At 69.9% G+C, this 54185-nt stretch carries 58 protein-coding genes (2 of these 58 cut by a window edge); 36 read left to right on the top strand and 22 right to left on the bottom strand.

The features are described 5' to 3' along the window. On the bottom strand, positions 1-19 hold the 5' end (the start) of the coding sequence (locus tag M0L44_RS16135) for an Acg family FMN-binding oxidoreductase (protein WP_252770836.1). It extends 1082 nt beyond the left edge of the window; 19 of the gene's 1101 nt are visible here — the first part of the coding sequence; its start codon is at positions 17-19; its stop codon lies off the left edge, out of view. Between the two features lie 110 nt (positions 20-129). Between M0L44_RS16135 and M0L44_RS16130 the strand changes: the two genes are divergently transcribed. Further along, complete coding sequence (locus tag M0L44_RS16130) at positions 130-900, top strand: YdcF family protein (RefSeq protein ID WP_252770835.1); 771 nt, start codon at positions 130-132, stop codon at positions 898-900. Between the two features lie 22 nt (positions 901-922). Here the strand turns inward: M0L44_RS16130 and M0L44_RS16125 are convergent, their stop codons facing one another. Then, entirely contained in the window at positions 923-1819 is an 897-nt protein-coding gene (locus M0L44_RS16125; protein WP_252770834.1) for a LysR family transcriptional regulator, read from the bottom strand. Positions 1820-1969: 150 nt separating this feature from the next. Between M0L44_RS16125 and M0L44_RS16120 the strand changes: the two genes are divergently transcribed. The 7 genes from M0L44_RS16120 to M0L44_RS16090 are packed head-to-tail and all read left to right on the top strand — an operon-like array spanning position 1970 to position 6950. Next, complete coding sequence (locus M0L44_RS16120; protein WP_252770833.1) at positions 1970-2602, top strand: NADPH-dependent F420 reductase; 633 nt, start codon at positions 1970-1972, stop codon at positions 2600-2602. A gap of 28 nt (positions 2603-2630) precedes the next feature. Further along, positions 2631-3041 carry a DoxX family protein gene (locus M0L44_RS16115; RefSeq protein ID WP_252770832.1) on the top strand — a complete coding sequence of 137 codons (411 nt, stop codon included), beginning with the start codon at positions 2631-2633 and terminating at the stop codon, positions 3039-3041. Between the two features lie 31 nt (positions 3042-3072). Further along, positions 3073-3759: an alpha/beta hydrolase gene (locus M0L44_RS16110; RefSeq protein ID WP_252770831.1), complete on the top strand. Its 687-nt coding sequence runs from the start codon at positions 3073-3075 to the stop codon at positions 3757-3759. Between the two features lie 35 nt (positions 3760-3794). Beyond that, on the top strand, positions 3795-4382 hold the full coding sequence (locus tag M0L44_RS16105; protein WP_252770830.1) for a hypothetical protein: 588 nt from the start codon (positions 3795-3797) through the stop codon (positions 4380-4382). Position 4383: 1 nt separating this feature from the next. After that, positions 4384-5463, top strand: coding sequence for an LLM class flavin-dependent oxidoreductase (locus M0L44_RS16100; RefSeq protein WP_252770829.1), 1080 nt, complete (start codon positions 4384-4386; stop codon positions 5461-5463). Then, complete coding sequence (locus M0L44_RS16095) at positions 5460-6290, top strand: DODA-type extradiol aromatic ring-opening family dioxygenase (protein ID WP_252770828.1); 831 nt, start codon at positions 5460-5462, stop codon at positions 6288-6290. Before M0L44_RS16100 ends, M0L44_RS16095 begins: the two co-directional genes overlap by 4 nt. A 45-nt stretch (positions 6291-6335) precedes the next feature. Next, entirely contained in the window at positions 6336-6950 is a 615-nt protein-coding gene (locus M0L44_RS16090; RefSeq protein ID WP_252770827.1) for a cytochrome b, read from the top strand. Here M0L44_RS16090 and M0L44_RS16085 read toward each other — a convergent pair. The 11 genes from M0L44_RS16085 to M0L44_RS16035 all read right to left on the bottom strand — a co-directional run bounded on the left by M0L44_RS16085 (position 6944) and on the right by M0L44_RS16035 (position 17626). After that, positions 6944-7432: a (2Fe-2S)-binding protein gene (locus tag M0L44_RS16085; RefSeq protein ID WP_252770826.1), complete on the bottom strand. Its 489-nt coding sequence runs from the start codon at positions 7430-7432 to the stop codon at positions 6944-6946. The genes M0L44_RS16090 and M0L44_RS16085 overlap by 7 nt on opposite strands. Then, positions 7429-9714 carry a xanthine dehydrogenase family protein molybdopterin-binding subunit gene (locus M0L44_RS16080; RefSeq protein ID WP_252770825.1) on the bottom strand — a complete coding sequence of 762 codons (2286 nt, stop codon included), beginning with the start codon at positions 9712-9714 and terminating at the stop codon, positions 7429-7431. Before M0L44_RS16080 ends, M0L44_RS16085 begins: the two co-directional genes overlap by 4 nt. Positions 9715-9725: 11 nt before the next feature. Continuing rightward, positions 9726-10511 carry an FAD binding domain-containing protein gene (locus M0L44_RS16075; RefSeq protein WP_252770824.1) on the bottom strand — a complete coding sequence of 262 codons (786 nt, stop codon included), beginning with the start codon at positions 10509-10511 and terminating at the stop codon, positions 9726-9728. Between the two features lie 15 nt (positions 10512-10526). After that, the gene (locus M0L44_RS16070) at positions 10527-11042 is read right to left on the bottom strand and encodes a nucleoside deaminase (RefSeq protein WP_252770823.1); all 516 of its coding nucleotides are present in this window, start codon (positions 11040-11042) and stop codon (positions 10527-10529) included. A gap of 35 nt (positions 11043-11077) precedes the next feature. Next, positions 11078-11839: an ABC transporter permease gene (locus M0L44_RS16065; protein WP_252770822.1), complete on the bottom strand. Its 762-nt coding sequence runs from the start codon at positions 11837-11839 to the stop codon at positions 11078-11080. A 7-nt stretch (positions 11840-11846) separates the two neighbouring features. Beyond that, complete coding sequence (locus tag M0L44_RS16060) at positions 11847-12632, bottom strand: ABC transporter ATP-binding protein (protein ID WP_252770821.1); 786 nt, start codon at positions 12630-12632, stop codon at positions 11847-11849. 13 nt (positions 12633-12645) lie between these two features. Next, the gene (locus tag M0L44_RS16055) at positions 12646-13626 is read right to left on the bottom strand and encodes an ABC transporter substrate-binding protein (RefSeq protein ID WP_252770820.1); all 981 of its coding nucleotides are present in this window, start codon (positions 13624-13626) and stop codon (positions 12646-12648) included. Between the two features lie 49 nt (positions 13627-13675). Continuing rightward, complete coding sequence (locus tag M0L44_RS16050) at positions 13676-14455, bottom strand: alpha/beta fold hydrolase (RefSeq protein ID WP_252770819.1); 780 nt, start codon at positions 14453-14455, stop codon at positions 13676-13678. A 4-nt stretch (positions 14456-14459) separates the two neighbouring features. Then, complete coding sequence (locus tag M0L44_RS16045) at positions 14460-15431, bottom strand: isopenicillin N synthase family dioxygenase (RefSeq protein WP_252770818.1); 972 nt, start codon at positions 15429-15431, stop codon at positions 14460-14462. A gap of 126 nt (positions 15432-15557) precedes the next feature. Beyond that, positions 15558-16565 (bottom strand): LysR family transcriptional regulator, encoded by a 1008-nt coding sequence (locus tag M0L44_RS16040; RefSeq protein ID WP_252770975.1) that lies wholly within the window; start codon positions 16563-16565, stop codon positions 15558-15560. Positions 16566-16633: 68 nt separating this feature from the next. Then, the gene (locus M0L44_RS16035) at positions 16634-17626 is read right to left on the bottom strand and encodes an XdhC family protein (RefSeq protein ID WP_252770817.1); all 993 of its coding nucleotides are present in this window, start codon (positions 17624-17626) and stop codon (positions 16634-16636) included. A gap of 144 nt (positions 17627-17770) precedes the next feature. Between M0L44_RS16035 and M0L44_RS16030 the strand changes: the two genes are divergently transcribed. The 6 genes from M0L44_RS16030 (at position 17771) to M0L44_RS16005 (ending at position 21542) form a co-directional block, all read left to right on the top strand. Next, positions 17771-18166: a YkgJ family cysteine cluster protein gene (locus M0L44_RS16030; protein ID WP_435526432.1), complete on the top strand. Its 396-nt coding sequence runs from the start codon at positions 17771-17773 to the stop codon at positions 18164-18166. A gap of 91 nt (positions 18167-18257) precedes the next feature. Continuing rightward, positions 18258-18695 carry a hypothetical protein gene (locus M0L44_RS16025; RefSeq protein WP_252770815.1) on the top strand — a complete coding sequence of 146 codons (438 nt, stop codon included), beginning with the start codon at positions 18258-18260 and terminating at the stop codon, positions 18693-18695. 3 nt (positions 18696-18698) lie between these two features. After that, on the top strand, positions 18699-19619 hold the full coding sequence (locus tag M0L44_RS16020; protein ID WP_252770814.1) for an NUDIX hydrolase: 921 nt from the start codon (positions 18699-18701) through the stop codon (positions 19617-19619). Between the two features lie 115 nt (positions 19620-19734). Next, a complete protein-coding gene (locus tag M0L44_RS16015) occupies positions 19735-20280 on the top strand; it encodes a cytochrome b (protein ID WP_252770813.1) in 546 nt (181 codons plus the stop codon). Positions 20281-20330: 50 nt separating this feature from the next. Next, entirely contained in the window at positions 20331-20900 is a 570-nt protein-coding gene (locus M0L44_RS16010) for a YceI family protein (protein WP_252770812.1), read from the top strand. Between the two features lie 69 nt (positions 20901-20969). Next, the gene (locus tag M0L44_RS16005; protein WP_252770811.1) at positions 20970-21542 is read left to right on the top strand and encodes a YceI family protein; all 573 of its coding nucleotides are present in this window, start codon (positions 20970-20972) and stop codon (positions 21540-21542) included. Between the two features lie 96 nt (positions 21543-21638). Here the strand turns inward: M0L44_RS16005 and M0L44_RS16000 are convergent, their stop codons facing one another. Next, the gene (locus M0L44_RS16000) at positions 21639-21938 is read right to left on the bottom strand and encodes an antibiotic biosynthesis monooxygenase family protein (protein WP_252770810.1); all 300 of its coding nucleotides are present in this window, start codon (positions 21936-21938) and stop codon (positions 21639-21641) included. A 164-nt stretch (positions 21939-22102) separates the two neighbouring features. Between M0L44_RS16000 and M0L44_RS15995 the strand changes: the two genes are divergently transcribed. Then, complete coding sequence (locus M0L44_RS15995; protein ID WP_252770974.1) at positions 22103-23176, top strand: 3-deoxy-7-phosphoheptulonate synthase; 1074 nt, start codon at positions 22103-22105, stop codon at positions 23174-23176. A gap of 18 nt (positions 23177-23194) precedes the next feature. Here the strand turns inward: M0L44_RS15995 and M0L44_RS15990 are convergent, their stop codons facing one another. The 3 genes from M0L44_RS15990 to M0L44_RS15980 all read right to left on the bottom strand — a co-directional run bounded on the left by M0L44_RS15990 (position 23195) and on the right by M0L44_RS15980 (position 26804). Then, entirely contained in the window at positions 23195-25315 is a 2121-nt protein-coding gene (locus M0L44_RS15990; protein ID WP_252770809.1) for a putative bifunctional diguanylate cyclase/phosphodiesterase, read from the bottom strand. A gap of 83 nt (positions 25316-25398) precedes the next feature. Continuing rightward, complete coding sequence (locus tag M0L44_RS15985) at positions 25399-25674, bottom strand: BTH_I0359 family protein (protein ID WP_252770808.1); 276 nt, start codon at positions 25672-25674, stop codon at positions 25399-25401. Between the two features lie 62 nt (positions 25675-25736). Next, positions 25737-26804 carry a DUF3108 domain-containing protein gene (locus tag M0L44_RS15980; RefSeq protein ID WP_252770807.1) on the bottom strand — a complete coding sequence of 356 codons (1068 nt, stop codon included), beginning with the start codon at positions 26802-26804 and terminating at the stop codon, positions 25737-25739. Positions 26805-26848: 44 nt separating this feature from the next. Here M0L44_RS15980 and M0L44_RS15975 point away from each other — a divergent pair, with 44 nt between their 5' ends. The 12 genes from M0L44_RS15975 (at position 26849) to M0L44_RS15920 (ending at position 40251) form a co-directional block, all read left to right on the top strand. Then, positions 26849-27826, top strand: coding sequence for a fumarylacetoacetate hydrolase family protein (locus M0L44_RS15975; protein WP_252770806.1), 978 nt, complete (start codon positions 26849-26851; stop codon positions 27824-27826). Then, positions 27826-28878: a TraB/GumN family protein gene (locus M0L44_RS15970; RefSeq protein ID WP_252770805.1), complete on the top strand. Its 1053-nt coding sequence runs from the start codon at positions 27826-27828 to the stop codon at positions 28876-28878. Before M0L44_RS15975 ends, M0L44_RS15970 begins: the two co-directional genes overlap by 1 nt. Next, positions 28875-29570 carry a PhaM family polyhydroxyalkanoate granule multifunctional regulatory protein gene (locus M0L44_RS15965; RefSeq protein ID WP_252770804.1) on the top strand — a complete coding sequence of 232 codons (696 nt, stop codon included), beginning with the start codon at positions 28875-28877 and terminating at the stop codon, positions 29568-29570. Before M0L44_RS15970 ends, M0L44_RS15965 begins: the two co-directional genes overlap by 4 nt. Before the next feature lie 31 nt (positions 29571-29601). After that, positions 29602-30795, top strand: coding sequence for an FIST signal transduction protein (locus M0L44_RS15960; protein WP_252770803.1), 1194 nt, complete (start codon positions 29602-29604; stop codon positions 30793-30795). Continuing rightward, positions 30792-31673 (top strand): LysR substrate-binding domain-containing protein, encoded by an 882-nt coding sequence (locus tag M0L44_RS15955; protein WP_252770802.1) that lies wholly within the window; start codon positions 30792-30794, stop codon positions 31671-31673. Before M0L44_RS15960 ends, M0L44_RS15955 begins: the two co-directional genes overlap by 4 nt. A 134-nt stretch (positions 31674-31807) precedes the next feature. After that, positions 31808-32899: an acyltransferase family protein gene (locus M0L44_RS15950; protein ID WP_252770801.1), complete on the top strand. Its 1092-nt coding sequence runs from the start codon at positions 31808-31810 to the stop codon at positions 32897-32899. Between the two features lie 214 nt (positions 32900-33113). Then, the gene (locus M0L44_RS15945) at positions 33114-34772 is read left to right on the top strand and encodes an L-lactate permease (RefSeq protein ID WP_252770800.1); all 1659 of its coding nucleotides are present in this window, start codon (positions 33114-33116) and stop codon (positions 34770-34772) included. Positions 34773-34933: 161 nt separating this feature from the next. Beyond that, entirely contained in the window at positions 34934-36442 is a 1509-nt protein-coding gene (locus M0L44_RS15940; protein ID WP_252770799.1) for an FAD-linked oxidase C-terminal domain-containing protein, read from the top strand. A gap of 2 nt (positions 36443-36444) precedes the next feature. Beyond that, the gene (gene glcE, locus M0L44_RS15935; RefSeq protein ID WP_252770798.1) at positions 36445-37569 is read left to right on the top strand and encodes a glycolate oxidase subunit GlcE; all 1125 of its coding nucleotides are present in this window, start codon (positions 36445-36447) and stop codon (positions 37567-37569) included. Between the two features lie 12 nt (positions 37570-37581). Continuing rightward, positions 37582-38256: a class I SAM-dependent methyltransferase gene (locus M0L44_RS15930; RefSeq protein ID WP_252770797.1), complete on the top strand. Its 675-nt coding sequence runs from the start codon at positions 37582-37584 to the stop codon at positions 38254-38256. Positions 38257-38262: 6 nt separating this feature from the next. Beyond that, on the top strand, positions 38263-39552 hold the full coding sequence (gene glcF, locus M0L44_RS15925) for a glycolate oxidase subunit GlcF (RefSeq protein ID WP_252770796.1): 1290 nt from the start codon (positions 38263-38265) through the stop codon (positions 39550-39552). A gap of 78 nt (positions 39553-39630) precedes the next feature. Further along, on the top strand, positions 39631-40251 hold the full coding sequence (locus M0L44_RS15920) for a glutathione S-transferase family protein (RefSeq protein ID WP_252770795.1): 621 nt from the start codon (positions 39631-39633) through the stop codon (positions 40249-40251). Between the two features lie 27 nt (positions 40252-40278). On the opposite strand, the gene M0L44_RS15915 is transcribed toward M0L44_RS15920, so the two are convergent. Next, positions 40279-41181, bottom strand: a complete 903-nt coding sequence (locus M0L44_RS15915) for a hypothetical protein (protein WP_252770794.1) — start codon at positions 41179-41181, stop codon at positions 40279-40281. Positions 41182-41402: 221 nt separating this feature from the next. Here M0L44_RS15915 and queE point away from each other — a divergent pair, with 221 nt between their 5' ends. The 8 genes from queE to M0L44_RS15870 all read left to right on the top strand — a co-directional run bounded on the left by queE (position 41403) and on the right by M0L44_RS15870 (position 50091). Then, positions 41403-42044, top strand: coding sequence for a 7-carboxy-7-deazaguanine synthase (gene queE / locus M0L44_RS15910; RefSeq protein ID WP_252770793.1), 642 nt, complete (start codon positions 41403-41405; stop codon positions 42042-42044). A 34-nt stretch (positions 42045-42078) separates the two neighbouring features. Further along, positions 42079-42441: a 6-pyruvoyl trahydropterin synthase family protein gene (locus tag M0L44_RS15905; RefSeq protein ID WP_022982332.1), complete on the top strand. Its 363-nt coding sequence runs from the start codon at positions 42079-42081 to the stop codon at positions 42439-42441. Between the two features lie 130 nt (positions 42442-42571). Further along, a complete protein-coding gene (locus M0L44_RS15900) occupies positions 42572-43207 on the top strand; it encodes a GspH/FimT family pseudopilin (protein ID WP_256490306.1) in 636 nt (211 codons plus the stop codon). Between the two features lie 25 nt (positions 43208-43232). Further along, the gene (pilV, locus tag M0L44_RS15895; RefSeq protein ID WP_252770791.1) at positions 43233-43718 is read left to right on the top strand and encodes a type IV pilus modification protein PilV; all 486 of its coding nucleotides are present in this window, start codon (positions 43233-43235) and stop codon (positions 43716-43718) included. Further along, positions 43715-44773, top strand: coding sequence for a PilW family protein (locus M0L44_RS15890; protein ID WP_252770790.1), 1059 nt, complete (start codon positions 43715-43717; stop codon positions 44771-44773). The genes pilV and M0L44_RS15890 overlap by 4 nt, the downstream gene beginning before the upstream one ends. Then, the gene (locus M0L44_RS15885; protein ID WP_252770789.1) at positions 44773-45303 is read left to right on the top strand and encodes a pilus assembly PilX family protein; all 531 of its coding nucleotides are present in this window, start codon (positions 44773-44775) and stop codon (positions 45301-45303) included. The genes M0L44_RS15890 and M0L44_RS15885 overlap by 1 nt, the downstream gene beginning before the upstream one ends. 22 nt (positions 45304-45325) lie before the next feature. After that, positions 45326-49663, top strand: coding sequence for a pilus assembly protein (locus M0L44_RS15880; RefSeq protein WP_252770788.1), 4338 nt, complete (start codon positions 45326-45328; stop codon positions 49661-49663). A gap of 5 nt (positions 49664-49668) precedes the next feature. Further along, positions 49669-50091, top strand: a complete 423-nt coding sequence (locus M0L44_RS15870; protein ID WP_290429063.1) for a type IV pilin protein — start codon at positions 49669-49671, stop codon at positions 50089-50091. A 5-nt stretch (positions 50092-50096) separates the two neighbouring features. On the opposite strand, the gene M0L44_RS15865 is transcribed toward M0L44_RS15870, so the two are convergent. The 3 genes from M0L44_RS15865 to M0L44_RS15855 form a co-directional block, all read right to left on the bottom strand. Beyond that, positions 50097-51134 (bottom strand): GGDEF domain-containing response regulator, encoded by a 1038-nt coding sequence (locus tag M0L44_RS15865; RefSeq protein ID WP_252770787.1) that lies wholly within the window; start codon positions 51132-51134, stop codon positions 50097-50099. 122 nt (positions 51135-51256) lie between these two features. After that, the gene (locus M0L44_RS15860) at positions 51257-52213 is read right to left on the bottom strand and encodes a DMT family transporter (RefSeq protein WP_252770786.1); all 957 of its coding nucleotides are present in this window, start codon (positions 52211-52213) and stop codon (positions 51257-51259) included. A 52-nt stretch (positions 52214-52265) separates the two neighbouring features. Then, positions 52266-52943 carry a LysE/ArgO family amino acid transporter gene (locus M0L44_RS15855; protein ID WP_252770785.1) on the bottom strand — a complete coding sequence of 226 codons (678 nt, stop codon included), beginning with the start codon at positions 52941-52943 and terminating at the stop codon, positions 52266-52268. Between the two features lie 109 nt (positions 52944-53052). Here M0L44_RS15855 and M0L44_RS15850 point away from each other — a divergent pair, with 109 nt between their 5' ends. Continuing rightward, on the top strand, positions 53053-53970 hold the full coding sequence (locus M0L44_RS15850; protein ID WP_252770784.1) for a LysR family transcriptional regulator ArgP: 918 nt from the start codon (positions 53053-53055) through the stop codon (positions 53968-53970). Positions 53971-54012: 42 nt separating this feature from the next. On the opposite strand, the gene M0L44_RS15845 is transcribed toward M0L44_RS15850, so the two are convergent. After that, positions 54013-54185: the 3' end of an AraC family transcriptional regulator gene (locus M0L44_RS15845; RefSeq protein WP_252770783.1), read on the bottom strand. Its footprint extends 682 nt past the window's final position; only the last 173 of its 855 coding nucleotides appear in the window; its start codon lies off the right edge, out of view; the stop codon is at positions 54013-54015.

The raw sequence follows: 54185 nt of genomic DNA, 5'->3' as shown, positions 1-54185 counted from the left end.
TCAGTTGACGGCGGTTCATGGGCACTTCCTGGGCGGGGGGCTGTCAGCTTGCTCCGGTGGCCAGGGGCGGTCCTTGATCCGCCGCAGCGGGGCTGGGTGTCGCGGCACCCGGGTGGGCAGAATGGGGGCATGTTCTTCGCCCTCTCCAAACTCCTGTCCGCCGTCACCCAGCCGTTGTTCTGGCTGGGACTTTTGTGGGCGGTGGCGCTCCTGCTGTTGAAGAAGCGCCGCCGCACCGCGCTGTCCATGCTGTGGGGCGGGCTGGGGCTTCTGGGCCTGCTGGGCGTGCAGGCCGTGCCGGACGCGCTGTTGCGCGCACTGGAAGACCGCTACCCCATTCCCCCCGAGGCCGCCATCGGCCAGCACACCGGGGTCATCGTGCTGGGCGGGGCCTTCGATCACCCGGCCAGCTTCGTCACCCATGGCCAGGTGCCGCTCAATGATTCGGCCGAGCGCATGACGTTGCCGCTGACCTGGCTGCGTCAGCATCCAGCCATGGACTTGGTGTTCAGCGGTGGGGAAGGGCGCCTGGTGGGCGTCACCGGCGTGCCCGAGGCTGAACTGGCCCGCCAGTTCTATGCCGAGCAGGGGCTGGACATGGCCCGCGTGATGCTGGAGAGCCGCTCACGCTCCACCCACGAGAACGCGCAACGGGTGGCCGAGTTGCTGGGGCCACGCTGCCGCGAGCAGCGCTGGCTGCTGGTGACCTCGGCCTGGCACATGCCGCGCTCCGTGGCCGAATTCCAGGCCGTGGGCTGCCAGGTCACGCCCTATCCGGTGGACTTCCGCACCGGGGCCGACACGCCCTGGACCGAATACGCGTTGACCGAAAGCCTGCACCGCTGGCAGCTGGCCCTGCACGAGTGGATCGGTCTGGCGGCCTACCGGCTCATGCGCTGAGCCTCGGCCACCCCCTCGGCCCTCACCACTTTGCATCCTGGGCGAAGTGCTCGACCAGGAAGTCGATCAGCACCCGCACCTTGGCCGGCACATGCTTGCGGCTGGGGTAGACGGCGTGGATGCCGATCTCGTGGGCGCAGTAGGCGGGCATCAGCTCCACCAGCGTGCCAGCGGCCAGGGCCGGCGCCACCAGGAAGGTGGGCTGCAGGATCACGCCCTGGTCGGCCAGCGCGGCGGCCAGGCAGGTCTCGCCGTTGTTGGTGTGCATCCAGGGGCGGGTGCGCACGCTCACCGGCCCCTGCGGTCCGGTGAAATGCCACTCGTCCTTGGTGGCGAAGTAGCTGTAGGCGATCACCTGGTGCTGTGCCAGCTCGGCCGGGTGCCGCGGCGTGCCATGGGCGGCCAGATAGGCCGGTGAGGCGCACAGGGCCAGGCGGGTGGTGGTCAGGCGCCGGCTGACCAGCGAGGAGTTCTCCATCGCGGCGATGCGGATGGCCAGGTCGTAGCCTTCCTCCACCAGGTCCACCAGCCGGTCGGCCAGCGTCACCTCCAGCGTGAGCTGCGGGTGCAGCGCCCGAAAGCGCCCCCACAGCGGCGCCAGGTGCAGGATGCCGAAGGTGAAGGGCGCGTTGATGCGCAAGAGGCCGCTGGCGGCCTCGCGGCTGGAGGTGACCTCGGTCTCGGCATCGGCCAGTTCGGCCAGCAGCTCTTTGCTGCGGCCATAGAACACCTGCCCCTCCGGCGTCAGCGAGACCCGCCGCGTCGTGCGGTGCAGCAGCCGGATGCCCAGCCGGTTCTCCAGCTCCACCACATGCCGGGAGACCGCGGCCTTGGACAGATTCAGCGCCTCGGCGGCGGCGACGAAGCTGCCGGCCTCCACCACGGTGTTGAAGCTTTGCATTTCCAGGAAGCGGTCCACTGTCTCTTATCCCGTGACAATAAATCAATTGAATCGAAGTTTATCTTTTAATTCCGAATCAATACAGTGAACACCATGCACTGAACCCCGGGGGCTGCCCTTCTGGCCGAAGACGGTCGACGGCAGCCTCTGAACCCGAAAGGAATGGACATGAAAGTCACTGTGATCGGCGCCGGCAACATGGGCGCAGCCTTCGTCAAGCAACTCACCGGGGCCGGCCACGAGGTCCGCGTCACCGCCCGTCATCTGGACAAGGCCCAGGCCCTGGCTGCCGCCCACCCGGGTGCCATGGCCGTGCCGGCCGCGGGGGCGGCGCAAGGTGTGGACGCCGTGGTGCTGGCCACAGCCTATGGCGATGCCGCCGCCGCGCTGCAGTCGGCGGGGGATCTGAACGGCGCGGTGGTGATCGACATCACCAACCCGCTGACGGCCGACTACATGGGCCTGACGCTGGGCCACAGCACGTCGGCGGCCGAAGAGATCGCCAAGGCTGTGCCGGGCGCCCAACTGGTCAAGGGCTTCAACACCCTGTTCGCCCAGGTGCTGGCGGCCGGGGCCGATTTCGGCCAGGGGCGCCATGCCACGGTGTTCCTGGCCAGCGACAGCGCGGCGGCCAAGCAGGTCGCCAGCACCCTGGCCCAGAGCATGGGTTTCGAGGTGGTGGACGCCGGTGGTCTGAAGAACGCTCGCTATCTGGAGCCGCTGGCCGGCCTCAACATCTACCTGGGCTATGGCGCCGGGCTGGGCACCACCGTGGCCCCCACCTGGATCCACCGCGCCTGAGGCGCGGGCACGTCGAAGGAGAACTGTGATGAACAAGAACCTGCAGAACGCGATCGCCTTTCTGGGGCGTCTGTTGTTCGCGGCGCTGTTCTTGCCGGCAGGCGTCGGCAAGGTGATCGACTTCAGCGGCACCGTGGGCTACGTGGCCTCGGCAGGGCTGCCCTTGCCGGCCCTGGGCGCATTGGCTGCCCTGCTGGTCGAAATCATCGGCAGCGTGGCCCTGTTGCTGGGCTTGGGCACCCGCTATGCCGCTGCGGTGATGACCTTGTTCACGCTCGCGGCCAGCGTCTTCTTTCACCCGTTCTGGAGCGTGCCGGCGGATCAGGCCTTCGTGACCCAGTTGCTGTTCTTCAAGAACATCGCGGTGGCCGGTGGCTTGCTGACCCTGGTGGCCCATGGCGCCGGTGGCTGGAGCCTGGATGCGCGTCGCGAAGATTGAGCGCCTGCTCTGATCTGTTGAAAGCCGAGTGATGCATGCCTTGATGCAAACCCCCGGGCCGGTGGAGACCGACCCCGTGTCCGGACTGAGCCTTCGCCTGCTGCAGCCCGCCCCAGTGGCGCCGCGCCGCTTGCTGGTGCTGCTGCACGGCGTGGGCGGCAACGAGCAATCGGTGGCTGGTCTGGCCGCAGGTGTCCCCGAGGACACCCTGGTGGTGCTGGTGCGGGGGCCGCTGGCCCTGGGGCCTCAGCAGTTTGCCTGGTTCCAGGTGGCCTTCACGGCACACGGTCCGCGCATCGTGCCTGAACAGGCCGAGCAGAGCCGCCTGGCGCTGATCGCCTTGATCGCCGAACTGCAGCGTGCGCACGGTGTGACGCCGGCGCACACCGTGGTGGCCGGTTTCAGCCAGGGCGGCATCATGAGTGCCAGTGTGGCGCTGTCGGCGCCCGCCGCGGTCGCGGGCTTCGGCCTGCTGTCGGGGCGCATCCTGCCGGAGTTGGAGCCCCATCTGGCTCCGCTCGCGGCGTTGGCGGGGCTGCAGGGCTTTGTGGGGCACGGCACATGCGACAGCAAGCTGCCGGTGGACTGGGCGCACCGCGCCCACCAGGGGCTGGATGCGCTCGGCGTGCCCCATGTGCTGAGGCTCTACCCGATCGACCATGGCATCAGCGCCGAGATGCAGGCCGACTTTCTGGCCTGGTGGCAGGCCTTGGCCTGAGGCGCCGGCCTTCACTTTCGATGAGGAATCCGATCATGGCAACCCGCGATGACGCGCTGAGCCTGGCCCGCCGCACGGCGCTGGCCAGCTACGCCTGGGCACAGGCGGCCCGGCCCGCCGCACCCGCCTGGGCGGCGCTGCACCTGGGTGACGAGGTCTCGGCCCTGGCGCTGGGTACCGCGGCCCAACCGGCGCGGGTGATCGACGTGGACCTGGGCCTGGCGACCTTGGCCCGCCGCTTCTTTGCCTCGGACCGACCGGGCGAGGCCGCCATCGAGACCGCCATCGCCGAGGTCGAGGAGGCGATCATGCCGCTGCGTCCCGCCCTGCCGGCCGAGGCCTGGCTGGTCAGCACCGATGCCGCCGTGGCCGACGTGGCCGTGCAGGCGGGCCTCTCCTTGGACGCCGGGCCCGTCATGCTGGACCGTGAGACCGTGGAGGCCTTGTTCAACCGCTGGGCGGCGCTGGCACTGGGGCGGCCTGCCAGCCAGGATGCGCTGCCCATCGGGGGGCCGGTGGCCGGCCGCTTTGCCGCCACGCTGCTGGTGCTGCGCGAATGGTTGCACCACCTGCCGCAGGCCGTCCTCACCGTGGCCCGGCCGCAGACCTTGACCCAGGATTGACATGGAAATCGGTGTCTACACCTTCGGCGACCTGCCCACCGGCGCCCGCGACGCGGCCGCCGCGCGGCAGCGCCTGCACGAACTGGTGGCCGCGGCCCGGCTGGCCGATGAGGCGGGCCTGGACGTGTTCGGGGTGGGCGAACACCACCGCTCGGACTACGCCGTCTCGGCCCCCAGCGTGGTGTTGGGCGCGCTGACCACGGCCACGCGCCGCATCCGGCTCAGCAGTGCGGTGAGCATCCTCAGCTCCGCCGACCCGGTGCGCCTGTTCGAGGACTTCGCCACGCTGGACCTGCTCAGCGATGGACGCGCCGAGCTGATGGCCGGGCGAGGCGCGTTCGTCGAGTCCTTCCCGCTGTTCGGCTTTGCGCTGGAAGACTATGAGTCGCTGTTCACCGAAAAACTCGACCTGCTGCTGCGCCTGAACGCCGAGCCACGCATTCGCTGGCACGGCCAGCACCGGCCCGCGCTCCACGACGCGGAGGTGGCGCCGCGCCCGCTGCAGGCCGGCGGCCTGCCGATCTGGATCGCCGCGGGCGGCACGCCGCAGAGCGCGGTGCGCGCGGGCCGACTGGGCCTGCCGCTGAACCTGGCCAACATCGGCGGCAGCCCGGCGCAGTTCAAGCCCTTCATCGAGCTCTATCGCCAGAGTGGGCTGGAGGCCGGGCACGCCCTGAGCCGCTTGCAGGTGGCCGTGTCCTCGCATGGGCATCTGCAGCGTGACAGCCAGCGGGCCCGTGCGGAGTTCTATCCTTACTACCGCCACTACCTGCGCAACAACCTGCCGCAACGCGACCGCGGCTGGGAGGTGTCGGCGGCCGCTTATGAACAACTGGCCGGCCCGCAGGGCTGCCTGTTCGTCGGCAGCCCGCAGGAGGTGGTCGACAAGATCCTCTGCGAGCATGAGCTGTTTGGCCACCAGCGCTTCCTGATGCAACTGGACATTGGCGGCCAGCCCTATGCCATGGTGGCCCGCGCCATCGAACTGCTGGCCACCGAGGTCAAACCCCGTGTCCAGCAGGCGCTGGGCGCCTCCCTTTCCTCTTCCCCGTCCTCGCCTGTTTCCGGAGTTGAACCATGAGCACCGAACACATTGCTTCCACCACCCCGGGCCGCCTGCCCACCGTGTACATCCCGCACGGCGGTGGCCCCTGCTTCTTCATGGACTGGAACCCGCCACACGCCTGGGACAAGACGGCGGCCTACCTGCGCGGCATCGTCGAGAGCCTGCCGCAGCGGCCCCGCGCCATCGTGATGGTGTCAGCCCACTGGCTGGAGGGCGACTTCGCCGTCACCGGGGGCGCGCAGCCCGAGCAGATCTACGACTACTACGGCTTCCCGCCGCACACCTACGAGCTGAAGTACCCGGCACCGGGCGAGCCGGCCCTGGCCGAGCGCATCACCACCCTGCTGGGGCAGGCGGGCCTGTCCTCGCACATCGACGCGCGGCGTGGCTTCGACCACGGCATGTTCATCCCGCTGATGCTGATGGTGCCGCAGGCCGACATCCCGGTCGTGCAGCTCTCGCTGAACGTCTCGCTGGATCCGGCCGCCCACCTGGCGCTGGGCCGGGCGCTGCAACCCCTGCGTGACGAGGGCGTGCTGATCGTGGGCAGTGGCATGAGCTTCCACAACATGCGGGGCTATGGCGACCCGCGCTTCGGTCCGGTGTCCGACACCTTCGACGACTGGTTGACCGAAGCGGCGGAGGCCCCGGCCGCCGAGCGCGATGCCGCGCTGACCGCCTGGGCCGAAGCCCCGATGGCCCGCTGGTGCCATCCGCCGCGCGCCGAGGAGCACCTGCTGCCACTGATGGTGGTGGCCGGTGCCGCGGGCGAGGACCGGGGCCGCAAGGCCTTCTCCGACCGGGTCATGGAGACCACCTTGTCGGCCTTCAGCTTTGGTTAAGCTGGCAGATACCTCGGCGCGGGCGGACGGGGAGACAATCGCGCCGTGTTCTCCTCTGCTGCCGCTGTGGCGGCCCTGCCGGCCATGACCTCTGCCTCTTCGACCCAGCATTTCGACCCCGTCAGTCGGGCCTTCCACTGGCTGACCGCCATCGTCATCGTGGCGGCCTTCATCCTGGGGCCGGAACACTTCGGCCGCCTGATGCGCGATGGCCTGGACCCGGCCACCCGCTGGGACATCGTCTGGCACGAGAGCCTAGGCGTCTCGGTCTTCGTGCTGACGCTGCTGCGCCTGGTCTGGGTCGCCCTGCGGCCTGCCGCCCCCCGCTTCGACATGAACCCCTGGATGCAGCGCGCCGCTCGCATGTTGCAGGACGTCCTGTGGCTGCTGATGCTGCTGCTGCCCATCACCGCACTGCTGGCCCTGGGCAGCGAAGGCCACCCGCTGACCCTGCTGGGTGGCTTGCGCGTCGATCAGATGCCCTTCATCGCCAACAGCCCGCTGGCCGAGGCGGCCGACTGGGGCGAAGTGCATGGCTTTCTGGGTGACGCGATCCTGTGGCTGGCCGGTGCCCACGCTGCGGCCGCCATCTACCACCACGTGGTGCTGAAGGACGGCGTGCTGAAGTCGATGCTGCTGCCCGGGCGCGACGCTCACTGAGCGTCGAACACCCGCACCAGCGCGCGGCGGATGCCGCCGTAGCCGGTGCAGCGGCAAATGTTGCCGCACATCAGGGCCTCGGCCTCGGCCAGCGAGGGCCGGGGCTGCAGGCCCGCCAGATGGCTCATGGTCATCACCATGCCGGCGCTGCAGTAGCCGCACTGCACACCGCCGCATTCGGCCAGCGCCTGCCGCACCGGCAGGCTGGCCGGGTCGGCCGCCACCGATTCAATGGTGCGTACCGCGCGCCCTTCGAGCTGGTAGGCCATCAGCAGGCAGGCATTGGCTGGCGCATCGTCCAGCCACACCATGCAGGCGCCGCAGCGGCCCACCTCACAGCCGGGTTTGGCGCCGGTCAGGCCCCAGTGCTCGCGCAACAGCGTCAGCAGCCGGGTGTCGGGACGGCAGTCCACCTGCACCGGGTGGCCATTGAGCTGGAGCGTGACGGTGATCTGTCCCTTGGGCGAGGCGGTGTCGTTCATGCGGTCTGCTCCAGGAGGGCAATGACCTGTGCCGGCAGCACCGGCAACCGGGTGATCGGCTGCTGCAGCGCGGCCGCCAGCGCATTGGCCACCGCCGGTGTGGCGAAGTTGACGCTGATCTCGCCCGCGCCGCGCGGGCCGATCGGGTCGCCCTCGGGCAGGTTCTGGATCGCGATCAGGTCCATCTCGGGGGCGTCGGCCAGCGTGGGCACCAGGTAGGCGTCCAGGTTGCGGGCGGTGTAGTGGCCGCCTTCGCAGCGCAGGTCCTCCTGCGTGGCCATGGCCAGGCCCATCACGGCGCCGCCTTCCATCTGGCCCAGGTAGCCCTGCGGCGTCACCACCGGGCCCAGGGCGGTGCACATCACCAGCTTCTCCACCCGCACCATGCCGCTCCAGCTGTCCACCACCACCTGGGCCACCGCGGCACAGGCGCCGAACACGAAATGCACGTCGGGCGCGTTGCCGGCAGGGTCCTCGGGCGGCAGTTCGATGCACAGCGTCGGGCGATCGCGGCCCAGGGTTTGGGCCAGGGCCGCATGGCTCAGGCGCAGGCCCTGGCCGTCGTGCACACCGCCGGGGCCCAGGCGCAGGGTGTGCGCGTCCACCTGCAACTGCGCGGCCGCGGCCCCAAGCAGCGCCGCTTGCCAGGCCGGGCGGGCCTGGGTCACCGCCCGCCAGACCAGCGTGGTGGCACGCGATGCGGCCACCGGGCCGGAATCGGGCGCACGCCGGGTGTCGCCCAGCACCGGGCGCACCTCGTCGGGGCCGCAGCCCAGTTGATCGACGCAGGTGGCGCGGATGGCGCCCACCAGGTTCTGGCCCAGCTCGGTGAAGCTGGTGCGCAGCTCGATCGCGCCGTCCTCGGCCAGGGCCAGGGTCATGCGGCTGGCGCTGGGGCCGTTCTTGCCGAAGCCGTCGCTGCGGTGCACCAGGGCCAGGCCGATGCCGTGGCGGTAGCGGCCGTCGGCACTGCGCCAGTGGTGCGGGTTGTCACGCCACAGCGGCTGCTGGCGGGCCACGTCCAGCGCGCGCTGCGGGCCGTCGAAGGGCACGACCTGCTGGCCCAGCGGGCCCGGGTCGGTGGGGGCCACCAGGTTCAGGGCACGGAAGGCGTCCGGCGCCAGGCCCACCCGGGCGGCCAGCCGGTCCATCTGCTGCTCCAGCGCGTACTGCACCTGCACCGCACCAAAGCCGCGGAAGGCGCCGGCCACGCCGTTGTTGGTGTAGGCCAGGCGGGCGTTGATCTGCACCGCCTGGTGGCGGTAGGGGCCGGGCGCGTGTTCGACCGCGGCGTCCAGCACCTCGGGGCCATGGGTGGCGTAGGCGCCGGTGTCGGCCAGGATGTCCACGTCGTGCACCGTCAGCCGGCCGGCCGCGTCGCAGCCGGTGCGCATGCGGATGCGCATCGGGTGGCGCTTGACGCCGAAGTCGGTCGATTGCGGCCGGCTCAGGTGCAGCCGCACCGGCTGTTGCGTGGCCCAGGCCAGCAGCGCGGCGATGGGTTGCACGGTCAGCTCGTCCTTGCCGCCGTAGGAGCCGCCCACCGGCGTGCCGGTGGCATGCACCTTCTCGCGCGGCAGGGCCAGCAGGTCGGCGATGACCTGGGCTTCGCGCACGGGGTTGTGGCCGCCAAAGAACAGGCGCAGCCCGCCCTGGCCATCCGGCTCGGCCACGCCGCCCTCGGTCTCCAGGAAGGCGTGCATCTGGCGCGGCGTGGTGTAGCGGTCTTCCACCCAGTGCACGGTGGCAGCCTCGGCGGCGGCCCAGTCGCCGTGGGCGTGCTGCACCGCGTGCAGCAGGTTGCCGCCGGCATGCACCCAGGCTTCGGGGGGCAGGTCCGGGGCCAGCGCGGCGGCGGGGTCGTCGACCAGCGGCAGGCTCTCGTAGTCCACGCGGATCAACTCCCGCGCCGCGTAGGCGGTGGCCAGGTCCACCGCGGCGATGGCGGCCACCGGGTCGCCCACGTAGCGCACCTTGTCGCGGCACAGCACCGGCCGGTCCACCTTGCGCAGGCCGTAGTCGGCCACGCCGGGGATGTCGGCATGGGTCAGCACCGCCACCGCGCCGGGCAGGGCGCGGGCGGCTGAGCAGTCGATGCGCAGGATGCGCGCATGCGGATGCGGGCTGCCCAGGATCAGCCCGCGCAGCTGGCCGGGCACGATGCGGTCGGTCAGGAAGCCGGGCTGGCCGCCGAGCTTGGCGGTGGCGTCCGGCCGGATGTCGGTGGGCAGATGCTCTGCCGGTCGCAGCAGCTGGTGCGGAGTGTCGAAGGAGGAAGGCATGGCCGGGCGGGTCAGAGCAGGCCGCAGTGGCCGGCGATCAGGCGGCTGACCATCAGGGCCAGCTCGGCGGGCAGATGGGCCTGGCAGGCGCGGCGCACCGCGGCCAGGTCGGGCGTCGCGGCGCCCGGCTGGCCCAGCAGGGCCTCGACGTCCGTCAGGCGGCGGATGGGGGTGCCCGGCGCCCCGGCGGCGGCGCGCAGCAGGCTCAGGCCGCGCTCGGGCCGGGCCCAGCGCAAGGCCACCCGCACCCGGGCGGGGGAGAAGGCGGCCCGGTAGCCCACCTTCTCGAAGGCCGTGTGCACGGGGTGATGGTCGGCCCGCGGCAGGCGAAAGCCCAGCAGAAGCGGCAGCACCGTGCGCTGCAGCACCTCCACCAGGGGCGCATGCGAGCCGTCGGCCAGCCGGGCTTCGGCGTCCAGCACCAGCAGCACCGGGCCGGTGTCACCCACGCCCCAGCCCACGTTGCCGCCCAGCGTGCCCAGGCGGCGCACGCCCAGGGCGCCCAGCTGGCCCAGCGCTTCGCTGAGCAGCGGGGCCTGGGCGCGCACCCGCGGGTCGGTGCGCACCGTCTCCAGCCGCGCGCCGGCACCGATGTGCAGGTGGTGGTCGTCCAGTGTGATCTGCTGGGTCTCGGGCCAGGTCTGCAGGTTGATGAAGCAGACGCCGTCCGGCGCCAGGCGTGGTTCGTCCCAGCCCTGTTGCAGCACCGTGCCACCGGCGATGAAACAGGCGCGCGGCCCCAGCCGGTCGGCCAGGGCCTGGGCGGCTTGCGGGCTGGGCGGGGTGACGAGGTCCATCGTGGCCTCAGGCCGTCAGCGGCTGGCCCAGAACCGCTGCTGCTGCGCGGCGAACTCGGCTTCCAGTTCGGGCACCGGGCCGATCAGCTCGACCGGCTTCTGGCCGTGGTCGTACACATAGCGCGAGGACACGCTCATCGTCGGGTTCTCGGCATGGCTGCCGGTGTGCGCCAGCAGCGCGGCCTCGGTCATGCCGAAGACCACGCGGCCGATGTTGGCCCAGTAGGCGGTGCCGGCGCACATGCAGCAGGGCTCCACCGTGGTGTAGAGCGTGCAGCCCCACAGGAACTCGGGCGTGAAGTTGGTGGCGGCCACCCGCGCCAGGGTCGACTCGGCGTGGTTGACGCTGTCGATGTTGCACTGCTCCTGCAGCACCGTCTCCTGGTCCGGCCCGACCAGGATCGCGCCGAACGGGTGGTGGCCCAGGGCCACCGCCCGCTCGGCCACGCGCTGGGCATGGCGCAGGTGGCGGTGGATCTGCTCGGTGCTGGGGGACAGGCCCTGGGCGGGCAGCGGGGTCGGGGCGGTCATGGCTGGGCTCGGAGAAGGTAGGGGCGGCGCCAGGCTCAGGACTGCGCCTGCTGGCTCCAGGGGAACAGTCGCCGGTGCAGCAGCTGGACGATGCCGTAGAGCGTCAGGCTGCACAGCACCAGCAGGATCAGCGCGGCGAAGGCCACCGGCACCTTGAAGGACGAGGTGGCAAACAGGATCAGGTAGCCCAGGCCCTTCTCGGCGGCCACGAACTCGGCCACCACCGCGCCGACCACCGACAGCGTGATCGACACCTTCAGCGCCGAGAACACATAGGGCACGGCAAAGGGCATGCGGATCTGCCAGTACTGCCGGGCGTCGGTGGCGCGCAGCGAGCGGGAGAGCTCGATCAGCTCGGCGGGCACCGAGGACAGGCCCAGTGCGGTGGAGACCACCAGCGGGAAGAAGGAGATCAGTGTGGTGATGACCACGCGCGGCAGCACGCCGGCGCCCAGCGTGACGACGATGATCGGCGCGATGGCGACGATGGGGGTGGACTGGATCACCACCAGCCAGGGCATGACGATGCGCGACAGCAGGGCCGAGCGGGTGATGGCCACCGCCAGTGGCAGGGCCAGCGCGATGGCCAGCGCGTAGCCGGCCAGGGCCACCGAGAGCGTGGCGCCCAGGTGGTCCAGCCAGCGGCCGGGGCCCAACTCCAGCGCGGCATGCCCGATGGCGCTGGGCGCGGGCAGGATGTACTCAGGCAGGGCGAAGAGGCGGCAGGCCGCTTCCCAGCCGGCCAGCACCCCCAGGAAGACGATCAGCGAGACGTGGCGTTGCAGCAGGGCGGGCATGGCGGCCTCATTCGGGTTTTCGGCTGAAGACCTGCACGCGGATGTCGTTGGCCATCTGCGTGAACCGCGGATCGGCCAGCGTGGCCAGCGTGCGCGGGCGCGCCAATGGCACGTCGATGATGTCGGCCACCCGGCCCGGGCGGGCGCTCATCACGACGATGCGGTCGGACAGCAGCAGGGCCTCCTGGATCGAATGGGTGACGAAGACCACGGTCTTGGGCCGCTCGTTCCAGATGCGCAGCAGCTCGAAGCTCATCTCGTCCCGGGTGAGCGCATCCAGCGCCGAGAAGGGCTCGTCCATCAGCAGGATCTCGGGGTCGTGCAGCAGCGAACGGGCGATGGACACCCGCTGCTGCATGCCGCCCGAGAGCTCGTCGGGCCGCTTGTGGCCGAAGTCCTGCAGGCCGATCATCGCCAGCAGCTCGCGCGCCCGCACCAGATCCTTCTCGTCGACCCGGCCGTACTTGTGCTTCATCGGGAAAGTGATGTTGTCCAGCACGCTCAGCCAGGGCAGCAGCGTGGGCTTCTGGAACACCATGCCGATCTCGTCGCGCGGCTCGGTCACCGGCAGGTCGAAGATGCGGACCTCGCCGGAGGTGGGGCGCAGCAGCCCGGCGATGAGCCGCAGGATGGTGGACTTGCCGCAGCCCGATGGCCCGATCAGCGAGACGAACTCGTGCCGGCGCAGGCGCAGGTCCACGTCCTGCAGCGCGGTGACCGGGCTGCCGTCGCTGGAGACGAAGGTCTGCGTGACCGCGTTCAGGTCGATGACCGGGGAAGGGGCTGCAGGCATCCGTCCACCCGCCTTACTTGGCCAGGAAGCTGCGGTCGACCAGCTTTTCCGGATCGACCTTGGTCGGCGCATAGTTCATGGACTTGGCCACCCACTGCCAGGTCTCGCCCAGCAGCTTGGGTTCGAAGCGGCCTATGCCGTCACGCTTGCTGATCTCGTTTTGCAGCAGCGGGATCGAGGCCTCGAACTCGGCCTTGGCCACGGCCACGTCGGTCTCGGGCACCTGGGCCTTCAGGTCCTCGGCGGCCTTCTGAGGGTTCTGGATCGCGAAGGCCAGTGACTTGTTGAGGGCCTTCAGGTAGCGCTTGAGCACCTCCGGGCGTTCCTTGATGGTCTTGTCGCTGGCCATCACCGACCAGCCATAGCCGTCCAGACCGAACTGCGACCAGGGCAGCACATGCAGCTCCTTGCCGGCCTGCTTGAGCACACTGGAGAAGCCCGGGGCCACGGTGACCCAGTTGATCGTGGCGTCGACCCGGCCCTGGGCCAGCATCGGGGCCAGCGTGGCGGGGTCGGCCTTGATGATCTTGACCTTCTCCGGGTCCACGCCGTTCTTCTGCAGCACCACCGGCCAGAGCTGGTTGGACGAGGAGAAGGTGGGCATGGCCACCGTCTTGCCCTCGACGTCCTTGAGGCTCTTGATCTTGGTGTCGGCGCGGGTGAACAGCGCATCCGGTCCCTTGGAGTACAGCGACATCACCGCCTTGACCGGCACGCCGCTTTCGGCGGCGGCCATCATCAGTGCCGAGATGCCACCGAAGCCGACATCGGCCGCGCCGGCACCGATCTTGGTCACCGCATCGGACGAGCCGCGGCCCGGCACGATCTTCACGTCCAGCCCTTCGGCCTTGAAGAAGCCTTCCTGCACGCCGGCATAGACGAAGGACTTGTCGCCGCCAGGCAGCCAGTCCAGTTGCACGGTCAGTGTGTCGGCGGCCATGGCACCGGCCGATCCGGCCAACAGCAGCGAGGCGAAAAGAGGACGCAAGGTCATGGGAACTCCTGGAACAACGGGGGAGGGAAGGACGCGTGGGGAGGATTCGTCAGGCGCGGGCCGGGCGGGCCTGCGGGGGCATCGGCAGGCCGTCCAGCGCCGGCAGCAGGGCGCGGGTCAGGGCCTCGGGGCAGGCCAGCTGCGGCACGTGGCCGCAGTCCAGGCTGATGCCGTGGGCTCCCGGCACGAGGGCTTGCATGCGGCGTTGCAGCGGCAGCGTGACCGAGCGGTCCTGCCGGCATTCCACATAGATCCGCGGGATGCGGCCGAAGCGTTCGGGGGTGAGCTGGTTGAGCATGACGCGGCCGGTTTCGGGTTGGGCACACAGGCGCTGGCTGGCCTGCCGTGCCGCTGCTGGCGGACAGTCGTGCATAAACAGTGCCACCCCGGCGTCTGGCGGCACCCAGCTGGTCTGCCGGTCGGCGGACCACTGCAGAAAGGGGTCGATGCCGGTGTAGTGGAAACCGGGGTCGGCGGCCTGGCACTGGGCGATCACATCGCCATAGCCCACGCCGCTGGGCAGCATCATGCCGGCCAGGTAGACCAGTGCGCGCACCCGCTCGGGTGCGGCTTCCGCCACCTGCGAGGCGGTGATGCCGCCGCCGCTGTGGCCCAGCACCACGGCCGGCTCGCCGAGCTGCTCCAGCAGGTCGGCCACATGCCGGGTGTAGCCCGCCAGCGTGGCATCGCTGGCGCGTTCGGGGTGGGCATCGTTGCCGGGCAGGTCCACCGCGTGCACGGTCCAGCCGGCGGCTTCGAGCATCGGGGTCCAGGCGGCAAAGGCCCAGCGGCCCTGCCAGGCCCCGTGGATCAGGACGATGTGGGGCATGGGCTCAGCCGTAGGTGCGGCGGTAGCACGCGATCTGGTGTTCCTCCACCGTCACGGCGGGGTACTTGGGCGCCTCTCCGGGGGCCAGGCAGGTGGGCAGGCATTCCACCCGGTGCTGCAGGTTGCCGGTGAAGAAGAAGGGCACCGAATAGCGCTCCCGGCCGGAGAGGTTGATCACCCGGTGCAGGGTGGAAACGTAGCGGTCGTTGGTCCAGCGGGCCAGCAGGTCACCGATGTTGACCACGAAGGCGCCGGGCACCGGCGGGGCGTCGATCCAGTGGCGTTGCTGGCTGTCCCAGACCTGCAGACCGCCCGCGTCGTCCTGCAGCAGCAGGGTGATGCCGCCGAAATCGGTGTGGGCGCCACAGCCTTTCTCGCCGGGCTGGGGGTTGGCCGGCTGCGGGGGGTAGTGCAGCAGACGCAGCGTGGCCGACGGGTCCTCCAGGTAGGCGTCAAAGTGGTCGGGCGGCAGGTCCAGCGACAGCGCCAGGCCGCGCATCAGGGTCTCGCCCAGGGCCAGGGCGGCGGCATGGTAGCGGGTCATCACCGGCGCGAAGTCCGGCAGCGCCGCTGGCCACTGGTTGGGGCCGGTGTTGAAACGACCGGCCTGCACGCGCGGGTCGTCGGGCGGTACCTCGGCACCGATGTAGAAGCTCTCCTTCAGATCCGGCGGGGCGCCGCTCTCGAGCGTCTGCGCCTTCAGCGGCTCGTAGCCGCGGTTGCAGGGCGAGAGCCGCTTGTCCACCGCCAGCTTGTCGTCCATGCCCAGGTCGAAGAAGCGCTGGCTGGCGGCAAAGACCTGGGCGATCAGCGCCGCGTCGATGCCGTGGTGGGTGACATAGAAGAAGCCGTGGTTCAGGCAGGCCTGGCGCAACTGGTCGGCCACGGCACGCTGGGCCACCGGATCGGCGCCACGCAGGCCGCGGATGTCGATCAGCGGCAGGCCCGGGGAGGCGGGGGCGGTCTCGGAAGGCATGGGGGTCACAGGCGGGAGCGGGGGGCGCTGAAGCGGGGGAATGCGGACCAGTGTAGGAAGCGGTCTGTGCGTCGGATAGCACTGAATTTGGCGCAGGGTGATGCCGAAATGAGACCGCTGCATGCCTCAGGTCAAGCCATGGCCTTGCGCTGGTGCGTGGCCGGCCTCAGCCTGCCCGTCGGTGGTGCCTTGTGCACCAGAGCGTGGCAGGCGCAGCGCCACACGCTCCTCGTCCTCGCGCCATTCGATGGCCTCGGCCACGATGCGGTTGAAGGCATCCAGGGCGGCGGGTGGGGTGCGGCCCGCGCGGACATAGACACCCAGCTCCGAGCACAGCGGCGTGGGGGTGTCCAGCGGCACGTGCACCAGGCGGCCCTCGCGCAGTTCGCGCTCCAGGCCCAGCCGGCTCTGGAAGAACAGGCCCACGCCACGTTCCACCAGGCTCTTGGCCAGCTCGATCGAGGAGGTTTCCAGTAGCACCTGGAGGGTGCGCCGGTGGTGGGCGATGATGGGCTGCAGCAGGCCGTGCATGGACAGCTCGGACGCCGGCAGGATCAGCGGGTAGCTGGCGCAGGTGGCGAAGTCCACCCGGCTCAGGCGGGCAATGGGGTGTTCCGGCGGCACGATGGCGCCCAGCGCGAAGCGGCCCACCGTGCACTGGCGCAGGCTGTCATGGCGGCGGATCGAGAAGCCGATGCCCACGTCGGCCTCGCCCTGGATCACCGCCTGCGCGGCCTGCTCCGAGCCGCAGGTGCGCACCTGGATCTGGATGGTCGGGTAGCGGCGGTGCATCTGGGTCAGCACGGCCGGCATCAGGTCGGCGTTCAGGCCCTCCACCGCGGCCACGCTGACCGCGCCACGGCGCACGCCGCGCAGCATCTCCAGCTCGGTCTTCAGGCGCTGCTCGTCCTGCAGCACCGTGATGACATGGCGCGAGAAGACCTCGCCGGCCGGCGTCAGCCGCAGCCCGGTGGACATGCGCTCGAACAGCGGCGTGCCGATCTCGCCTTCCAGCTGCAGCAGCTGCCGGTTGACCGCCGAGGAGGCCACGTGCAGGCGCCGGGCCGCCTCACGGATCGAGCCGCTGCGGCGGATCATGTCGAAGTAGGTGATGGCGCGGGCATGGACGTGCATGCCCGCGCCGCGTGCAGAGGCCGTGCCAGGCCCGGCATCACCGTCGGCGCCGTGCTGCCGAATCGGCATCAGGTCAGCGCCGAGGCACAGGCGCTGGCCGGTGCGGGGTCCAGCAGCCGGTTCTTCTCCGCCAGCAGTTGGGCCAGGATGCTGACCGCGATTTCTGGTGGGCGTTTGCTGCCCAGCGGCAGCCCCACCGGGCCGCGCAGCCGGGCCAGCTGGGCCACGCTCAGGCCGAAGTGCTCGCGCAGCCGGGCCCGGCGGGCGTCGTTGCTGCGCTGCGAACCCAGTGCACCGACCAGGAAGGCCGGGGTGGTCAGTGCCTCCATCAGGGCCAGGTCGTCCAGCTTGGGGTCGTGGGTGAGGGTGACCACCGCGCTGTGGGCATCGGGGGCGAAGGCCAGCGTGGCGTCGTCGGGCATGTCGCGCCGCAGCGCCACCTGGGGCGGCAGGGTGTCACCTTCCATCTCGGGGCGAGGGTCGCAGACGGTCACCGCGAAGCCGCAGCTCATCGCCATCGGGGCCAGGTAGCCGGCGATCTGGTTGGCACCGATCAGCAGCAGGCGGTACTGCGTGCCCAGGGTCTGCGTCAGGCGCCGGCCGTCCCAGCGCAGGGGCTGGCCCACACCCATCGCCGGCAGCAAAAGCCACTGGCCCGAGAGGCTGTCCACCCGCCGCATGCGCCGCTCGCCCCCGGTCAGCGCGGTCAACAGGTCTTGCATGGCCTCGGCGGGCGGGTCGGGTTCCAGCAGCACGCCAAGCTGCCCTCCGCAGGGCAGGCCGGCGCGGCGGGCCTGCCCCGTGTCCACGCCGTACTGACGGACCTCGGGCAGGGCGCCGGCCGTGGCCATGCGGGTCCGGGCGTGGTCGACCAGGTCGTCCTCGACGCAGCCGCCCGAAACCGACCCTTCGGTGCGGCCATCGTCGCGGATGACCAGCAGTGAGCCGACCGGCCGGGGTGCGGAGCCCCAGGTGCTCAGGACGGTGGCCAGCGCGACGCGGTGGCCGGCCTGCTGCCAGGCCACGGCGGCGCGCAGGGCGGCAATGTCGGGAAAGTGCATGATTTCTACAATCCGGATCCGGTGGTCGTTCCGCGGCCGGGCTGCCGGGCTCTTCCGGCGGCGTGTGCGGGGGGACCTTGTCGGATTGAGCGGCTCTGTAAGCAAATTGCGTGCATTGCCGGTTTGCCCTGGAATGGAATGACGATGCTGCTTCGCCGGGTCGATGTCGACCGCTGCGACACCTGGACGCGCTACCGTGCCGGCCTGTGCGACGGCTGCCATGCCCATTGCTGCACCATGCCGGTGGAGGTGCGTCTGCCGGACCTGGTGCGGCTGGGCTTGGTGGACCCTTTCGAGGCCGAGCACGAGTTGCCCAAGCAGATCGCCCGCCGCTTGGAGAAGGCGGGACAGGTCGACCACTTCAACTTCAAGCACGGCATCTTCACGCTGGCGCGCCGCGCCAGCGGGGACTGCCTGTTTCTGGATGCCACGACCCGGCGCTGCACGGTGTACGAGCAGCGGCCGGACACCTGTCGCAAGCATCCTCAGGTGGGGCCCCGTCCGGGCCACTGCCCCTATGGTCCGCGCCGCACGGGCTGAAGACCGGCCGGCCGTCCAGGCGCGGCAGCCGACGCCGCGGCGGGATGGCGTCCTACATCACAGCCGATGCCGGAGCGCCTAGACTGCCACCATGAACAGAAGTCATCCCCTCCGCCTCCTGGGTGCCGCCGCCTTGGCCGGTGCCGCCCTGACCGCCCATGCTACCGACGTGGGTGTGTCCATCAGCGTGGTGCAGCCCGGCGTGTATGGGCGCATCGACATTGGCAACACGGCACCGCCGCCGGTGGTCTACGCCCAGCCGATGGTCATCACGCCCGGGCCGATGGTGGTGCAGCGTCGCCCGATCTATCTGTACGTGCCCCCCGGCCACCAGAAGAACTGGCGCAAGTACTGCGGCCGCTACAACGCCTGTGGGCAGCCCGTGTACTTCGTCCAGGAGGGCTGGGTGCGCGAGCGCTATGACGAACGCGGCCACCGCCCGCCCGGCCCGCCGGGACGAGGCTATGACGATGACGGCCCCGGTCATGGACATGGCCATGGGCATGGTCACGACAAGCACGACCACTGAGCCATGAGCATGGCCCCGGGCCCCTGGCCCTGTCTTGGCCAGGCGCGTCAGGCCCACTGGGAGCGGCGGGTGCCGGTCTGCCTGGTGTCGCCTGGCGAGTCGCCCGCCCGCATCGGTTCGATCGATCGGGCCCATGTGCCGGCCCTGCTGGCGAACGGGGTGCCGCTGACCGAGGCCCCTGACGGCGTGGCGCGCTGGTGGGTGTTGCCGCGCGACACCCGCGACGCTGCGCTGGCCGCCCTGCACCTGCGTCTGCGCGACCAGGGGCTGATCCGCGCCTGGCGCGACGAGCCTTATCCGCTGCTGGACGAGCGGGGTGAACTGCAGGCGGTGATCGAGCGGGCGGCGTCCCGCTTCTGGGGCAGCATCACCTTCGGGGCCCATTGCAATGGCTATGTGGCTGATGCAGATGGTCGGCCCACCCATCTGTGGGTGGCCCGCCGGGCCGACGACAAGCCCACCGATCCCGGCCGGCTGGACAACATGATCGGCGGCGGTGTGCCCCATGGGCAGACCCCGCGCGAAGCCCTGCTGCGCGAGGCCTGGGAAGAGGCGGGGCTGATGCCCGACCAGATGGCTCCGCTGGAGCGGGGGCGGGTCCTCGAGCTGTGCTGCGACATCCCCGAGGGGCTGCAGCACGAATGGCTGCACGTCTATGACCTGGCGCTGCCGCCGGACGTCCAGCCCCTCAACCAGGACGGCGAGGTGGCCTGGCACCGGCTGATGCCGGTGGCCCAGGCCCTGGACCATGCCCGCCAGGGCGACATGACGGTCGATGCCGCGCTGGCCACCCTGGACTTCGCGCTGCGCCATGGGCTGCTCGGCGATGATGAGGCCGCGGCCCTGGCGCCGGCCACCGAGGCCCTGTGGGTGGCGCCAGCGCAGTTTGAGCGCATCGATCCGGCGGTCCCGGGCGGGCGCTGAACGCGCAACGTTCAGAAAAACTGCATTGCTGACTTCAAGCGCGCTGAACCGCGGCGGCCACGGCGCTGCGGACACTGTGAACCAACGCCTCCAGGCGACACCCACAGCTCCCCACATGCCGAAGACATCCGCCTCCACCCGCTACAGCGCCCCGGCCATCTGGCTGCACTGGCTCATGGCTCTGATGATTGCCGGTGTGTTCTTCCTGGGCCTCTACATGGCCGATCTGCCGATGTCCATGACCCGGCTGAAGCTGTTCAACTACCACAAGTGGGCCGGCGTGATCGTGCTGGGCCTGGCCGTGCTGCGCCTGGTCTGGCGCCTGACCCACCGGCCGCCGGCCGATCTGCCCATGCCCGCCTGGCAGCGCCTGGCCGCCCACGGCATGCACCACCTGCTCTATGTGCTGTTCTTCGCCGTGCCCCTGGTGGGCTGGGCCTACAGCTCGGCCGCGGGCTTCCCCATCGTGCTGTTCGGTGTGCTGCCGCTGCCCAGCTTCGTCGACAAGAACCCCGAACTGGCCCAGCTCATCAAGCCCTGGCACGAGACCCTGGCCTGGACGATGGCGCTGCTCGTGCTGGCCCACATCGGGGCGGCGCTCAAGCATCATGTCATCGACAAGGACGGCCTGCTGAACCGCATGCGTCCCGGTCGCGGCTGAGCGAACGCCTCGGTCCGCGCCCCCCAGACATCTCCCACAGGAGTTCTTCCATGACCCGTTCCCTCTTCGCGCCGGCCCTGCTGGCCTCCGCTTTGCTGGCCGCCGCGCCGGCCTTCGCGCAACAGAAGGTGGTGCCCGCCCAGAGCGAGATCAGCTTCACGTCCCACCAGATGGGCGTGCCGGTGGACGGCAAGTTCCGCACCTGGGACGCCCAGATCGCCTTCGATCCGAAGAAGCCTGAAGCCGGCAAGGTGAGCTTCACCATCGACACCGGCAGCGCCACCTTCGGCGTGCCGGAGACCGATGCCGAGGTGCCCAAGGCGCCCTGGTTCAACGCCGCCAAGTTCCCCAAGGCCACCTTCCAGTCCACGGCCATCAAGGCCACCGGCAAGGGCCAGTACGCGGTCAGTGGCCAGCTCACCGTCAAGGGCGCCAGCCAGCCCGTGGTGGTGCCGGTCACCCTCAAGCAGGCCGGTGCCACCACCACCGCCACCGGCACCTTCGCCATCAAGCGCCTGGACTTCAAGATCGGCGAAGGCGAGTGGGCCGACACCTCGACCGTGGCCAACAACGTCGAAGTCCATTTCAAGCTGACCGTGACCGGCGTCGGCGCGCTCTGAGCGTCCGCTGCTCCTCTCTCCCCGTCTCTTTTGCCCCCGTCCCCAAGACCCTTTGAAGGAACACACACCATGAAGATTTCGCTGATCGCCGCTGCTGCTGCCGCTTTGCTGGCCACCGCCGCCCAGGCCGAGCCGGTCACCTACAAGATCGAGCCGACCCACACCTACGCCACCTTCGAGATCATGCACTTCGCGACCTCGACCAACCGGGGCCGCTTCGACAAGAAGGAAGGCACCGTGGTGCTGGACAAGGCCGCCAAGACCGGCAAGGTGGACGTGACGATCGACATGACGTCGATCGACTCGGGCGCCGACGCCTTCAACAAGCACCTGCAGAGCGCCGAAATCTTCGACGCGGCCAAGTACCCGACGGCCCAGTTCGTGGGCGACAAGTTCAGCTTCAATGGCGACAAGGTCACCCAGATCGACGGTCAGCTGACCCTGCACGGCAAGACCAACCCGGTCACGCTCAAGGCCCTGAACTTCAACTGCTACATGAACCCGATGGTCAAGCGCGAAGTCTGCGGTGGCGACTTCGAGGCCAACCTGGTGCGCAGCCAGTACGGCATCGACTACGGCCTGAACTGGGGCTTCCCGGACAACGTGCGCGTCGTGATCCAGGTTGAAGGCGTGAAGCAGTAAGCGGCTTCCACACCGATTGTCCTATCGTCGTTCCCACGACGATCTGGGCGGCGCTCCTCGCGGGGCGCCGCCCTTTTTTGTGGCCGGCCCGTCCGCTCAGGACTTGGAGGCCAGCTCGAAATGCTCCACCACCGGCGGGGCGGCGAAGAAGGGGCCGACGATGGCACGCCAGGTCGTGAAGGCCGGCGACTCGCGGAAGCCCACCGTGTGGTCCTCCAGCGTGTCCCAGTAGATCATCAGCACGAAGCGCTCGGGCGTCTCGATGCAGCGGTTGAGCTTGTAGCCGTTGAAGCCCTTGGCGTGGCGGATGGCCTCGTCCACGCCCCGGGCCACGGCGGCCTCGAAGGCGGCCTGCTGGCCGGGGGTGATGCGGAAGTCGGCAATTTCCAGAATCATGAGCAGTCTCCTCGGGGATCGATGCCGGGCAGTGTGCCATTGCTGCAGCCCCGCGCGGTGCGGGGGATAATTCCATCTTTACCCCGCCGGGTTGTCGCCAGGAGAGTGCCTTGAACCGTGCCGAAGTCGTGAACGCGCCCTTGAACTCCGAGGAGGAGGGCCTGATGGAGGGCACGCTCGACACCACCCGCGTGGATGACCTGCGCATCGGCGCGGTGCGGCCGCTGATCTCGCCGGCCCTGCTGCAGGACGAGATGCCGCTGACGCGCAAGTCCGAGGCCGTGGTGGAGCGCAGCCGGGCCGACATCGCCCGCGTGCTGGCCGGCCAGGACGACCGCCTGATCGTGGTCGTCGGCCCCTGTTCCATCCATGACCACGAGCAGGCCCTGGCCTATGGGCAGAAGCTGCGCGTGCTGCGCGAGGAGCTGGTGGGCGAGTTGGTCATCGTGATGCGGGTCTACTTCGAGAAGCCGCGCACCACGGTGGGCTGGAAGGGCTTCATCAACGACCCGCGGCTGGACGGCAGCTTCCGCATGAACGAGGGCCTGCGCAAGGCCCGGCGCCTGCTGCTGGACCTGACCGCCCTGGGCCTGCCAGCCGGCACCGAGTTCCTCGACCTGCTCTCGCCGCAGTACATCTCCGACCTGGTGAGCTGGGGCGCCATCGGGGCCCGCACCACCGAGAGCCAGACCCACCGGCAGCTGGCCTCGGGCCTGTCCTGCCCGGTCGGCTTCAAGAACGGCACCGATGGTGGCCTCAAGGTGGCGGCCGATGCGGTGGTGGCCGCGGCCGCGCCGCACGCCTTCATGGGCATGACCAAGATGGGCCAGGCCGCGATCTTCGAGACCCGCGGCAACACCGACTGCCACGTCATCCTGCGCGGCGGCAAGAAGCCCAACTACAGCGCCGAGGACGTCGACGCGGCCTGCGCGGCACTGCGCAAGTCGGGCCTGCGCGAGCAGGCGATGATCGACTTCTCGCACGCCAATTCCGAGAAGCAGCACCGCCGCCAGATCGACGTGGCCGCCAATGTGGCCGGCCAGATCGAGGCCGGCGAGCAGCGCATCACCGGCGTGATGATCGAGAGCCACCTGGAAGAAGGTCGGCAGGATCTGGCGCCGGGCCAGGCGCTCAAGCCCGGCGTGTCGATCACCGATGCCTGCCTGGGCTGGACCGACACCGAGCCGCTGCTGCGCCAGCTGGCCCGGGCGGTGGCGGCACGCCGCGCCCGCGGCTGAGGCCACCCCTGACAGGGCTCAGTCGTCCTGCAGTGCCGGGTCGGCGTCCATGAACAGCGAGGGGCGAAAGCCTCCTGCCTCGGCCGGGGTCTCGCCCTCCATGGCCCAGAGGGTCAGCTTCTCCGCCGGCATGGGGCGGGCGAACAGGAAGCCCTGCATCTCGTCGCAGTCCAGCGCCTGCAGCGTGTCGCGCTGGCGCTCGGTTTCCACGCCTTCGGCCACCACCCGCAGGTTCAGGGCATGGGCCATCTGCACGATGGCGGTGACCACCGAGCGTGCGTCGGCACTGTTCTGGATGTCGGTGAACAGGCTGCGGTCCACCTTCAGCTGCTTGACCGGCAGCTTGCGCAGCAGCGCGAAATTGCAGTAGCCGATGCCGAAGTCGTCGATCGACAGGCCCACCCCCAGGCTGGCCAGGCCGGAGAAGCTGCGCACCGCCGCATCGTCCATCAGCACCGATTCGATGATCTCGATGGTCAGCTGCGAGGGATCGATGGCATGGTTCTCCATGGCCTGCTTCAGGCGCGGCAGCAGGCTGTCCTGGCGCAGTTGGTGGGCGGACATGTTGATGGCCGCGCGCATGCGCAGTCCCTGGGAGCGCCACTCGGCCAGTTGCCGGCAGGCTTCCTCGGTCACCCAGTCGCCCAGTTGCCCGATCAGGCCGAAGCGCTCGGCCACCGGAATGAAGACGCCGGGCATCACCAGCCCCCGCTGGGGATGGTGCCAGCGCACCAGGGCCTCCACGCCGGTGATCAGGCCGGAGCGCGCATCCATTTTCGGTTGGTAGTACAGCACCAGCTCATTGCGGGCCAGGGCCTCGCGCAGCTCGGTCTGCAGGGCCAGCTCTTCGCGGGTGTCGTGCTCCATGCGGGGCTCGAAGACGGCGAAGGTGGAGCCGCCCTGGCGTTTGGCCGCGTACATCGCGGCATCGGCACAGGCCAGCAACCGCTGCGGCGGGCCGAACTCGGGCGAGTGGACCAGGCCGATCGAGCAGGAGAGCTTCACCTCCACCGCATGCGGCAGGGTGAAGCTGCGGCCCACGCTGTGCAGGATGCGCTGGGCCAGTGCGGAGGGCGTGCCCTCGGTGTCCACCGCCGGCCGCCGGCAGAGCACCAGGAATTCGTCGCCCCCCACCCGGGCCACCAGGCTGCTGGGGCCGACTTCGGCACGCAGGCGCCGCGCCATTTCCTTGAGCACCAGGTCGCCGGTGGGGTGCCCGAAGGACTCGTTGATCGCCTTGAAGCCATCCAGGTCCACCATCATCACAGCCAGTGGCGTGGCCTTGCCTTCCAGGGTGCGGCTCAGCGCCTTGAGGCGGTGGTCGAAATAGGCGCGGTTGGGCAGACCGGTCAGGGGGTCCTTCAGGGCCTGCTCGCGCAGGCGCCGGTGGGCTTCGCCCAGCGACAGCGAGAGTTTCTGGTCACGCTGGCGTGTCAGCCGGTCCACCAGACCCACGATCACGCCCACCGCCAGGGTGAGGGTCGCACCGGCACCGATCCAGGGCAGTGCCGCCACGGGCAGGCCGTCGGTGTGGGGGATCAGGGGGGCGGCCGGCGGCGTGAGCGCCACCGCCAGGCCCAGGCCCGCGCCGGGCAGCAGCGGGGTGATGCCCTGGCGCCAGTACCAGCGGCCCGGCGTGTGGATGTTCTGGGTCAGCCAGACCATGGCGCCCCCCAGCGTCAGTGCCGTCAGCAACCCTTGCCAGGCCAGCTGTGTGGGCGCGGGGTGTCCCCCCAGACCCCATTCCAGGCTGGCGCGGCACAGCACCCAACTGAGGGCCAGCAGCAGGGCCTGGGCGATGTGGCGCGGCCACGGGGGGGCGATGGCGCGGCCCGCGCCCAGCGCCAGGGCCGTGCCGGCGGTGGACGCGCCCCAGGCGGCGCCTGCCCAGCCCGGCGGCAGCGCGCCCGCGGTATCGAGACCGGAGGTGGCGGTCCAAAGCAGCCAGAGACCGAAGCCGCCCTGCCCCACGGCCAGCGAGCTGCCCAGCATCCAGCCCGCCGCGACGCGCCGGTCCCGTGAACGGGTCCTCAACAGCGCCGGCCCGAGCACGGCGAAACACAGCGCGCCCACGGTCGCACTGAGGAGCGCGCTCGGGCCGATGGCGCTCCAGGGCAGGGACGTGACGGAAGGGGGCATGGTCTCCGGGATATCGGCAGACTCCCCGCATCATTGAGACACCGCCCCCTCGCCGCCCGGCAGGACGGGGGGGCGCCGCTGGGTCAGTGCAGCACCACGGGCTGCTGCGCCAGACCGGCGTAGCCTGCGATGAAGGCATCGACGGCGTCTTCGTCAACCTCGCCCTGGCTCAGGGCCAGGGCCTGCTGGCGGAAGCTGCGGGCCAGATCGCCGTTCAGGAAAATGCCCTTGCCGGACATCTTGTCGACGATCTCGTAGCCGCCCTGGGTGGTGGCGTCAGCCTGATCGGCCTGGACGGGGCTCTCGGGCCACTCGATCTCCAGCACCGAGAAGCTGTCGGAGTTGTAAAGCATGTACATGGCCGTCTCCTGGGAGTTCCCCCGGAGATGGGCCCGTCGGGGCCGAATTCAAGGGGCGGCGATCAGGGCGGCGGTGCGCCGGCCTCCGCCGGCGGCAGCCCGTCGCTCAGCTGCAGTTCCAGCGGCTCGTTGGCGGGCGGGGTGGTGAAGCGTAAGCGCCAGGGCACCAGCCCATGGTCACGGGCCAGCCAGACCTCCACCCGGCTGTCGTAAGGCCCTACCGGTTCGCGCACCAGCCGCCAGGTGCGCACCGGCGCGCCCTGCGGGCCCGGCAGGGTCTCTTCGGCCACCACGGTGAAGCGCCAGAGCTGGTCCTCTCCGCGGGTGGTGAAAACCGGCAGGCTCAGCGTGCTGTGGCCGGCGGCCCAATGCGCCTGCACCGCCGCGGCCAGCATGGGCAGCTGCAGCAGCCAGCTGGCCCGGTCCTGGGCGCCGGGTGGCAGGGGCAGGGTGGTGGAGGGGCCGGAAAAGCTCACCAAGCCCTTGTCGCGCTGGAGGTTGACGGCCGCCAGGTCACGCCCCTGGCGCTGCTCGACCATGCGATCGGGCATCAGGCCGGCCGGGCCCACATGGCCCTGGCTCTGCCAGGCCAGGGTTTCTCGACCGGCCAGCTCGATGCGCCAGGTCAGGCGGTACTGCTGGTCGTTCAGGGGTTGCCAGTCCAGTTGCGCCCGCCCGCTGGCGGGCCCCTTGACCGCCGCGTAGTCCACCAGCCAGGTGGCCGGGCTCACCAGCGGCTGCAGCGCATGGGCCTCGTCGTCGGCCGAGGGCGGCGGGCTGTCCTCGCTCGGCCGGTCCAGATCGGCCTCCTGGCGGGGGCGATCCGGCGGCGGGGCGATGGTCTCCGTGGCGGTTTCCGCCGGGGGGCGGGGCAGGTCTGGGGTCGGCGCGGGCTTCGGCTCCGCTGGCGCCGGGGCCGGGGCTGGTGGTGTGGGGGTTGGGGCCGCCTGTGGCGCGAGCGGGCTCAGCGTCACCACCGGCATGGCGTGGGGCGGGGCGGGGACAGGCCGCACCTGGAAGATGCGCCAGGCCGGGCCCAGCACCCAGCCGTGCAGGGCCAGCACCAGCGCAGTCAGCGCGGCCAGCGCCAGTCGGCGGTGGCGCGGTGCGGGGGTGGGGCGGGGCGGCATGGGGCGGTTTTGGACACAATGGCTGACCGCATTGTCGCCACACCATGAAACTCGCCACCTACCAGGACGGTTCCCGCGACGGCCAGTTGGTCGTCGTCTCCCGGGACCTGCGCACCGCCCATTTCGCCAGCGGCATCGCCACCCGCCTGCAGCAGGTGCTCGACGACTGGGGCTTTCTCTCGCCCCAGCTGGAGGACCTGTCGCGCCAGCTCAACCAGGGGCGCGCCCGGCACGCCTTCGCCTTCGATCCGGCCCAGTGCCTGGCGCCCCTGCCGCGCAGCGGCCAGTGGGTGCGGACCCGCGCCTACCGGGCCCAGCTGGCCCAGGCCTGGCCCGAGCGCGACACCCCGCCCGAGCAGGCCCTGGGCTTGCCCTGGATGGAGCCCGGCAGCAGCGACGGCTTCACGGGCCCCCAGGCCGAGCTGCCGGTGGCCGCCATCGACGACGAGGTGGACTTCGGCGCCCAGTGGGCGGTGATCGCCGGCGATGTGCCGCGCGGCGCCAGCCCGGCGCAGGCGCTGGAGGGCGTGCGCCTGCTGGCCCTGGCCAACGACTGGACCCTGCGCGGCCCGGAGGCCGAGGAGCGGCTGCTGGGCGGCGGGCGGGTGCTGTCCTGCCCGGCCACCGCCTTCAGCCCGGTGGCCCTCACGCCCGACGAACTGGGCGAGGACTGGCAGGCCGGCGTGTTGCACGGGGCGCTGCAGGTCCAGCTCAACGGCAAGGCCCTGGGGCCCTGCCACACCCAGGAGGGGCTGCTCTGGCACATGGGCCAGCTGCTGGCCCACCTGGCGCATCACCGTCCGGTGCGGGCCGGCACGGTGCTGGGCAGCGGCCCGGTGGCCGATGGCCTGGGCCGGGGCGCGGCCTGCCTGGCCGACCTGCGGCTGCAGGTGGCCGCCAGTTCGACCATCGACCCGCCCGGCTGGCTGCAATACGGCGACACCGTGCGCATCGAGATGAAGGGCCGGGATGGCCAGCCGCTGTTCGGCGCCATCGAGCAGACCGTGGTGGAGGTCTCCTGATGCGCCGTTTGTCAATGTGGGGCGCCCGGCTGTGCGGCCTGGGGCTGGCGCTGCTGGCCACGCTGAGCGGGGGCTCCGCCCGCGCCGACTGTCCCCCGGCCGCGGTGCCGCCCGATGCCCAGGCCATCCAGCAGGGCATGGCCCAGGCGCAGAACCACGGTTTTCTCTGGACCCTGGACCGCCAGGGCCACCGGTCCTGGCTCTACGGCACCCTCCATGCCGCCCAGCAGGCCTGGATGTACCCGGGGCCGGCGGTGCTCAAGGCCCTGGGCCAGACCCGCCGCCTGGTGGTGGAGCTGGACATGTCCGACCCGGCCACGCTGGCGGCCCTGCCCCGGCTGGCCCGCCAGACGCCCGACCGGGCCCTGTCGCCCGCGCTGGAAGCCCGGCTGCAGAAGGCGGAGGACGCGGCCTGCCTGGGGCGCGCCCTGAAAGATTGGCGACCGGAGATGCGGGTGACCACGCTGAGCGTGATGTCGCTGCGCGACGAGGGCATCGACCCCGCCTGGGGGGTGGACGGGCTGCTGATCGGCATGGCCAAGGGGCTGAAGCTGCCCGTCACGCCGCTGGAAACGCCCGCGCAACAGATGGCGGCGCTCCTGCAGCCCAGGCGCTCGGCGGCCGAGGCGCTGGTCCGGGACACGCTCGACGAGATGGACCGCGGCGACGACCGCCGCACCCTGCGGCGTCTGGCCCAGGCCTGGGCCGATGGGCATCTGGACGAGCTGGAGACCTATCCCCAGTGGTGCGATTGCCTGAACTCGCCGCAGGAGAAGGCCATGATGCGGCGCCTGCTGAGCGACCGCAATGGCCCGATGGCCGACAAGATCGCCCGGCTGCACGGGGGCGAGGGCGGCCTCTTCGTGGCCGTGGGCAGCCTGCACATGGTGGGTCCCCAGGGTCTGCCCGTACTGCTGGCCGCGCGGGGGTTCACCGTCACGCGGGTGCGCTGGCCCAGCCCGGCGCTGGCGGCTGTTCCGGCCGCCGCTTCGGGCGCAGAATCGGCCTCGTCCGCCGCTTCGTCCGGCGCTGCGCAGGAGCTTGTTCCGTGAGCGAGAGTTCTCCCTTTCCCGCCCTGATGCCGGGCTTCGACTTTCTGCAGGGACTGGTGCGCCAGGCCGGCACCGCCCTGCCGGGCATGAACGCCTGGATCACCCCGACCCTGGACCCCGAAGAGCTGGACAAGCGCATCAGCGAGTTGCGCACCGTCCAGTTCTGGCTGGAGCAGAACGCCCGCCTGCTGGGCACCACCATCCAGGGCCTGGAGGTGCAGCGCATGACGCTGAACACCCTGCGCAGCATGAACGTCTCGATGGGCGACCTGCGCGAGGCCATGGCCATCCGCCCGGCCACCGCGGCCGAGCCGGAGCCCGCGCCTGAACCCGCCCCCGCAGCGCCAGGGCCGGACGCCGCGGCCGATGCAGCCCCGGCCGGCACCGAAGCCGAGGCCGCCCCCGGCATGGTGGACCCGATGCAATGGTGGGGTACCCTGACCCAGCAGTTCGGCCAGATCGCCGCCCAGGCCCTGAAGGACGCGCCGGCCACCGTGCAGGCCATGGCCCAGGCCTCCCAGGCTGCGGCCGCGGCGCCGCAGGCCCGACCGGCCGCGCCACGCCCGCCCGCGGCCACGCCGTCGGCGTCCCGCAAAGCCCCGGCCAAGTCTGCAGCCCGGACCGCCGCCAAGCGCACCGCCCCTGGCAAGTCGCCCGTGCGCGCCGCGGCCAAGAAGGCGGCACCCCGCTGAGACCGAAGTCCCCCGCTGGAACGCCGCCGCCATGACCGATGCCCGCCTGAGCGCTGCCCTGATGGGGCACGCCACCCACCCCGACGCCCACATGGCGCTGGCCCTGGCTGCGGCGCAGCTGGAGGCCCAGCGGGCACAGCGGCCCGGCTTCCAGGCGCGCCTGGGCCTGCTGTACCTGACCGAGGCCTATGCCGGCCAGGCCGAGGCCCTGCTCGACGAGATCCGGCAGCGCTGGCCCGGCTTGCAGGTGGCCGGCACGGTGGGCGTGGGCATTGCGGCCTCGGGCGTGGAGTATTGGGACGAGCCGGCGCTGGCCCTGCTGCTGCTGGACCTGCCCACCGAGCAGTTCCGCGTCTTCAGCGGGCGCCATCCGCTGGAGGGCGAGGCCCCCTGGACCGCCCTGGTCCATGCCGACCCGGCCACGCCAGACCTCTCCGAGCTGGTGGATGAGATGGCGGCGCGCACCGGCAGCGGCCAGCTGTTCGGCGGCGTGGCCAGCGCCCGCAACCGGGCGGTGCAACTGGCCAACGGCGTCTTCGCCGGCGGGCTCTCGGGCGTGGCCTTCGGGCCGGCGGTGGACCTGGTCTCGCGCATGACCCAGGGCTGCCAGCCCATCGGGCCCACCCGCACCGTCACCGCGGCCGAGCGCAACCTGGTGCTCACGCTGGACGAGCAGCCGGCCCTGCTGTTCCTGCTCAAGGACCTGGGCATGCGCCTGAGCGAACCCGATCCGCTGATGCAGCGCCTGCGCAGCGTGCTGGCCGGTCTGACCGATGCCGGCGACGCCGACCGCGCCCGCGGCGGGCAGTTCGGCGTGGACACCCGGGTGCGCCACCTGGTGGGCCTGGACCCGACACGCCAGGCCGTGGCCATTGCCGACTGGGTCGAGCCCGGCCAGCAGCTGGCCTTCTGCCAGCGCGATGTGGAGGCGGCGCGGCGCGACCTGGTGCGTGTCTGCGCCGAGATCCGCGACGAGCTGGCCGGCGACGAGGAGGCCGGCGTGCCTGCGCGGCGGCCGGTGGGGGCGCTTTACATCAGCTGCACCGGCCGCGGCGGCGGGCATTTCGGCGGGCCGTCGGCGGAGCTGCAGATCGTGCGCCACGCGCTGGGCGATGTGCCGCTGGTCGGCTTCTTCGCGGCGGGCGAGATCGCCGGGCGCCACCTGGTCAGCTACACCGGGGTCCTCACCGTGTTCACGGCGCCCGTCGAGGGGCCCGCAGGGTGACACCCCCACGCATCCCGCCCATCCAGTGCCTGCTGGCCTTCGAGGCCCTGGCGCGTTTGCGCAGTGTCACTGCCGCGGGCGAGGCGCTGGCCGTCACCCCCAGCGCGGTCAGCCACCGCATCCGCCAGCTGGAAAGCCAGCTGGGCATCAAGCTCTTCGCGCGGGACTTCAGCCTGACCTCCGAGGGCGCGGCCTACCTGGGGCCGGTGCGCGAGGGCCTGCGCGCGCTGCAGCAGGTGCCCGGCCACCTGCCGGCCAGCCCCAGCCGCGTGCGGCTGCGCCTGGCGGTCACGCCCACCTTCTCGCGCCAGATCCTGCTGCCCCGCCTGGCCCTGTTCCGCCACGCCTACCCGGACATCGAGCTGATCCTGCAGGTGGCCATCCCGCTGGCCGACGTGAAGGCCGAGGAGTCCGACCTGGAGGTGCGCTACGGCACCGGCCCCTACCCGGACGTGGAGCATGTGCGCATCCTCAGCGACGAGGTCACGCCGGTCTGCAGCGCCGAGTACCTCAATGAGTTCGGCCCCTTCGACGGCTTCGACACCGTCGAGAAGGTGGAGCGGGCCCGCCTGATCCGCAGCCCGCTGGACCCTTGGAGCACCTGGTTCCAGGCCCATGGCATCGCCCTGCCGGAGCCCCGGGTGGGAGCGCAGTTCAACGACGTCGGACTGGTGCTGGACGCGGCGGCGGCGGGCTTTGGCGTGGCGCTGATGCGCATGAAGCTGGGCCTGTCCTGGATCGACTCCGGGCGCCTGGTGCGGCTGTCGCCGCGCACCGTGGCCTCGCCCTTCCACCACCACCTGTGCTGGAAGCCCGGCACGATGGAGCGCTGGGAGTGTGCGGCCTTTGCCGACTGGATCAAGGCCGCCCTGGCCTGAGCATCGCGGCCATCGTCCGCTCTGCGGACGACAGGGCCGGCCGCTGCGGCACAGGATGCACCCGCGGTGAGGGGCGGCATGGCACAAGCGCTTGTCCCCGCAAGGGGACGGCACGTTTCACTTTGCCGCAAACTGTGCTGACGCTGCTTTTTTGCCAGACCACCATGAAGAGAAACCAGGCTTTGGACGGATTGCGCGCCGTGGCGGTGCTGATGGTCATGGGAGACCATGCGGTCCTGCCCCATTTCGCCGGTGGCTTCATCGGGGTCGACATCTTCTTCGTGTTGAGCGGCTTCCTGATCTCCGGCGTGGTCATGGACGAATGGCTGCGGGCGGGGGGCTTCAACTTTCGGCGCTTTCTGTACCGGCGCTTCCTGCGCCTGTTTCCCGCGCTGTTCCTCATGGCGCTGCTGGTGCTGCCCGTGGCGGCGGCGATGTCCGGGTCGATCGAGGATGCGGCGCTCGATGCCGGTGCCGCGCTGCTCTACATCACCAACCTGGTGAGGCTGTACGCCCTCCATGAACCCAACCTGTTCTATGGACACACCTGGTCCCTGGGCGTGGAGCAGCAGTTCTATCTGCTGTGGCCTCTCGGGCTGATGGTCTGCTTTCGCAACGCCTTGGGCGTGCGTGCCATCCTGAAGCTCTCGCTGCTGCTGTTGCTCGCCCTGTTGGCGTGGCGGCTGCATCTGGCCCTGTCGCAGGCGCCGCTCCCCCGTCTGTACAACGCACCGGACACCCGGCTTCAGGGCGTTCTGCTGGGGTGTCTGGCGGGCATGGCCCTGCGCGGGCTGGACGCCGCGGCCATCCAGCGGCTGAGCCGGGCGGGGGCCCTGCTGCGCTGGCCGATGGTGGGTGTCGCGATGGCTGTCTTCCTGAGCGTGCGGATCGACACGGGCTATTTCACGTGGGGCCTGCCCCTGATCGAGGCCGTCGCCTGTCTGCTGATTCTGGATCTGCATCTCCGGCCGGAAACGCGGCTGGCCAAGGCCTTGGCCTGGCGGCCGGTGGCACGTCTGGGGGTGGTGTCCTACGGCGTGTATCTCTGGCACTACCCCATCTTCCGGGTCCTCGACGAACTCGTCTGCGCGAGATCGGCGTTCATCTTCCTGGTGGGGGGGGCCTTGTCCGTGTTGATCGCGGAACTGTCATTCAGATTCTGGGAGACCCCCATCCTGGACCGCCAACGGTCGACCGCATCGGCGTCCGCACTGGCCAGGCCGTGAGGACCGCCTGAGCGCGGAAGGCGCATCGCGCCGGTCGCCCAGGGTTAACCCGTGTTTTGAAGAACTCTCACGCGCAGGCCCTGAAAGTTTCAACCGGCGCTCCGTCAGCCTCCCTACAGTCCGTGCCGATTCCCGGCCCCGGGCGTGCCAGCCATGCCCGGGGCCGGCCTGTGTTTTCAGGCACCACAACGCAGTCGCGAGGAGACAAACCCCCATGGCCTGGCAGCAGATTTACGACCCATTCGGCAACATGTTCATCTCCACCGCCCTGGCCGCCGTGCCGGTGGTGGTGATGCTGGTGGCCCTGGGCTTCTTCCACATCAAGGCCCACATCGCCGCGGGCATGGGCCTGGCCGCAGCCTTCTGCGTGGCTGTCTTCGGTTACGGCATGCCCGCCGGTCTGGCCGGCAATGCTGCGATCTTTGGCGGCCTGACCGGCCTGCTGCCGATCGGCTGGATCGTGCTGAACATCATCTTCCTGCAGCAGCTGGCCGAGGGCAACGGCAGCTTCAAGGTGCTGCAGGACTCGCTTTCGGGCATCACCGAGGACCGGCGGCTGCAACTGCTGCTGATCGCCTTCTGCTTCGGTGCCTTCTTCGAGGGCGCGGCCGGCTTTGGCACCCCGGTGGCGGTGACGGCGGGCATCCTGATCGGCCTGGGCTTCTCGCCGCTGGCCGCCTCGGGCCTGTCGCTGATCGCGAACACCGCGCCGGTGGCCTTCGGGGCCCTGGGCACGCCGGTCATCACGCTGGCCAAGGTGCATGGCTACGACGTGATGGAGGTCACCGGCATGATCGGTCGCCAGCTGCCCTTCTTCTCGCTGATGGTGCCCTTCTGGCTGATCTGGGCCTTTGCCGGCCGCAAGGCGATGATGGAGATCTGGCCCGCCATCCTGGTGACCGGCCTGTCCTTCGCGATCCCGCAGTACCTGGTGTCCAACTTCATCGGCCCCGAGCTGGTGGACATCATTGCGGCCCTGGTGTCGATGGTCTCGCTGGTCGGTTTCCTGAAGGTCTGGCAGCCCAAGAAGGTCTGGACCTCGCCCTCGCTGAAGGGCCATGAGAAGGACGGTGGTGAGCCGCCGCGCGCCAAGACCATGGTGGCCTACAGCAGCAAGGAGCTGCTGCGTGCCTGGACGCCCTGGGTGATCCTGACGGTCTTCGTCTTCGTCTGGGGCCTGCCGGTGGTCAAGGATTACCTGAACACGCTGTTCATGGCCAAGTTCCCGATGGCCGGCCTGAACAACCTGGTCGAGAAGGTGCCGCCGGTCGTCACCACCCCGCACAAGGAAGCGGCGGTCTACGTGCTGAACCTGCTGTCCACCACCGGCACCGGCATCCTGCTGTCGGCCATCGTGGGCGCTTTCGTGATGGGCTATGGGCCCGTGGCCATCGTCAAGACCTTTCTGCGCACGGTCTGGCTGGTGCGCATGTCGCTACTGACCATCGTGCTGATGCTGGCCCTGGGCACGCTGACCCGCTTCTCGGGCACCGACACCACCCTGGGCCTGGCCTTCGCCAACACCGGCGTGCTCTACCCCTTCTTCGGCACCCTGATGGGCTGGCTGGGCGTGGCGATGACCGGCTCGGACACCGCGTCCAACGTGCTGTTCGGCGGCATGCAGAAGGTGGCGGCCGAGCAGCTGGGCCTGAACCCCAACCTGATGGGCGCGGCCAACAGCTCCGGCGGCGTGATGGGCAAGATGATCGATGCCCAGTCCATCGTGGTGGCCTCCACCGCCACCCGCTGGTTCCACCACGAAGGCGACATCCTGCGCTACGTCTTCTTCCACTCGGTGGCCCTGGCCTGCCTGGTGGGCGTGCTGGTGACGCTGCAGGCCTACGTGCCGCCGTTCACGCTGCTGGTCCATTGACGGCCGGTGCGCCGGCGGCGGGATTGCCCCGCTGCCGGTCACATCTGTTTTGACCATGGGGCCGCGTTCCCACCCAGGGCAGCGCGGCCCCCTGGCGTTAAAGTCCCGAGGGCTGCCCAAGCCGCCGTCCGGTGGCTGCCGTGGCCCGCAGGCCCCACACCATGACCACCCTGACCGACGCTCCCTCCACCCCGACCGACCCCACCCGCCGCGCCCCGCGCCAGGCTGAAGTGGTGGCCGCGCTGGGGGCGGTGCTGCCTGCCCACGCGCTGCTGTGGCAGAACGAGGACACCGTGCCCTACGAGTGCGATGGCCTGACCGCCTACCGCCAGCGCCCGCTGGCGGTGGCCCTGCCGGAAACCGGCGAGCAGGTGGCCGCCGTGCTGCGGGTCTGCCACGGTCTGGGCGTGCCGGTGGTGGCCCGCGGCGCCGGCACCGGCCTGTCCGGCGGCGCCATGCCGAGTGCCGAGGGCGTGACGCTGGCGCTGGCCAAGTTCAACCGCATCCTGCAGATCGACAAGGCCAGCCGCACCGCGGTGGTCCAGTGCGGGGTGCGCAATCTGGCCATCTCCGAGGCCGTCGCCCCGCTGGGCCTGTACTACGCGCCGGACCCGTCCAGCCAGATCGCCTGCACCATCGGCGGCAACGTGGCCGAGAACTCCGGCGGCGTGCACTGCCTGAAGTACGGCCTGACCGTGCACAACGTGCTCAAGGTGCGGGGCTACACCGTCGAGGGCGACCCGGTCGAATTTGGCGGCGACGCCTACGACGCGCCCGGCCTGGACCTGCTGGCGGTGCTGGTGGGCAGCGAAGGCATGCTGGCCGTCACCACCGAGGTGACGGTCAAGCTCACGCCCAAGCCCCAGGTGGCGCGCTGCATCATGGCCAGCTTCCCGGATGTGCACCGGGCCTGCGGCGCGGTGGCGGCCATCATCGCCGCGGGCATCATCCCGGCCGGCCTGGAGATGATGGACCAGCCCATGACCGCCGCGGTCGAGGCCTTCGTCCACGCCGGCTACGACCTGGACGCCGCCGCCATCCTGCTGTGCGAGAGCGACGGCACGCCCGAGGAGGTGGAGGAGGAGATCGGCCGCATGAAGGCGGTGCTGGCCAGCGCTGGCGCCACCCGCATGGAGGTCAGCCAGGACGAGGCCCAGCGCCTGAAGTTCTGGAGCGGGCGCAAGAACGCCTTCCCGGCCTCGGGGCGCATCAGCCCCGACTACATGTGCATGGATTCGACCATCCCGCGCCACCGGCTGGCCGACATCCTGCTGGCCATCCAGGAGATGGAGAAGAAGTACCAGCTGCGCTGCTGCAACGTCTTCCACGCAGGTGACGGCAACCTGCACCCGCTGATCCTCTTCGATGCCAACGACCCGGACCAGCTGCACCGCTGCGAGCTCTTCGGCGCCGAGATTCTGGAGACCAGCGTCGCCATGGGCGGCACGGTGACGGGCGAGCACGGCGTGGGCGTGGAAAAGCTCAACTCCATGTGCGTGCAGTTCAGCCCCGAGGAGCGGGCCCAGATGTTCGCCCTCAAGGCCGCCTTCGATCCGGCCGGCGGGCTCAACCCCGGCAAGGTGCTGCCCTCGCTGCACCGCTGCGCCGAATACGGCCGCATGCATGTGAAGAAGGGCCTGCTGCCCTTCCCTGAACTGGAGCGCTTCTGACCGTGGCCGATCCCGTGACCCAAGACCCCACGCTGGCCGCCCTGGTCGAACAGGTGCGCGAGGCGGCCGAGCGCCGCCAGCCCCTGTGCATCCGCGGCAGCGGCAGCAAGGATTTCTACGGCGGTCCGCTGATCGGCGAGCCGCTGTCGCTGGGCGAGCTGCGCGGCATCTCGTCCTACGAGCCCACCGAGCTGGTGGTGACCGCGCGCGCCGGCACCCCGCTGGCCGAACTGGAGGCCGCACTGGCCGAGAAGGGCCAGTGGCTGCCCTTCGAGCCGCCGCGCTTCGAGTACACGCCCGGGGGCGGCCCGGGCGGCGGCACCGTGGGCGGCATGGTGGCCGCCGGCCTGGCCGGCCCCGCCCGCGCCGCGCTGGGCGGCGTGCGCGACTACGTGCTGGGCGCCACGCTGCTCAACGGGCAGGCCGAGCTGCTGAGCTTCGGCGGCCAGGTCATGAAGAACGTGGCCGGCTACGATGTCTCGCGCATGCTGGCCGGCTCCATGGGCGTGCTGGGCGTGATCTGCGAGGTCTCGCTCAAGGTGCTGCCGGTGCCGCCGGCCACCGCCACGCTGCGCTTCGACCTGGACCAGGTCAACGCCCTCAAGCGGGTGAACGACTGGGCCGGCCAGCCCCTGCCGCTGCAGGCCAGCGCCTGGTGGGACGGGGCCCTGGTGCTGCGCCTGGGTGGGGCGGCCGCGGCGGTCGAATCCGCCATCCGCAAGCTTGGCGGCGAGCCCATCGAGCCGGCCCTGGCAGCGCGCTTCTGGGCGGATCTGCGCGACCAGCGTGACGAATTTTTCAGCACGGCCCGTGTGGCGGTGGCCGACGGTGCGGTGCTCTGGCGCCTGTCGGTGGCCCCCACCGCGCCCAAGATCGCCCTGCCGGGCGACATCCTGATCGAGTGGGGTGGCGGTTGCCGCTGGCTGATCAGCCGCGAGAGCGCCGAGACCGTGCGCGCCGCCGCCCAGGACGCCCGCGGCCACGCCACCGTCTGGTGGGGCGGCGAGCGCACCGGCGAGGTCTTCAGCCCGCTGTCGCCCGCGCTGCTGCGCATCCACCACCGGCTCAAGCAGGCCTTCGACCCGGCCGGCATCTTCAACCGCCAACGCCTGCACCCGGCGTTCTGAAGGCCGCGCCCGATGTCCACTTCCGCGCCCGAGACCGACCTGGCGCAGTACTACGCCCTGCGGGCGCATGAGTACGAGGCGGTCTATGCCAAACCCGAGCGCCAGGTCGACATCGCGCAGATCCAGGCTTGGCTGCCCGGGGCCTTCGAGGGCCGCGACGGCGTCGAGGTGGCCTGCGGCACCGGCTTCTGGACCCCGTTCGCGGCGCGGCGCGCCAGCCGCTGGCTGGCCACCGACCTCAATGAAGAGACCCTGGTGCTGGCACGCCGCAAGCCGGTGGACGGCGAGCGGGTGCACTTCGAGCGCCGCGATGCCTATGCGTCCTGGGCGGCGCCCACCTTTGACGCCGCGTTCGCCGGCTTCTGGTGGTCCCATGTGCCGCTGGGCCGTCTGAACGACTGGCTGGCGGCCCTGCACAGCGGCCTGCGCCCGGGCGCCCGGGTGGTGCTGATGGACAACCGCTATGTCGAAGGCAGCAACCACCCCATCCACCGGCGCGACGCCCAGGGCAACACCTACCAGCTGCGCCGCCTGGCCGATGGCAGCCAGCACGAGGTGCTGAAGAACTTTCCCACCCAGGCCGAGGCGCTCGCCGTCCTGGGGCCGCAGGCCTGCGCGGTCCAGTGGACCGAGACGACCTATTACTGGCTGCTTTGCTACACCTGGGCTCCCGAGGCCCGGGGCTGATCCTCCATGCAAACCCATCTCGCCCCTGAATTCGCCGGCACGCCGGCCGGTGAGGCTGCCGAGGCCATCCTGCGTCAGTGCGTGCACTGCGGCTTCTGCACCGCCACCTGTCCCACCTACCAGCTGCTGGGCGACGAGCTCGACGGCCCGCGCGGTCGCATCTACCTGATGAAGCAGGTGCTCGAGGGCGCGCCGGTGACGGCCGCCACCCAGGCCCACCTGGACCGCTGCCTGACCTGCCGCAACTGCGAGAGCACTTGCCCCAGCGGTGTGCAGTACGGCCGCCTGGTCGAGATTGGCCGCCAGGTGGTGGACGAGCGGGTGCAGCGCCCGGCCGGCCAGCGCGCCGTGCGCTGGCTGCTGCGCGAAGGGCTGACCTCCCCGGCCTTCGCGCCGGCCATTGCCGTGGGCCGCGCGCTGCGTCCGCTGCTGCCGGCCAAGCTGCAGGCCAAGGTCACCCCGGCGCCGGGCCAGGGCGCCCACCGCTGGCCCACCCGAAGCCACCCGCGCAAGGTGCTGATGCTGATGGGCTGCGTGCAGCCCACGCTGATGCCCAACATCAACTCCGCCACCGCCCGGGTGCTGGACGCCGCGGGCATCCAGACCGTGGTGGCCGACGACGCCGGCTGCTGCGGCGCCATCCGCGATCACCTGGGCGACCACACCGGCGCCCTGGCCGACATGCGGCGCAACATCGACGCCTGGTGGCCCATGGTCGAGGGCCTGACCGAGGCCGGCCAGGTCGAGGCCATCGTGATGAACGCCAGCGGCTGCGGCCTGTCGGTGAAGGAATACGGCCTGGCCCTGGCGGCCGACCCGGCCTACGCCGAGAAGGCCCGCCGCATCAGCGCCCTGACCAAGGATGTCAGCGAGCTGCTGCCCGACCTGGTGCCCCTGCTGCAGCCGCCGCTGGCCCGCGCCCGCGCGCGCCGCAACGAGCCGGCCGACGCGCCGCCGGTGCCGCTGGCCTACCACCCGCCCTGCACGCTGCAGCATGGGCAGAAGCTGCGTGGCGGGGTGGAGACCCACCTGGCCGCGTTGGGCTTCGACGTGCGCACCGCGCCGGTCGACAGCCACCTGTGCTGCGGCTCGGCCGGCACCTACTCGGTGCTGCAGCCCGAGCTGTCCACCGCGCTGCGCGACCGCAAGCTCAAGGCCCTGGCGCCGGTGCAGGCCGAAACGGTCGTGTCGGCCAACATTGGCTGCATCCAGCACCTGGCCTCGGCCAGCGAGCGCCCGGTGCGCCACTGGATCGAGGTGCTGGACGAGGCGCTGGACGAACGTCCCCGGGGCTGACAGGGGCAAGGCCGGCGCAAGACAAGGGCCATGGGGCCGCCTACACTCGGTGGCCCTTTATTGCACAGGATCCTGGCCATGCAACTCATCGGCATGCTGGACTCGCCCTATGTGCGCCGCGTCGCGGTGTCACTGCAGCTTTTGGGCATCCCTTTCGAGCACCGCTCCATCTCCGTGTTCCGCCAGAAGGCGGAGTTCGAGGCGATCAACCCGCTGGTCAAGGCGCCCACCCTGGTGACCGACGACGGCACCGTGCTGATGGATTCCAGCCTCATCCTGGACCACCTGTCTCAGATCATCGGCGCACCGCTGGCCCGGCCGCTGATGCCCGCCGACCCCGTGGCCGCGCGCCGGTGCCTGCGGGTGCTGGGCCTGGCCCTGGCGGCCTGCGAGAAGACGGTGCAGATCGTCTACGAGATGCAGCTGCGCCCGCCGGAGCACCGCCACGGCCCCTGGCTGGACCGGGTCAGCGAACAGGCCCAGCGGGCCTTTGCCTTGCTGGAGGCCGAGATGACGGCCCGCCCGCTGGCCGTGGGCCCGGCCCACATCCAGCAGGACGGCATCACCGCGGCGGTGGCCTGGAGCTTTGCCAACCTGGTGCTGCCGGGCCGCTTCGATGCGCTCGCCCACCCGGCGTTGTCGGCCCACACGGCCGAGGCCGAGGGGCTGGCGGCCTTCCGCGCCTGCCCGCAAACCTGACGCAGCGCTGGCGGCGGCCCCCCCGGGTCACAGCCGGACTTCCTGCAGCTGGACCTCCATCCAGGGGCCCATCGCGGCACCCAGCTTGGCGTAGCCGGCGGGTGTGAGGTGGATCTCGTTGACCCAGTCGCCCGAGGGGCCGGTGCTGCCCGGCTGGGCCGGGTTCAGCGGCACCGCCGCACTGTCGAACACCCGCACCTGGGGCAGGGTGGCGCCGGTGTCGAGCCAGAGACGGCGCAGCCGGCCAAACAGCGCATCGGACACGGCCTGCCGTTCCCCCACCGGGATACCGAAAGCCTCGAAGGCCGGCCACAGCCAGCCCTGCGGGGCCGTGGCCACGCCGGCCGGGCGCACCACCGGCGCGCTGTAGGTGTGCAGCATCAGCGGCACGCCGCGGTTCATGCCCTCGTCGCGCCGCTCCACCAGCTCGATCAGGTTGGCCACCAGATAGTTCGACAGCCGCTGCCAGCCGGGTTCACTGATCCAGCGTGTGGCGCTGGTCTCGCCCGGGTGCTGCAGCGAGGCTTCGTCGGGTGTGAGCAACAGGCGTTCATCCCAGGCGGCAGGCTGGCCGTCGCGGTGGCGGGGGCGCTGCTGGGCCGCGTCGATCAGGTCGTTGCCGCCGGCCGACAGGAGGATGCCCTCCCAGCGGCTCGCAAAGCGGGGGTGGCGCAGCAGGCGGTCGAACCAGGGGTCGTTCACATGGTCCACCATGTGGGCCAGGGTGTCGCCCGGGTAGGCGCAGCTGATGATGGCCGTGGAGCGGGTGACCCGCAGGCTCAGCAGCAGGTTGCTGCTCCGCACCGGGTTGAGGGTGCCGATCGTGAACCAGGAGTCGCCTTCGGCCAGCAGGCGGCGACCGTACTCGCCCAGGGTGGGCGGGTTGGCACCGGTCAGCGCGGCGGCGGGGATGATGGTCAGGGTGTCCATGGGGCGATCCTGCAGGCAAGAGGCCGTGTGCGACGCCATGATGCGCCGGGCCAGGGCCGCTGGCGTCACCCCGACAAGGGACGCCCTGGTCAGGGTCGGGTGATCCTCATCGGGGGCCGGCTTCGCCTGCCGTCGTCGGCGGACCGACATGGCGGACAATCCCAGGTCGTTCGACTCTCTGCCCCGGGCCTCGCCTGTCTTGCGAGCCACCCGGTTCTGCCATGACCTACAGCGTCAAGGAAATCTTCTACACCCTGCAGGGTGAGGGCGCCAATGCCGGGCGCCCGGCGGTGTTCTGCCGCTTTGCCGGCTGCAACCTCTGGAGCGGCCGCGAGGAGGACCGCGCCAGCGCGGTTTGCCAGTTCTGCGACACCGACTTTGTCGGCACCGACGGCACGCTGGGCGGCAAGTACGCCACGGCCGAGGCGCTGGCCCGGCAGATCGCGGCCCAGTGGCCGGCCGCGGCCCCGGGGCCGAACCGCCGGCTGGTGGTGCTCACCGGGGGCGAGCCGCTGCTGCAGGTGGATGGCGCGCTGGTCGACGCCCTGCACGCGCAGGGTTTCGAGATCGCGGTGGAGACCAACGGCACCGTGCTGCCGCCGCCCGGGCTGGACTGGGTCTGCGTCAGCCCCAAGGCCGGCAGCACCCTGCTGCTGCGCCAGGGCCAGGAGCTGAAGGTGGTCGTGCCCCAGCCGGGCCTGGACCTGGATCAACTGGCCGAACTGCCGTTCGAGCACCATTTCCTGCAGGCCATGGATGGCCCGCGCGCGCGCGAGAACACCGTCTGGGCCACGGCGCATTGCCTGGCCGATCCGCGCTGGCGCCTGTCGGTGCAGACCCACAAGGTGCTGGGCATCCGTTGATCGCCCGCCGTCCCTCCTTTCCGGAAGAACACCCATGCAGTACGAACTGAGCCAGACCTTTTATTTCGAAGCCGCCCACACCCTGCGCCGCACGGTGGATGTGGAGCCCAGCCTGCGCATCCACGGCCACACTTACATCGCCGAGATCACCCTGGCCGGCGCACCCGACGACAACGGCATGGTGGTGGACCTGGCCTACCTGCGTCGCAACATCGAGACCCTGCGCCGCGAGCTGGACCACCGCTTCCTCGACGAGGTCGCAGGGCTGGGGCCGGCCACGCTGGAGAACCTGTGCGCCTACATCTGGCGCGCGATGGAGCTGGTCTACGCCGGCAAGCTCAGCTGCGTGGAGGTGCGCCGCGAGGCCAGCGGCGACCGCTGCCGACTGCGGCGCTGAAGCCTCCGGCACCACATCGGCGGGCGCCTCCACGGCGCTCCTGTGGCCGCCAGGATGAGCCGTGCGGCCGTTCGTCGCGGGATCGCTGCCGTTTGTCCGATCGCATCGCGGCATGAAGTGACTTTGCGGTATGTTCCCCAACGTGAAACTCCGTTGCACTCAACCCGCCCTGTCCTTCGGTCTCCTGCGACATGCTCGTGAAGCAGGGGTGACGCTGATCGAGCTGATGGTTTCGCTGGCTGTCCTGATCATCCTGCTGATGCTCGCGGCCCCCAGTTTCGAGTCGCTCATGGCCACCAACAAGGTGCGCAGCACGGCCAGTGAGTTTGAGACCGCGTTGGCCGAAGCCCGGTCACAGGCCATCCGGCAGGGCAAGCGCGTCACTGTTTGCAAGAGCAGCGATGGCAGCGCCTGCGCCACATCCGGGGACTGGTCGCAAGGGTGGATCACCTTTGTGGACACCACTCGAGACGACACCGACGCCGTGGTGGATACCGGCGAAACCGTTCTGACCCATGGGCAGGCTGTCAGCGGTGGGCTGATCGTGGTTGGCGGTGCGAATGTGGACCAGTTCGTGTCTTATGCGCCGGATGGGCAGGCCAAGCTGATGAACGGTGACATCCAGACGGGGACTCTGCGCGTCTGCAGCACCTCCTCCACACTGGACGATGACCATCGGAGCCGAGACCTTGCACTCAGTGGCACGGGTCGGATCAGTGTGACGCAGTCAACCGGCGTGGCCAGCAGTTGCGATGCCCCGGATTGACACCATTCAGTCTTCTTGAGGTTCCATGAGAGTCCCTTCCTCCCAGCGATCCCAGGGTGGTGCCGTCATCCTGGAAGTGCTTGTGTCTGTGCTGGTGTTGAGCCTGGGCATTTTCGGCATGGTGGGGCTGCAGCTGCGTGCGCTGAAGGGCAACAACAGCAGCTTCCAGCGTACGCAGGCTGTGATGATGAGCTACTACATCATTGATGCGATGAGGGTGGATGTCGCCAATGCCAAGGCGCTGAGCTACAACACCGGTGAAGGCAGTCTGGAGGCCGACGATGAGATTCCAGCGCTGTGCAGCACGGATGCCGTGAGTGCCAGTGGCCTGGTCGGGGCCAACCAGACCGCATGGGTCGAGGGCATCAAGGCAGCCCTAGGGCCTGACTCCAGCAGCTGTGGTGCCGTGTACTGCTCCGCGGAAGGTGAGTGCCGGGTTCAGGTCCGGTGGGACGACACCAAGGCCGGCGGGCTGGGCAAGCAGATCGTTCAGACGGTGACCAAGCTATGAACACGCGGCAATCCCTGGGGAGCCCCCGCGCGCGAGGCTTCACGCTGGTCGAACTGATGGTGGGCATGGCCCTGGGCCTGGTGGTTGTGGGCATCGTGGTCAACATCCTGATGTCCAACCTGCAGACCTACCGGGTCAACGAAGACATGGGGCGGCTTCAGGAGTCAGCGCGGACCTCGTTCGAGTTGATGGCTCGAGATGTGCGTGAGGCCGGACAGAACAGCTGTGGCGCACGGCCCCAGGCCAATGTGATTCGCAGCGGCAGCGCCGTCCCCGTTTGGGCGGACATGGCCGGAGGCAGCGTGCGAGGCTACGAGGGCGACCAGGATGCGACCGGTCTGGTGGACACCGGAACATCGGCAGGTCAGCGCGTCAGCGGGACGGATGCGGTGTTGGTGATCCGAGCCGCCCCTTCCGACGTGATTGTGACCGCACACAACCCGAGCGGAACGGTGTTCACCCTGTCTTCGGCGGCCGGCTTCGCGGCACTGGATCCCGTGGTCGTCTGTGACGCCGGCTCGGCGGCCGTGTTCCAGGTGGGGGTCGTTGATACTGGTGCCAAGACCTTGAACTACAACGCCACCGACGCACCTCTGAACTGCAGCACGGGTCTGGATTATCCCGGCTATCCAGTTCCGGCCAGCTGCGGAGGCTTTGCCAACAAGACCTTCACCTCGGGTGGCTTCATGGCCAAGCTGGCCTCTTCGCTCTGGTACATCGGCATCAATGCCAATGGGGGGCGCTCGCTCTATCGCACCCAACTGAGTACCGCGGGGGGGGGCGTCTCGGTCGTGGCCGAGGAGATCGTGCCCGATGTGGAAGACCTCCAGGTTCAATACCTGACGGCCGATGTGTCGGGCGCCACGCCGGTGCTTGCATCGGAATGGGTGGACGCCGATTCCGTCACCGACTGGAGCCCGAGTGCCACTCAGGTGGTGGTGTCGGCCCGGCTCGACCTCACCCTGCATTCGCCCAACAAGGTAAGCACCGATGCCACGACCCTGGAGCGGCACCTCCTGTCGGTGGTCGGCCTGCGCAACCGGGAGACGCGCTGATGAGATCCTTCCGCAGTCCGCAGCGCGGGGTGTCCCTGATCGTCACCCTGGTGCTTCTGGTGTTCATCACCATCCTGGGCCTGTCGGCCATCCGCACGGTGACCCAGGAAGAACGCATGTCCACCCAGACCTATGACCGCAGTCTGGCCTTTCAGGCGGCTGAGGCCACCCTGCGGCAAGCCGAGGGCTGGGTGGAGGCGGCCAAGCCAATGCCCACGTCCGGGTGCGCGAATTACACCGTGCCGAGTGTGTCCAGCCAGGTGATGGTGTGCAGCCCCCCCGTGGCGACGAACACGCCGCGCTGGGAGGACAGCACCTTCGCCTCCTGGGCCGATGCACCGACCGTGGGCACCGGCGACGTGGCTATCACTCCCTCCTACTTCGTGGAATACCTGGGGTCGAGCTTTCCGTGCCGACCCGGGAATGCCTCCGACCCGATGAGCTGCAAGCGCTACCGGGTCACTGCGCGCGTGGTGGGGGGTGACACCCGCGCCAGCATCATGCTGCAGTCGGTCTACGCCACCGACTGAGCCCCCTCTTCGGGAGCAGAACATGTCCATCCTCCGATCCGGTCGACTGATGACCTTCCGCCTTCTCACCTGCAGCGTCGCGCTTTTGGGGCTGATGCAGACCGGTCACGCCGTGGTGATCCCCGACACGCCCCTGGGGGTCCAGACCTCCGTGCCGCCCATGGTGATGCTGGTGGCCGGGCGGGATCACCGATTCTTCTACGAGGCCTATAACGACGCCAGCGACCTCGATGGTGACGGCGCACTGGACATCCACTTCAAGCCGACCTTCACCTACTACGGGCTGTTCGATTCGACGCTCTGCTACACCCACAGCGGCGGCTTCGCCAACAGCGATCTGTTCACGCCCGCCAGCACGATGAACAGCGCGGGCAAGTGTCCCGGGAAGTGGTCGGGCAACTGGTTGAACTGGGCCACCACCAGCCGCATGGACGCGGTGCGCAAGGTGCTGTACGGCGGCTACCGGGACGGAAACGGCAGTGACAACTCGACGATTCTGCGCCGTGCCTATGTGCCGCAGGATGCACATTCCTGGGCCAAGGAATACACCAGCGTGCTCAACGATGGCTACGACATCGCGGACTACACGCCTCTGACGGTGCCAGTGAAGGATAAGAAGGATTCAGCGACCACGGTCCGGCGACATTTCTTCGGCAACCTCACCCGCAACAAGTCCACCGACTGCGCCACCCTGAGCGCCTGCAGCTACGATCTCCCGCCGCTTCTCTCGGTGGTGCTGAACTCGACCAAGCGGGTCTGGGGCTGGGCCTCCACGGAACGTCCGGTGCTGGACTCCAGCACCCATGGCGGCAAGTCGATGACCGACTACACCGTGCGCGTGGCGGTGTGCTCCGACACCTACCATGGCTCGGGCTGCAAGCAGTATGACAACGGGCACTACAAACCGATCGGCATCCTGCACGAGTACGGCGAGAACGATGCCATCCTGTTCGGGCTGATCACCGGCAGCTACGACAAGAACATGTCGGGCGGGCGCCTGCGCAAAGTGGTGTCCTCCTTCGGCAAGGACAAAGCGATTGGCAACGAGGTTGATAAAACCACGGGGGAGTTCAAGACGTCTCATCCCATCGTGGCCAGCTTCGACAACATCCGCATCCGGGACTTCAACAACGGACGGACAGATCAAGCCTACAAGGGCGGATGGTACGAGAGCGGGCCCATGACCGAGGCGCAGTTCCCGGATTGGGGCAACCCGATCGGTGAGATGATGTACGAGGCGCTGCGCTACTACTCGGGCAAGAAGAGCGCGACGTCGGCATACGCCACCACCACCACCAAGGATGCCGAGGTCGGCCTGTCCAGCGCGACGTGGGACGATCCGTATGACGCCACCAACAGTGCCGCCAAGTCGCCCTGGTGTTCCAAGCCGAACATCCTGACCCTGTCGGACACGAACGTTTCCTTCGACTCGGACCAGCTGCCTGGCGTCTACAGCGGGTTTGGCTCTTTCTCCGGGGATCTCGCTGGTCTGGACGTCAGCACCGAAGCCAACACGATCTCGGCCAACGAGCCCGACGTTGCGGGCAAGCATTTCATCGGGCAATCGGGTTCGACCTCGGACAACGTGCCCACGGCCAAGACGGTGGCCTCCCTGTCCTCCATCCGCGGGTTGGCGCCCGAGGAGCCGACCAAGCAAGGCAGCTACTACTCGGCGGCCGTCGCGTACTTCGGCAAGCACACCGATCTGCGCACGTCGCTCACGGGCACACAGTCCACCAACACCTTCGTGCTGGCGCTGGCCTCGCCCCTGCCACGCATCGACGCCAAGTTGCCCAACGGCAGCGTGATCACGCTGGTGCCGTTTGCCAAGTCGGTGGACGGCTCAGGCATCACGCACACCAAGGGCAATTACCAGCCGACCAACCAGATCGTCGACTTCTACGTCGAGCAGATCGCCAACTCCGGCACTGCCGATGCCAACAGCGCGGTCAACGGGGGGCGCTATTACGCGAAGTTCAACATCAACTTCGAAGATTCCGAGCAAGGCGCCGACCACGACATGGACGTCATCGTCGAGTACGAGGTGGCGGCCCAGGCCGACAACACGCTGAAGGTCACGCTCACCCCCACCTACCAGGCCGGCAGCATCAAGCAGTCAGTGGGCTATGTGGTTTCCGGCTCCACCAAGGATGGCCCCTATCTGGTGGTGGAGGACGAGTCGGATTCGACCTCGTACTTCCTGAATGTGCCCGACAACCTGAACATCGGCGATTGCGATGTCAGCAGTCCGCCGGACGCCTGCAAGTCGCTGCCCTACGTGGGCAGCAACAAGTCGAGTGTCCGTGCCTTCTCGGCCAGCACCACCGCCGCGGCCACCCTGCTGAAGGATCCGCTCTGGTACGCCGCCAAGTGGGGAGGATTCAGTGACAGCGATGGCGACGGCAAGCCTGGCTTGAAGCAAGAATGGGATGCGGATGGTGATGGCGTGCCGGATACCTACTTCTATGCGCAGAACCCGGCGAAGCTGGCGGAATCCCTCAAGAAGGCCTTTGCCGACCTGATCAGTCGCAACAGCAGTGCCAGCAATGTCACCACCAACAGCACGAGCATCAACTCGGGCTCCATGGTCTATCAAGGGGTCTACAACGCGGCCATCTGGTCGGGCGACTTGATCGCCTATCCAGTGACGAGCAGCGGGGTCAGTGCCCATCCGGCCTGGAACGAGGGGGCCATGCTGCCGTCACAGGCCAGCCGGAAGATCTTCTATCGGCGGCGAGCGGTCAGTCCGGACAACGGCAGTGGCCGCGGCTTTACCTGGGATCAGTTCGACACGACAGAGAAGGGCTACTTCAGTAACAGCCAGCCCTTGCTCAGCTATGTCCGAGGGGACCGCAGCCAGGAGGTGCTCAACGGCGGCAAGCTGCGAAACCGTGGCACCTACCCTGTGGGTGACATCGTCAATTCCTCCCCCTTCTATGTGAAGGAACTGGACGCGGTGTTCGTGGGGGGCAACGACGGAATGTTGCATGCCGTCAACGGCAGCTCTGGGGTAGAGCAGTTCGCATTCGTGCCGGCAGAGGCGATGCCCAACCTGAAGACGCTGTCAGATGTGGGTTATGCGCACCGCTACTACGTGGATGGAGACATCACCGTCTCAGGCCGCAGTGCGGCGACCACCAACCACAACTACCTCTTTGCACTGCTGGGCCGTGGCGGCAAGGGGCTGTTCGCGCTGGACGTGACCGATCCCGCAAACTTCTCCACAGCCAGCAGCCTCTGGGAATACACGCCCACAGGGCAGACCGCGGCAGCCGGTGACAGCGACCTGGGCTACATGATCGGTCGCCCCTTGTTCGTGAAGATGAACAATGGCAAGAGTGCGCTGCTGGTCGGCAACGGCTACAACAGCGCCAACGGGCACTCGGTGCTGTATCTCTTCTTCATCGACGCGGACGGGAGTCTCAGCAGCATCAAGAAGATCGATACAGGCGCCAGCGGCGACAACGGGCTCTCCGCGCCAACCGTCTTCGACACCGATGGCAACGGAACGGTCGATGCCATCTATGCCGGTGACCTGAAGGGCAATGTCTGGAAGTTCGACGTCTCCAGCAGCAGCGACACCGCCTGGGGGGTGGCCTACTCGGGCAATCCGCTGTTCGTGGCCAAGGACAGCGCGAACAACCTTCAGCCGATCACGGCGCCCATGGCTGTTGCCAAGGACACCGTGGCGGATGATCCCAACTACGGCAAGGTGTTTGTCTTCTTCGGAACGGGCTCCTACTTCCAGTCGGGTGATCCTGCCAGCCAGGCGGTGCAGAGTTGGTATGGGCTGGTCGACGAGACCCGGATCACTGATCGCTCGGCCCTGCGGGCGAGAAGCATTTCCGAGACGGGGACGTTCAGCGGTGAGAGCGTTCGTACGTTCAGTGCGGCCACTTCGGGAGACATGACGGGCAAGTCGGGCTGGTACATCGACTTCAACAGCACCACCCAGCCCGGTGAGCGCTTTGTCACGGAGTCGGCCTACTATGCCCTGGCGGTGCCCGTGGTGTTCGCCAGCTCCATCATCCCCGTCAACTCGACCGATTCCTGTGCGGGTGGAGGCACGGGCTATCTCAACGTGGTGGGCGCATTCAATGGTGCCGCGACCAGCGTGGGTGTGCTCAACGTGAATGGCAACGGCTCCTACACCGATGACACGCTGGACGGGGCCTACATCGGTTCGATCAATCTGGGCATCGGCATGCCAGGCAAAGCCACCCTGATCGGCAATCTCATGGTGGTGGGCGGCTCGGGTGACAATGAAAACCCGGACAGCAAGATTGGCTCGGTGGATGTGAACCTGGGTGTGACGCCGCTCAAGGGGCGCATCTCCTGGCGTGAGATCGTGGGAGATTGAAGACCATGCAATGCAATCGCCGCAGCGCGGGCCGGGGTTTCACCCTGATCGAACTGATGATCGTCGTGGCCGTGGTGGCCATCCTGGCCGCCGTGGCCTACCCCAGCTACATGAGCCACATCATCCGCACCCAGCGTGCGGCGGGGGCCGGTTGTCTGCTTGAGATGGCGCAGCAGATGGAGCGCTACAGCGCCACGAAGATGTCCTACACGGATGCGGCGCTGCCCGCGCTGGCCTGTGCCACCGACACGGCCAGTACCTATGGCTATGCCTTTGCAGCGGGGGAGCCCACCGGGTCCACCTTCAAGATCAATGCCGCACCCAAGGGCAGTCAGGCCAATGACAGTGATTGCGCGACGCTGTCGATCGACCAGGCCGGGACCAAGGGTGAAACCGGGAGCAAGGACGTGGCCTACTGCTGGCGCTGAGCGGATCAGAACAGCGTCGCGGTGCTGCCCTTCTCTCGGTCGTAGTTCACCAACTCGGTCTGGCCGGTGGCGGAGTCGGCCTGGGTCTCGAAGCAGAAGAAGCGGTCGCGGCCCAGCGACTTGGCGGTGTAGAGCGCCGCGTCGGCGCGCGAAAGCAGCGACTCGATGGTGGTCGTCCCATCGGGCACGCAGGTGGTGATGCCGCCGGAGAGGGTGACGCAGGTCTTGCCGTCGGAAGCTGGATGCGGCAAGGCCAGCTGGTGCACCATGCGCTGCAGGCCCTTGGCATAGAACATGGCGCCCGAGTGCGAGGTGCCGGGCATCAGGATCACGAATTCCTCGCCGCCAAAGCGGGCGGCCAGATCGCGTGGGCGCCGGCAGGTCTCGCCCAGCAGCTGGGCGATGCGCACCAGGCACTGGTCGCCCTGCAGGTGGCCGGCGGTGTCGTTGTAGGACTTGAAGTTGTCCACGTCGCAGAGGATCAGCGTCAGCGGTTGGCGATCGCGCCGGGCCAGGCGCAACTCCTCGTCCAGGCGGATGTCCAGACCGCGGCGGTTGGTCAGGCTGGTCAGCGGGTCGTGCAGGGACTGGATCTGCAGGTCGGCATTGCTGGCCTTGAGCCGGTCGGTCAGGGTGGTCAGCTGCCGGTGCAGGCTGCACAGGCGCTGCATGGCGCGCAGCTTGGCACCCAGGACCACCGGTGAGACCGGCTTGAACAGGTAGTCGTCGCCACCGCATTCGATGCCGGCCGCCAGATCGGTATCGGACACCCGGCCCGACAGGAAGAGGATGGGTGTCCAGCCATCGGGTTCGGCACGGCGGATCTGCTGGGCGGCCCAGTGGCCGTTGTGGCCGGGCATCTCGACATCCATCAGCACCGCGTCCGGGCGCAGGCTGGTGAACAGGGCCACCGCGTCCTCGGCGTTGCCGGCCTCCACCACATCGTGCCCCATGGCCTGCAGTTCGGCCCCCAGGGCAGCGCGGTGGGACAACTGGTCATCCACCAGCAGAACCTTCAGACGGATGTCAGCGACAGCAGGCATGGCACAACAGGGTTGGCGCGGGCCCAACACCCGCTACGCCCCGTTATCGGCCGGCACGTTCGTTCACTTGAGCGCGGTCCTGCTCGCCGCGCGTGCTCGATGACCTGGGTCAATCGCTTCGATCAATGGGCGGGCACCGGCACGGGCCGCACCCGCAGCGCCCACACCACGCCGGCCACCAGCAAGCCCACGCCGGCCAGCGTGGCGGTTGGCGGGAACTGTTGGCGCAGCGCATAGGCGTAGGCCAGGGCCGAGAGGGTTTCGAAGACGATCAGCTGGCCGGCCAGGGCGGTGGGCAGGCGCTGGCTGGCCTCGTTCCAGCACAGCGTGCCCAGCCAGGAGGCCAGCAGGCCGATGGCCAGCATGGCGCCGACGAAGGGCAGGGGCCGGGGGCCCAGTGGCATCGGCCAGTCCGGCTGGCTGAGGCCGAACCACACCCAGGTCAGGGCATAGCCCAGCGCCGCCAGCGGCAGGGTGGCCAGGCCTTGGGCGGTGGCCCAGGCGCGCGGGCTGCGGTCCGCATGGGCGCGCAGCCAGTCGGCGTTGCGCACCGGGTACCAGGTCCAGGCCGCCACGGCACCCAGGGCCAGTGCGGCCCCCAGGGCATAGCGGCCCAGGTCGGCCGCCGGGTCGGCCTGGAAGCGGGCCAGTTCGGCTTGGTTGACCAGCAACAGGCCGGCGCCGATCAGCACCAGCGACGGCGCCAGCCGGCGCCAGGGCAGCAGGCCATCACGCTGCGCATTGCGGCGGTTGGACACCACCGCGATGACCACCGGCAGGGTGCCGATGATCATGGTCGGCAGGGGGCCGCCCGCACGCTGCAGCGCCGAGGCCAGGAAGAGGTAGTAGACGATGTTGCCCACCAGCGAGAGCTTGGCGGCCTCCAGCCAGTCGGCGCGCCGCAGCCGCCGCAGCTCGGCGCGGTCGAGCCAGGCCAGGGGCAGGGCGATCAGGCCGAAGGCCAGGTAGCGGCCGAAGGACAGCAGCACGGCCGGGTAGTCGTGCAGCCACAGCGGCCCCACGAACACCAGGCCCCACATCAGGCCGGCGGCCAGCGCGAACAAGGTTCCGATCCACATGATGGGCGCGCAGTCTACGCAGGCTGTGCGGGCCGGTCTTGTACCGTCTTGCTCAGGCCTGCGGCGGCAGGGCCAGCGGCCAGAGCTGCCAGGCCAGGGCCAGCATCACCACGCCGATCAGGGCGTCCAGGGCCTGCCAGGCGCGCGGGCGGGCGAAGACCGGGGCCAGCCAGCGGGCACCGTAGCCCAGGGTGGTGAACCACAGCGCGCTGGCGCCGGCCGCTCCGGCCACGAAGGCGCCGCGCGCGGCCCAGCCGGGCTGCTGGGCCCCCACCGACCCCACCAGCAGCACGGTGTCCAGGTAGACATGCGGGTTCAGCAGGGTGAAGCCGGCCAACTGCAGCAGGGCCTGGCGCCGGCTCAGCGACGCGGTCTGGCCCGCCTGCAGGGCGCCGGGACGCCGCGCCGCCCACAGGGCCCGCAGCCCGTAGACCAGCAGAAAGACCATGCCGGCGGCGGCCAGGGCGCGGGCCAGCCCGGGGTGCTCGCCGATCAGGCCGGCCAGGCCGGCCACGCCGGCGGCCATCAGCAGGGCATCGGCCGCCACGCAGGCCAGCACCACGGGGCCCACATGGGCCCGCTGCAGGCCCTGGCGCAGCACGAAGGCGTTCTGGGCGCCGATGGCGACGATCAGGCCCAGCGACAGGGCCAGTCCGTTCAGGGCGGCGGCGCCCAGCGAGGTCGGGGGCAGGGCCGGGGCGAGGGTGGATGAGAGGGCGTTCGACAGCATGGGGCGCAGCATGCCCGGGGGACGCACCGGGTGCCAGTTAGACTTGCTTCAGCCGATGAAGCGGGGCTGAAGGCGCCTTCACCACGGACCCTGATCCAGGTCCATCACCATGTACGACTACACCTTGCTCGAAGCCCTGGCCGCCGTGCTGCGCGAGGGCAGTTTCGAGCGCGCCGCGCGGGCCCTGCACCTGACCCCCTCGGCCGTGTCTCAGCGGGTGCGCCTGCTGGAGGAGCGGGCCGGCCAGGTGCTGGTGGTGCGCGACACCCCGGCCCGTGCCACCGAGGCCGGCGCCCGCCTGTGCCGCCACCTGGAGCAGGTGGCCTTGCTGGAGCGTGCGCTGGCCGCCGACCTGCCCGGCCAGGGCCCTGCACCCGGGGCCCGGGTGACCCTGCCGGTGGCGGTCAATGCCGACAGCCTGGCCACCTGGTTCGTGGCCGCGGCCGCCCGCATGGCCGACGAGGCCGCGCTGCTGCTGGACATCAGCCTGGAGGACCAGGAGCACACCGCCGAGCGCCTGCGCCGCGGCGAGGTGGTGGCCGCGGTGACCGCGCTGGACAAGCCCGTGCCGGGCTGCCGCAGCGTGCCGCTGGGCACCCTGGTCTACCGGGCCACCGCCAGCCCGGCTTTCGTGGCGCGCTGGTTCCCGGCCGGGGTGGATGCCCAGGCCCTGGCCCGGACGCCCAGCCTGACCTTCAACCGCCAGGACCGGCTCCAGCAGCAATGGGTGGCCCGGGTGCTGGGCGACGAGGCCGCGGTGCCGGCGCTGGCCACGCATTGGCTGCCGTCCACCCAGGCCTTTGTGGATGCCAGTCTGGCCGGCCTGGGCTGGGGCATGAACCCCGAGCCGCTGGTACGCCCCTGGCTGGACTCCGGGCATCTGGTGGAGCTGCTGCCGGGCCAGGCCCTGGGCGTGCCGCTGTACTGGCAATGCCGGCAGGGCCTGCCGGTGGCCCCGGTGCTGACCCGCGCGGTGTGCGAGGCCGCGGCGGCGGTGCTGCCGCCCAGCGCTGATCCGGTGCGCTGATCCGGTGCGCCGAGCCGGTGCGCTGAACCGGCGGCACGCGCCTCAGGCCAGCGGTCGCCGGCCGATCTCGCGCTGGTAACGCGCCGGCGTGGTGCCGTACATGGCGGCAAAGCGCCGCGTCAGATGGGCCTGGTCGGTCAGGCCGACGGCCGCCGCCACGGTGGCTGCGGGCTCGCCCTGGGCCAGCAGGCGCTTGGCCTCGGCCAGGCGCTGGG

The organism is Ideonella oryzae (genome assembly GCF_024055665.1).
Lineage (GTDB): Bacteria > Pseudomonadota > Gammaproteobacteria > Burkholderiales > Burkholderiaceae_C > Ideonella > Ideonella oryzae.
Note: the sequence above shows the minus strand (reverse complement) of the source record. Positions and strands in the feature narration are given on the sequence as shown.

Excerpts from the sequence above, each read along its gene's own strand:
- M0L44_RS16130 (WP_252770835.1), top strand. The coding sequence starts at position 130 with ATGTTCTTCGCCCTCTCCAAACTCCTGTCCGCCGTCACCCAGCCGTTG.
- M0L44_RS16120 (WP_252770833.1), top strand. The coding sequence starts at position 1,970 with ATGAAAGTCACTGTGATCGGCGCCGGCAACATGGGCGCAGCCTTCGTC.
- M0L44_RS16115 (WP_252770832.1), top strand. The coding sequence starts at position 2,631 with ATGAACAAGAACCTGCAGAACGCGATCGCCTTTCTGGGGCGTCTGTTG.
- M0L44_RS16110 (WP_252770831.1), top strand. The coding sequence starts at position 3,073 with ATGCATGCCTTGATGCAAACCCCCGGGCCGGTGGAGACCGACCCCGTG.
- M0L44_RS16105 (WP_252770830.1), top strand. The coding sequence starts at position 3,795 with ATGGCAACCCGCGATGACGCGCTGAGCCTGGCCCGCCGCACGGCGCTG.
- M0L44_RS16100 (WP_252770829.1), top strand. The coding sequence starts at position 4,384 with ATGGAAATCGGTGTCTACACCTTCGGCGACCTGCCCACCGGCGCCCGC.
- M0L44_RS16095 (WP_252770828.1), top strand. The coding sequence starts at position 5,460 with ATGAGCACCGAACACATTGCTTCCACCACCCCGGGCCGCCTGCCCACC.
- M0L44_RS16085 (WP_252770826.1), bottom strand. The coding sequence starts at position 7,432 with ATGAACGACACCGCCTCGCCCAAGGGACAGATCACCGTCACGCTCCAG.
- M0L44_RS16080 (WP_252770825.1), bottom strand. The coding sequence starts at position 9,714 with ATGCCTTCCTCCTTCGACACTCCGCACCAGCTGCTGCGACCGGCAGAG.
- M0L44_RS16075 (WP_252770824.1), bottom strand. The coding sequence starts at position 10,511 with ATGGACCTCGTCACCCCGCCCAGCCCGCAAGCCGCCCAGGCCCTGGCC.
- M0L44_RS16070 (WP_252770823.1), bottom strand. The coding sequence starts at position 11,042 with ATGACCGCCCCGACCCCGCTGCCCGCCCAGGGCCTGTCCCCCAGCACC.
- M0L44_RS16065 (WP_252770822.1), bottom strand. The coding sequence starts at position 11,839 with ATGCCCGCCCTGCTGCAACGCCACGTCTCGCTGATCGTCTTCCTGGGG.
- M0L44_RS16060 (WP_252770821.1), bottom strand. The coding sequence starts at position 12,632 with ATGCCTGCAGCCCCTTCCCCGGTCATCGACCTGAACGCGGTCACGCAG.
- M0L44_RS16055 (WP_252770820.1), bottom strand. The coding sequence starts at position 13,626 with ATGACCTTGCGTCCTCTTTTCGCCTCGCTGCTGTTGGCCGGATCGGCC.
- M0L44_RS16050 (WP_252770819.1), bottom strand. The coding sequence starts at position 14,455 with ATGCCCCACATCGTCCTGATCCACGGGGCCTGGCAGGGCCGCTGGGCC.
- M0L44_RS16045 (WP_252770818.1), bottom strand. The coding sequence starts at position 15,431 with ATGCCTTCCGAGACCGCCCCCGCCTCCCCGGGCCTGCCGCTGATCGAC.
- M0L44_RS16040 (WP_252770975.1), bottom strand. The coding sequence starts at position 16,565 with ATGCACGTCCATGCCCGCGCCATCACCTACTTCGACATGATCCGCCGC.
- M0L44_RS16035 (WP_252770817.1), bottom strand. The coding sequence starts at position 17,626 with ATGCACTTTCCCGACATTGCCGCCCTGCGCGCCGCCGTGGCCTGGCAG.
- M0L44_RS16030 (WP_435526432.1), top strand. The coding sequence starts at position 17,771 with ATGCTGCTTCGCCGGGTCGATGTCGACCGCTGCGACACCTGGACGCGC.
- M0L44_RS16025 (WP_252770815.1), top strand. The coding sequence starts at position 18,258 with ATGAACAGAAGTCATCCCCTCCGCCTCCTGGGTGCCGCCGCCTTGGCC.
- M0L44_RS16020 (WP_252770814.1), top strand. The coding sequence starts at position 18,699 with ATGAGCATGGCCCCGGGCCCCTGGCCCTGTCTTGGCCAGGCGCGTCAG.
- M0L44_RS16015 (WP_252770813.1), top strand. The coding sequence starts at position 19,735 with ATGCCGAAGACATCCGCCTCCACCCGCTACAGCGCCCCGGCCATCTGG.
- M0L44_RS16010 (WP_252770812.1), top strand. The coding sequence starts at position 20,331 with ATGACCCGTTCCCTCTTCGCGCCGGCCCTGCTGGCCTCCGCTTTGCTG.
- M0L44_RS16005 (WP_252770811.1), top strand. The coding sequence starts at position 20,970 with ATGAAGATTTCGCTGATCGCCGCTGCTGCTGCCGCTTTGCTGGCCACC.
- M0L44_RS16000 (WP_252770810.1), bottom strand. The coding sequence starts at position 21,938 with ATGATTCTGGAAATTGCCGACTTCCGCATCACCCCCGGCCAGCAGGCC.
- M0L44_RS15995 (WP_252770974.1), top strand. The coding sequence starts at position 22,103 with ATGGAGGGCACGCTCGACACCACCCGCGTGGATGACCTGCGCATCGGC.
- M0L44_RS15990 (WP_252770809.1), bottom strand. The coding sequence starts at position 25,315 with ATGCCCCCTTCCGTCACGTCCCTGCCCTGGAGCGCCATCGGCCCGAGC.
- M0L44_RS15985 (WP_252770808.1), bottom strand. The coding sequence starts at position 25,674 with ATGTACATGCTTTACAACTCCGACAGCTTCTCGGTGCTGGAGATCGAG.
- M0L44_RS15980 (WP_252770807.1), bottom strand. The coding sequence starts at position 26,804 with ATGCCGCCCCGCCCCACCCCCGCACCGCGCCACCGCCGACTGGCGCTG.
- M0L44_RS15975 (WP_252770806.1), top strand. The coding sequence starts at position 26,849 with ATGAAACTCGCCACCTACCAGGACGGTTCCCGCGACGGCCAGTTGGTC.
- M0L44_RS15970 (WP_252770805.1), top strand. The coding sequence starts at position 27,826 with ATGCGCCGTTTGTCAATGTGGGGCGCCCGGCTGTGCGGCCTGGGGCTG.
- M0L44_RS15960 (WP_252770803.1), top strand. The coding sequence starts at position 29,602 with ATGACCGATGCCCGCCTGAGCGCTGCCCTGATGGGGCACGCCACCCAC.
- M0L44_RS15945 (WP_252770800.1), top strand. The coding sequence starts at position 33,114 with ATGGCCTGGCAGCAGATTTACGACCCATTCGGCAACATGTTCATCTCC.
- M0L44_RS15940 (WP_252770799.1), top strand. The coding sequence starts at position 34,934 with ATGACCACCCTGACCGACGCTCCCTCCACCCCGACCGACCCCACCCGC.
- M0L44_RS15930 (WP_252770797.1), top strand. The coding sequence starts at position 37,582 with ATGTCCACTTCCGCGCCCGAGACCGACCTGGCGCAGTACTACGCCCTG.
- glcF (WP_252770796.1), top strand. The coding sequence starts at position 38,263 with ATGCAAACCCATCTCGCCCCTGAATTCGCCGGCACGCCGGCCGGTGAG.
- M0L44_RS15920 (WP_252770795.1), top strand. The coding sequence starts at position 39,631 with ATGCAACTCATCGGCATGCTGGACTCGCCCTATGTGCGCCGCGTCGCG.
- M0L44_RS15915 (WP_252770794.1), bottom strand. The coding sequence starts at position 41,181 with ATGGACACCCTGACCATCATCCCCGCCGCCGCGCTGACCGGTGCCAAC.
- queE (WP_252770793.1), top strand. The coding sequence starts at position 41,403 with ATGACCTACAGCGTCAAGGAAATCTTCTACACCCTGCAGGGTGAGGGC.
- M0L44_RS15905 (WP_022982332.1), top strand. The coding sequence starts at position 42,079 with ATGCAGTACGAACTGAGCCAGACCTTTTATTTCGAAGCCGCCCACACC.
- M0L44_RS15900 (WP_256490306.1), top strand. The coding sequence starts at position 42,572 with ATGTTCCCCAACGTGAAACTCCGTTGCACTCAACCCGCCCTGTCCTTC.
- pilV (WP_252770791.1), top strand. The coding sequence starts at position 43,233 with ATGAGAGTCCCTTCCTCCCAGCGATCCCAGGGTGGTGCCGTCATCCTG.
- M0L44_RS15890 (WP_252770790.1), top strand. The coding sequence starts at position 43,715 with ATGAACACGCGGCAATCCCTGGGGAGCCCCCGCGCGCGAGGCTTCACG.
- M0L44_RS15885 (WP_252770789.1), top strand. The coding sequence starts at position 44,773 with ATGAGATCCTTCCGCAGTCCGCAGCGCGGGGTGTCCCTGATCGTCACC.
- M0L44_RS15880 (WP_252770788.1), top strand. The coding sequence starts at position 45,326 with ATGTCCATCCTCCGATCCGGTCGACTGATGACCTTCCGCCTTCTCACC.
- M0L44_RS15870 (WP_290429063.1), top strand. The coding sequence starts at position 49,669 with ATGCAATGCAATCGCCGCAGCGCGGGCCGGGGTTTCACCCTGATCGAA.
- M0L44_RS15865 (WP_252770787.1), bottom strand. The coding sequence starts at position 51,134 with ATGCCTGCTGTCGCTGACATCCGTCTGAAGGTTCTGCTGGTGGATGAC.
- M0L44_RS15860 (WP_252770786.1), bottom strand. The coding sequence starts at position 52,213 with ATGTGGATCGGAACCTTGTTCGCGCTGGCCGCCGGCCTGATGTGGGGC.
- M0L44_RS15855 (WP_252770785.1), bottom strand. The coding sequence starts at position 52,943 with ATGCTGTCGAACGCCCTCTCATCCACCCTCGCCCCGGCCCTGCCCCCG.
- M0L44_RS15850 (WP_252770784.1), top strand. The coding sequence starts at position 53,053 with ATGTACGACTACACCTTGCTCGAAGCCCTGGCCGCCGTGCTGCGCGAG.